Origin of the sequence: Qaidamihabitans albus, assembly GCF_016464705.1 — a bacterium.
Taxonomy (GTDB): Bacteria; Actinomycetota; Actinomycetes; order Mycobacteriales; family Pseudonocardiaceae; genus Qaidamihabitans; species Qaidamihabitans albus.
Genome location: NZ_JAEHOB010000027.1, coordinates 1 through 50,171, shown reverse-complemented (window position 1 = coordinate 50,171; position 50,171 = coordinate 1). Strand labels below are relative to the sequence as shown.

General features: G+C 70.4%; 45 protein-coding genes. 8 read left to right on the top strand and 37 right to left on the bottom strand.

What is annotated here, in order from left to right; genetic code table 11:
* Nucleotides 1–425 precede the first annotated feature (425 nt).
* Nucleotides 426–716 carry a hypothetical protein gene (locus tag JAP66_RS30455; protein ID WP_199435324.1) on the top strand — a complete coding sequence of 97 codons (291 nt, stop codon included), beginning with the start codon at nucleotides 426–428 and terminating at the stop codon, nucleotides 714–716.
* A 10-nt stretch (nucleotides 717–726) separates the two neighbouring features.
* Here JAP66_RS30455 and fadD8 read toward each other — a convergent pair whose 3' ends face one another.
* The 11 genes from fadD8 to JAP66_RS30400 form a co-directional block, all read right to left on the bottom strand.
* Nucleotides 727–2,310, bottom strand: coding sequence for a fatty-acid--CoA ligase FadD8 (gene fadD8 / locus JAP66_RS30450; protein ID WP_235999758.1), 1,584 nt, complete (start codon nucleotides 2,308–2,310; stop codon nucleotides 727–729).
* A complete protein-coding gene (locus tag JAP66_RS30445; protein WP_199435323.1) occupies nucleotides 2,307–3,506 on the bottom strand; it encodes a thiolase C-terminal domain-containing protein in 1,200 nt (399 codons plus the stop codon). Before JAP66_RS30445 ends, fadD8 begins: the two co-directional genes overlap by 4 nt.
* On the bottom strand, nucleotides 3,503–4,669 hold the full coding sequence (locus tag JAP66_RS30440; protein ID WP_199435322.1) for a thiolase family protein: 1,167 nt from the start codon (nucleotides 4,667–4,669) through the stop codon (nucleotides 3,503–3,505). The genes JAP66_RS30445 and JAP66_RS30440 overlap by 4 nt, the downstream gene beginning before the upstream one ends.
* Nucleotides 4,666–5,742 carry a thiolase family protein gene (locus tag JAP66_RS30435; protein WP_199435321.1) on the bottom strand — a complete coding sequence of 359 codons (1,077 nt, stop codon included), beginning with the start codon at nucleotides 5,740–5,742 and terminating at the stop codon, nucleotides 4,666–4,668. Before JAP66_RS30435 ends, JAP66_RS30440 begins: the two co-directional genes overlap by 4 nt.
* Nucleotides 5,735–6,175 (bottom strand): Zn-ribbon domain-containing OB-fold protein, encoded by a 441-nt coding sequence (locus JAP66_RS30430; protein ID WP_199435320.1) that lies wholly within the window; start codon nucleotides 6,173–6,175, stop codon nucleotides 5,735–5,737. Before JAP66_RS30430 ends, JAP66_RS30435 begins: the two co-directional genes overlap by 8 nt.
* A gap of 113 nt (nucleotides 6,176–6,288) precedes the next feature.
* The gene (locus JAP66_RS30425; protein ID WP_199435319.1) at nucleotides 6,289–6,729 is read right to left on the bottom strand and encodes a Zn-ribbon domain-containing OB-fold protein; all 441 of its coding nucleotides are present in this window, start codon (nucleotides 6,727–6,729) and stop codon (nucleotides 6,289–6,291) included.
* The gene (locus JAP66_RS30420) at nucleotides 6,726–7,574 is read right to left on the bottom strand and encodes an SDR family NAD(P)-dependent oxidoreductase (protein WP_199435318.1); all 849 of its coding nucleotides are present in this window, start codon (nucleotides 7,572–7,574) and stop codon (nucleotides 6,726–6,728) included. Before JAP66_RS30420 ends, JAP66_RS30425 begins: the two co-directional genes overlap by 4 nt.
* On the bottom strand, nucleotides 7,571–9,016 hold the full coding sequence (locus JAP66_RS30415) for an aldehyde dehydrogenase (RefSeq protein WP_199435317.1): 1,446 nt from the start codon (nucleotides 9,014–9,016) through the stop codon (nucleotides 7,571–7,573). The genes JAP66_RS30420 and JAP66_RS30415 overlap by 4 nt, the downstream gene beginning before the upstream one ends.
* Nucleotides 9,017–9,246: 230 nt before the next feature.
* Entirely contained in the window at nucleotides 9,247–10,080 is an 834-nt protein-coding gene (locus JAP66_RS30410; protein ID WP_199435316.1) for a prolyl oligopeptidase family serine peptidase, read from the bottom strand.
* A gap of 162 nt (nucleotides 10,081–10,242) precedes the next feature.
* On the bottom strand, nucleotides 10,243–10,782 hold the full coding sequence (locus JAP66_RS30405; protein WP_199435315.1) for a putative immunity protein: 540 nt from the start codon (nucleotides 10,780–10,782) through the stop codon (nucleotides 10,243–10,245).
* 4 nt (nucleotides 10,783–10,786) lie between these two features.
* Nucleotides 10,787–11,362 carry a CGNR zinc finger domain-containing protein gene (locus JAP66_RS30400; RefSeq protein WP_307849784.1) on the bottom strand — a complete coding sequence of 192 codons (576 nt, stop codon included), beginning with the start codon at nucleotides 11,360–11,362 and terminating at the stop codon, nucleotides 10,787–10,789.
* Between the two features lie 83 nt (nucleotides 11,363–11,445).
* Here JAP66_RS30400 and JAP66_RS30395 point away from each other — a divergent pair, with 83 nt between their 5' ends.
* Nucleotides 11,446–12,138: a haloacid dehalogenase type II gene (locus JAP66_RS30395; RefSeq protein WP_199435314.1), complete on the top strand. Its 693-nt coding sequence runs from the start codon at nucleotides 11,446–11,448 to the stop codon at nucleotides 12,136–12,138.
* A 60-nt stretch (nucleotides 12,139–12,198) separates the two neighbouring features.
* The gene (locus JAP66_RS30390) at nucleotides 12,199–12,657 is read left to right on the top strand and encodes a PPOX class F420-dependent oxidoreductase (RefSeq protein ID WP_199435313.1); all 459 of its coding nucleotides are present in this window, start codon (nucleotides 12,199–12,201) and stop codon (nucleotides 12,655–12,657) included.
* A 27-nt stretch (nucleotides 12,658–12,684) separates the two neighbouring features.
* Here the strand turns inward: JAP66_RS30390 and JAP66_RS30385 are convergent, their stop codons facing one another.
* The 9 genes from JAP66_RS30385 to JAP66_RS30345 form a co-directional block, all read right to left on the bottom strand.
* A complete protein-coding gene (locus JAP66_RS30385; RefSeq protein ID WP_199435312.1) occupies nucleotides 12,685–13,386 on the bottom strand; it encodes a maleylpyruvate isomerase family mycothiol-dependent enzyme in 702 nt (233 codons plus the stop codon).
* Nucleotides 13,383–15,071 (bottom strand): (2,3-dihydroxybenzoyl)adenylate synthase, encoded by a 1,689-nt coding sequence (locus tag JAP66_RS30380; protein WP_199435311.1) that lies wholly within the window; start codon nucleotides 15,069–15,071, stop codon nucleotides 13,383–13,385. Before JAP66_RS30380 ends, JAP66_RS30385 begins: the two co-directional genes overlap by 4 nt.
* A complete protein-coding gene (locus JAP66_RS30375; RefSeq protein ID WP_199435327.1) occupies nucleotides 15,052–17,145 on the bottom strand; it encodes an acetate--CoA ligase family protein in 2,094 nt (697 codons plus the stop codon). The genes JAP66_RS30380 and JAP66_RS30375 overlap by 20 nt, the downstream gene beginning before the upstream one ends.
* A gap of 5 nt (nucleotides 17,146–17,150) precedes the next feature.
* A complete protein-coding gene (locus JAP66_RS30370; RefSeq protein ID WP_199435310.1) occupies nucleotides 17,151–18,734 on the bottom strand; it encodes an FAD-dependent monooxygenase in 1,584 nt (527 codons plus the stop codon).
* Nucleotides 18,734–19,546, bottom strand: coding sequence for a fumarylacetoacetate hydrolase family protein (locus tag JAP66_RS30365; protein WP_199435309.1), 813 nt, complete (start codon nucleotides 19,544–19,546; stop codon nucleotides 18,734–18,736). The genes JAP66_RS30370 and JAP66_RS30365 overlap by 1 nt, the downstream gene beginning before the upstream one ends.
* On the bottom strand, nucleotides 19,543–20,631 hold the full coding sequence (locus tag JAP66_RS30360) for a cupin domain-containing protein (RefSeq protein ID WP_199435308.1): 1,089 nt from the start codon (nucleotides 20,629–20,631) through the stop codon (nucleotides 19,543–19,545). Before JAP66_RS30360 ends, JAP66_RS30365 begins: the two co-directional genes overlap by 4 nt.
* The gene (locus tag JAP66_RS30355) at nucleotides 20,628–21,980 is read right to left on the bottom strand and encodes an MFS transporter (RefSeq protein ID WP_210770800.1); all 1,353 of its coding nucleotides are present in this window, start codon (nucleotides 21,978–21,980) and stop codon (nucleotides 20,628–20,630) included. Before JAP66_RS30355 ends, JAP66_RS30360 begins: the two co-directional genes overlap by 4 nt.
* A 105-nt stretch (nucleotides 21,981–22,085) precedes the next feature.
* Entirely contained in the window at nucleotides 22,086–22,910 is an 825-nt protein-coding gene (locus JAP66_RS30350; RefSeq protein WP_199435307.1) for a PaaX family transcriptional regulator, read from the bottom strand.
* Between the two features lie 278 nt (nucleotides 22,911–23,188).
* Nucleotides 23,189–23,767 (bottom strand): TetR/AcrR family transcriptional regulator, encoded by a 579-nt coding sequence (locus JAP66_RS30345; RefSeq protein WP_199435306.1) that lies wholly within the window; start codon nucleotides 23,765–23,767, stop codon nucleotides 23,189–23,191.
* Nucleotides 23,768–23,870: 103 nt separating this feature from the next.
* On the opposite strand from JAP66_RS30345, the gene JAP66_RS30340 reads away from it, so the two are divergent.
* Nucleotides 23,871–24,767, top strand: a complete 897-nt coding sequence (locus tag JAP66_RS30340) for an SDR family oxidoreductase (protein ID WP_199435305.1) — start codon at nucleotides 23,871–23,873, stop codon at nucleotides 24,765–24,767.
* A gap of 263 nt (nucleotides 24,768–25,030) precedes the next feature.
* Here the strand turns inward: JAP66_RS30340 and JAP66_RS30335 are convergent, their stop codons facing one another.
* Genes JAP66_RS30335 through JAP66_RS33105 form a run of 9 tightly spaced genes read right to left on the bottom strand, consistent with a single transcriptional unit; the run spans nucleotide 25,031 to nucleotide 38,296 of the window.
* Nucleotides 25,031–26,422 carry a sulfatase family protein gene (locus tag JAP66_RS30335; RefSeq protein ID WP_199435304.1) on the bottom strand — a complete coding sequence of 464 codons (1,392 nt, stop codon included), beginning with the start codon at nucleotides 26,420–26,422 and terminating at the stop codon, nucleotides 25,031–25,033.
* Nucleotides 26,423–26,458: 36 nt separating this feature from the next.
* Nucleotides 26,459–28,057 carry an arylsulfatase gene (locus JAP66_RS30330; protein ID WP_199435303.1) on the bottom strand — a complete coding sequence of 533 codons (1,599 nt, stop codon included), beginning with the start codon at nucleotides 28,055–28,057 and terminating at the stop codon, nucleotides 26,459–26,461.
* Nucleotides 28,054–29,613: a sulfatase family protein gene (locus JAP66_RS30325; protein WP_199435302.1), complete on the bottom strand. Its 1,560-nt coding sequence runs from the start codon at nucleotides 29,611–29,613 to the stop codon at nucleotides 28,054–28,056. Before JAP66_RS30325 ends, JAP66_RS30330 begins: the two co-directional genes overlap by 4 nt.
* A gap of 58 nt (nucleotides 29,614–29,671) precedes the next feature.
* Entirely contained in the window at nucleotides 29,672–31,750 is a 2,079-nt protein-coding gene (locus JAP66_RS30320; RefSeq protein WP_199435301.1) for an ABC transporter ATP-binding protein, read from the bottom strand.
* On the bottom strand, nucleotides 31,747–32,616 hold the full coding sequence (locus tag JAP66_RS30315; RefSeq protein WP_199435300.1) for an ABC transporter permease: 870 nt from the start codon (nucleotides 32,614–32,616) through the stop codon (nucleotides 31,747–31,749). Before JAP66_RS30315 ends, JAP66_RS30320 begins: the two co-directional genes overlap by 4 nt.
* A 4-nt stretch (nucleotides 32,617–32,620) precedes the next feature.
* A complete protein-coding gene (locus JAP66_RS30310; protein WP_199435299.1) occupies nucleotides 32,621–33,568 on the bottom strand; it encodes an ABC transporter permease in 948 nt (315 codons plus the stop codon).
* Nucleotides 33,569–33,575: 7 nt separating this feature from the next.
* Nucleotides 33,576–35,147 carry an ABC transporter substrate-binding protein gene (locus tag JAP66_RS30305; protein WP_199435298.1) on the bottom strand — a complete coding sequence of 524 codons (1,572 nt, stop codon included), beginning with the start codon at nucleotides 35,145–35,147 and terminating at the stop codon, nucleotides 33,576–33,578.
* 21 nt (nucleotides 35,148–35,168) lie between these two features.
* Nucleotides 35,169–37,694, bottom strand: coding sequence for a beta-glucosidase family protein (locus JAP66_RS30300; protein ID WP_210770799.1), 2,526 nt, complete (start codon nucleotides 37,692–37,694; stop codon nucleotides 35,169–35,171).
* Nucleotides 37,691–38,296: a TetR/AcrR family transcriptional regulator gene (locus tag JAP66_RS33105; protein ID WP_199435296.1), complete on the bottom strand. Its 606-nt coding sequence runs from the start codon at nucleotides 38,294–38,296 to the stop codon at nucleotides 37,691–37,693. Before JAP66_RS33105 ends, JAP66_RS30300 begins: the two co-directional genes overlap by 4 nt.
* A gap of 161 nt (nucleotides 38,297–38,457) precedes the next feature.
* Between JAP66_RS33105 and JAP66_RS30290 the strand changes: the two genes are divergently transcribed.
* Complete coding sequence (locus JAP66_RS30290; protein ID WP_199435295.1) at nucleotides 38,458–39,948, top strand: sulfatase family protein; 1,491 nt, start codon at nucleotides 38,458–38,460, stop codon at nucleotides 39,946–39,948.
* A 32-nt stretch (nucleotides 39,949–39,980) separates the two neighbouring features.
* The gene (locus JAP66_RS30285; protein ID WP_199435294.1) at nucleotides 39,981–40,925 is read left to right on the top strand and encodes a formylglycine-generating enzyme family protein; all 945 of its coding nucleotides are present in this window, start codon (nucleotides 39,981–39,983) and stop codon (nucleotides 40,923–40,925) included.
* Nucleotides 40,926–41,001: 76 nt separating this feature from the next.
* Here the strand turns inward: JAP66_RS30285 and JAP66_RS30280 are convergent, their stop codons facing one another.
* The 6 genes from JAP66_RS30280 to JAP66_RS30250 form a co-directional block, all read right to left on the bottom strand.
* A complete protein-coding gene (locus JAP66_RS30280) occupies nucleotides 41,002–42,384 on the bottom strand; it encodes a phenylacetate--CoA ligase family protein (protein ID WP_199435293.1) in 1,383 nt (460 codons plus the stop codon).
* 32 nt (nucleotides 42,385–42,416) lie between these two features.
* Nucleotides 42,417–43,538, bottom strand: coding sequence for a GyrI-like domain-containing protein (locus JAP66_RS33100; RefSeq protein ID WP_307849783.1), 1,122 nt, complete (start codon nucleotides 43,536–43,538; stop codon nucleotides 42,417–42,419).
* Between the two features lie 213 nt (nucleotides 43,539–43,751).
* Nucleotides 43,752–44,006 carry a hypothetical protein gene (locus JAP66_RS30265; RefSeq protein ID WP_199435291.1) on the bottom strand — a complete coding sequence of 85 codons (255 nt, stop codon included), beginning with the start codon at nucleotides 44,004–44,006 and terminating at the stop codon, nucleotides 43,752–43,754.
* Nucleotides 44,007–44,201: 195 nt separating this feature from the next.
* Nucleotides 44,202–45,347: an RNA polymerase sigma factor gene (locus JAP66_RS30260; RefSeq protein ID WP_199435290.1), complete on the bottom strand. Its 1,146-nt coding sequence runs from the start codon at nucleotides 45,345–45,347 to the stop codon at nucleotides 44,202–44,204.
* A 105-nt stretch (nucleotides 45,348–45,452) separates the two neighbouring features.
* Nucleotides 45,453–45,860 (bottom strand): YciI family protein, encoded by a 408-nt coding sequence (locus JAP66_RS30255; protein WP_199435289.1) that lies wholly within the window; start codon nucleotides 45,858–45,860, stop codon nucleotides 45,453–45,455.
* Nucleotides 45,861–45,974: 114 nt separating this feature from the next.
* Nucleotides 45,975–46,334, bottom strand: a complete 360-nt coding sequence (locus tag JAP66_RS30250; protein ID WP_210770797.1) for a VOC family protein — start codon at nucleotides 46,332–46,334, stop codon at nucleotides 45,975–45,977.
* Nucleotides 46,335–46,724: 390 nt separating this feature from the next.
* Here JAP66_RS30250 and JAP66_RS30245 point away from each other — a divergent pair, with 390 nt between their 5' ends.
* Entirely contained in the window at nucleotides 46,725–47,183 is a 459-nt protein-coding gene (locus JAP66_RS30245) for a hypothetical protein (RefSeq protein WP_199435288.1), read from the top strand.
* Between the two features lie 4 nt (nucleotides 47,184–47,187).
* Nucleotides 47,188–47,400 (top strand): hypothetical protein, encoded by a 213-nt coding sequence (locus JAP66_RS30240; protein ID WP_199435287.1) that lies wholly within the window; start codon nucleotides 47,188–47,190, stop codon nucleotides 47,398–47,400.
* Nucleotides 47,401–47,657: 257 nt separating this feature from the next.
* On the opposite strand, the gene JAP66_RS30235 is transcribed toward JAP66_RS30240, so the two are convergent.
* Together JAP66_RS30235 and JAP66_RS30230 are read right to left on the bottom strand one after the other, a co-directional pair.
* On the bottom strand, nucleotides 47,658–48,182 hold the full coding sequence (locus JAP66_RS30235) for a DUF6228 family protein (RefSeq protein WP_199435286.1): 525 nt from the start codon (nucleotides 48,180–48,182) through the stop codon (nucleotides 47,658–47,660).
* 258 nt (nucleotides 48,183–48,440) lie between these two features.
* On the bottom strand, nucleotides 48,441–49,991 hold the full coding sequence (locus tag JAP66_RS30230; protein WP_199435285.1) for a hypothetical protein: 1,551 nt from the start codon (nucleotides 49,989–49,991) through the stop codon (nucleotides 48,441–48,443).
* Nucleotides 49,992–50,171 lie beyond the last annotated feature (180 nt).

Below are 50,171 nucleotides of genomic sequence, written 5' to 3'. Positions count from 1 at the left end.
AGCACAACGGCCCCACCCTCGACACGCCCCGGCCTGACACCCTGGCCGTGAACCGACGCCCTAGCTGTGCTGTCCGGCCGGCACCGGATGTGCTCGCCGACATCCTGTTGACCCCCTGGCCCCGGAGGTCTACCGGTTCCGGCGCGAAAGGCCGACCTCACTACCGACCAGGTCGCGACCGCGCTCCGGGCTGCTGGTCCAACGCATCCTGTACTGAGGGGCCGACTGCGGCTATCTCCAGGACGAACATCCTTCTGCTACCCTCCCAGCCATGCAGCCGCCTGTGACGTCGAAGCGAGACGTAGTAGTGAGGCGCGTCGGCTGAACCCAGGTCGCCGGCGCGCAGCGTCGCCGACCGCGGACACGTGGAACTCGTCTCGGGACCTGGCCCGGATCCTTTTCGGTCCTCGAGCTGGAGATTCACCATGTCCCTCGATATCGGTTCCTCGTCGTATCGCATCCCCGCGGCCCGGTCGTCGTTTCCTGTGCGCCGCCGGATCGCCACCTACTTCACCGGTGGGGTCGAGGGGCTGCTCACGCTGTCCTCGACACTGCGCCAGGGTGACTGCAAGGTGCACGACCTGACCGTGGACATCCGGGACGGCGTCACGGAAAGCAGCATGGTGTGCACCATCATGGCCACCGACATGGACATCGATCCCCTGCTGGACCGCCTCCGCCGGCTTCCACCGGTCACCTCGTCGGAACTGCTGTAGCGGCGGCCGGTCACGAACTCCTCAGGGTCTCGCGCAGCGCCTTCTTGTCCGGCTTGCCCAGGGCGGTCAACGGCAACGAGTCCGCGACGACGACGTGCTTGGGGGCCTGTACCGACCCCTTGCGTTCCTTCACCGACGCGGTGATCTCCTCGGTGAGCTTCGCGATCGACTCCTCATCAGCCGGGTGGCCTTCGCGGAGCACGACCACCGCCGTCACGGCCTCCCCCCACTTGTCGTCCGGGGTGCCGATGACGCCGACCTGCGCGACGGCAGGGTGCGTGGCGACGACATCCTCCACCTCACGGGGGAAGACGTTGAACCCGCCTGTGACGATCATGTCCTTGACGCGGTCGACGATGAACAGGAAGCCGTCCTCGTCCTGCCGGGCGACGTCACCGGTGTGCAGCCAGCCGTCCCGGAACGCCTCCGCCGTCGCCTCCGGCTTGTTCCAGTACCCGCCCGCGAGCAGCGGGCCGGCCACGCAGATCTCGCCCGGCTCGCCGGGCCGCACCTCCTTGCCGTCCTCGTCGAGCAGCGCCGTCCGCACGAAAGCCGAAGGGCGGCCGCACGAGGACAGGCGCGCCTCGTCGTGCTCGTTCTTGGCCAGGTAGCTGATCGCCATCGGAGCCTCGGACTGCCCGAAGTACTGCGCGAAGATCGGCCCGAACCGCTCGATCGCCTCCCTCAGCCGGACCGGATTGATGGCCGCGGCACCGTAGTACACCGTTTCCAGGGACGACAGGTCACGCGTGCGCGAGTCCGGGTGGTCCATGAGCGCGTACAGCATCGTGGGCACCAGCATGGTCGCCGTGATGCGCTCCTCCTCGATCGTGCGCAGCACCTCGGCCGGGTCGAACCGCGGCAGCACGACCAGTGAGCCGCCCTTGATCAGGGTGGGCGCGAAGAACGCCGCGCCCGCGTGTGACAGCGGCGTGCACACCAGGAACTTCGGCGCCTGCGGCCATTCCCACTCGGCCAGCTGGATCTGGGTCATGGTGGTCATCGTCTGGGCGGTTCCGATGACACCCTTCGGCTTACCGGTGGTGCCGCCCGTGTAGGTGATCGAGACGATGTGGTCGGGTGCGAGATCGGCCGCCCGCAGCGGTCCGGGCTCGAAGGTCTCCGCCACCGCGGCCAGGTCCTGCGCGCCGGTACCCGCCAGGGCCTCGGGGACCGGGCCGATGGTGAGGATCTGCTTGAGCCCTGGCACCTTCTCCAGCAGTGCGCGCGCCCGCTCCACGAACGACGGCACCGGATCGATGATCAGGGTGGAGATCCCGGCGTCGTCCAGAACGTAGGCGTGGTCGTCCAGCGATCCGAGCGGGTGTAGCGCGGTGCGTCGCGAGCCGAGCACCTGGCCCGCGCCGATGATCAGCAGCACCTCGGGCCGGTTGAGGGACAGCAGCGCCGTCGAGGCGCCGGTGCCCGCGCCGAGCGCCTCGAAGGCCTTCGCGTACTGGCTGACCCGCTCGGCGGTCTGCTGTCCGGTCAGGGTGGTCTCCCCCAGCACCAGCACCGGCTTGTCCCGATGGCGATGCAGGGCCGAGATGATCAGGTGGCCCAGGTGGTTCGGCTGCCTCATGTCCATGGTCATGCGAGTTCCCTCCCGTCCTGCGGGGCGCGGTAAAGCGTGACGACGCAGGCGCCGCCCAGCCCCAGGTTGTGCGCGAGTCCGAGTCGGGCGCCGGGCACCTGACGTTCGCCGGCGCCGCCGCGGAGCTGCCAGGTGAGTTCGGCGCACTGGGCGATCCCGGTGGCGCCCAGCGGGTGTCCCTTCGAGATGAGCCCGCCCGACGGGTTGACCACCCAGCGGCCGCCGTAGGTCGTGGCGCCGGAGCGGGCCAGCTCGCCGCCCTCCCCCTCGGCGCACAGGCCCATCGACTCGTACGTGACGATCTCGTTGACGGAGAAGCAGTCGTGCAACTCCAGCACGTCGAGGTCGTCGACCACCGCCTCGGCCGCGTCGAGGACCTCCCTGGTGGCCCTGCGGGTCATGGGCGCGCCGATCACGTCGATCATCGAGCCGGACCGGAATGCCTCCGGGGTGTCGGTGACGAGACTCTGCGCGACGATCTCGACAGCGTGGCCCGCCAGGTCGTGCTCTTCGACGAACCGCTCGCTGACCACGACCGCGGCGGCGGCCCCGTCGGACATCGGGGAGCACTGCGAACGCGTCAGCGGTCCGTGGACGGGCCTGTCGCCGAGTACCTCGTCCACGGTGTAGGGCCGCTGGAACTGCGCGAGGGGGTTGCGCGTGGAGTGCTCGTGGTTCTTCACCGCCACGCTCGCCAGGTCCTCCGCCGTGGTGCCGTAGCGGTCCATGTGCTCGCGCGCCGCATTCCCGAAGAACTGGGCGGTCACCGGGGCGTCCTGCGCCCAGCCGTGGGCCGGCACCATGACGCCGAGGTGCCGGTCGACCGTGGTGACCTTCGCCGAACCGCCCGTCATCGCGTCCTTGGTCATCTGCTCGAATCCGACGGCGAGCGCGACATCACAGAGTCCACTCCGGACCCACTCGCGGGCGAGCACGAGCGCGGTCGATCCGGTGGCGCAGTTGTTGTTCACGTTCACCATCGGGATGCCGGTGAGCCCGACGTCGTACAGCGCACGCTGGCCGGCCGCGGACGGCTGGAACACGTACCCGACCGCGGCGCGCTGGACCCGCGGGTACCCGATGCCGGCGTCGGTGAGGGCGGCGTGCACGGCGTCCTCCACGAGGGCCGGGTAGGTGACCTCGGAGCCGATCTTCGTGAACGGTGTCATCCCGACTCCGGCGACGAACGCCTTCATGCCGCCACCGCCGGTTTCTCGCTGCCGACCACCCACAGCGCGTGGAACTGCGAGGCCCCGCCCATGGCGTGACCGACCGCGCGCCGCGCCTCCTGAACCTGGTGCTCGCCCGCCATCCCGCGTACCTGCAGGGCCGCCTCGGCGAACCGCAACAGCCCCGTGGCGCCGGTCGGGTTGCCGGAGAGCACACCTCCTGAGGGATTGACCGGCAGGTGACCCCCGAAGGCGGTGCGGTCGTCCTCGACGAGCCGCCAGCCCCGGTGTTCCTCGGCGAGCCCGATGTTCTCCAGCCACATCGGCTCGTACCAGCTGTAGGGGATGTAGAGCTCCACGACGTCGAGTTCACCGGCCGGGTCGGCGATACCGGCCTGGCGGTAGACGTCGCGGGCACAGTCCCGCCCGGCCTGCGGGTTCACCTCGTCCCGCCCCGCGAAGTGCCCGGTCTCGGTGCGCCAGGACATGCCGTGGATCCACGCGGGCCGGCGGTCGGTGCGCGGCACGTGTTCCTCACTCGTGATGACGACGGCGCAGGACCCGTCGGAGGACGGGCAGGACTCCAGGAAGCGGATCGGGTCCCACAGCATCGGGGAGTTCCGCACCTCGTCGACGGTGATGTCCGGACGCTGGATGTGCGCGTAGGGGTTGCGCGTGGCGTTGAGCCGGTGGTTCACCGCCACCTTCCAGCCGATGTGCTCGGGCGCACCCGACCGCCGGATGTACTCCCGGATCACCGGAGCGAAGTGCCCGCCCGCACCCGCGCCCAGCTGCGCGCTGAACGGCAGCGGGCGGGACAGCGCCCACGTGAAGTTGCCCTCGGACTCCTTCGAGTACGCGACCACGAGCACGCGGCGCGCCAGCCCGGCGGCGACCAGGTGGGCACCGTAGATCGCGGCATGGCCGCCGACACTGCCGCCGGTGAACACGCGCGTCACCGGCAGGCCGACCGAGCCCATCGCGTCGGCCAGGTACAGCTCCGGGTTCATGACCCCGTCGAAGAGGTCGGGGGTTTTGCTCAGCACGACGGTGTCGATGTCGGCGAAGGTCAGCTCGGCGTCCTCCAGCGCACCCCGCACCGCCTCGCGGACCATCGCGCCGATGGTCACCTCCCGGCGCTTGGCCTGCCTGCTCTGGCCGATTCCGACGACCGCGAGTGCCTTCGTCATGCGGCAGCCTCCCCGGACATCAGGCACACCAGGTTGTGTTGCAGCGCGGGGCCGTTGGTGGCGTGGGCGAGGGCCCGCCCCGCCCGGCCGTCGAGAATCCGCCGCGCCGCCTCACCGATGCGCACCAGGCCCGTGGCGGTGACCGGGCGGCCGGCCAGTGGCCCGCCGGAGGGGTTGACCACCGTCCGCTCGAGCCCGAGCGCCGAGGCCAGCAGCGGCTCGGCGTGGCTGTACTCGGTGTGCAACTCCGCTATGTCCACCTCGGAAGCGCCGAACCCGGCGAGCTCGGCGGCCCGCGCGGCGGCCACGCGGGTCGACTCCGAGCGGGTCAGGTTCCGCACGCCCGGATAGTGCGTGTCCATCCGGTGGTCGAGACCACGCACCCATGCCTGGCGGTCACCGAGCCGGCGAGCGGCGTCGCCGGCGGCGAGCACGACCACCGCCGCCGCGTCGCCCACGGGGGCGACGTCGTGCTCCCGCAACGGCGTACTGACGTAGGGCGCGTCGAGAACCTGGTCGACACCGAGGTGACCCGACTTCTGGGCGTACGGGTTCCCCGTCGCCGCGGACAGGGAGCGCACCACGATCTCGGCGAGGTCGCGTTCGCTGGTGAGCCCGGCGTCGATCATCGCGGCCGCCTGCAGGCCCGCGAGGGCGTCGCGATGCGGGCGCAGCGGCGCGAGGAAGTACGGGTCCAGCTGCGCGGGCAGCACCTGGTCCAGGTCGGCGGCCAGCGAACCGCGGCCGATGCCGTACACCAGCGCGATGTCGCCCTCGCCGAGCTGAAGCCACGACCACGCCTCGGCGAAGGCCCACGCGGCGTCCATCTCGACGTGCGACTCGGAGACCGGCGGCCACGCGCCGACCGCATCCAGCGACTCGATGTAGGCGAAGGTGCGCCCCTCGAAGAAGTCATGGCTGCCCGAGGCGAAGAAGTCGACGTCGTCCCGGTCCACCCCCACCGCGCCCAGCGCCTCGCGGATCACCGGCAGCAGGATGCCGGCCATGTCGTCGCGCCGGTTGGCCGCCTCGCACGGCGACTGCGCGAACGACACCACGGCGACGTCACGCATACTCGTCCCCGGCCGGCCGGTAGTGGCGGATGCTCGTCAAGGAGTTCTCCCGTTCGTCCTCGCCGGCCCACACCGGTTCGACCTCCATGCCGATCCGCACGTCGGCGGGATCGACCTCGCGGACCAGGTGCATCAGCCGTGTCCCGCTGCCCTCGACCTGGATGTGCGCCACCACGTACGGCGGCTCGTGGACCTGGCCCGGGAAAGGGAAGCTCACGACGCAGAAGGTGGAGATCACGCCCCGCCCGTCGAGTTCGAACGGCTCGTCCAGCCGGCTCAGACAGCGGGAACAGAACTCGGGCGGCGGCAGGTAGACCTGTGCGCAGGCCGGGCAGCGGCGCGCGAGCATGCGGCCCTCGGCCAGCCCCCGGAGGAACACCGAACGTCCCGTGCCCGCCACGTAGGTGTAGTCCATCCGGAAAGGACTGGCCATGGTGGTGAGCGGCTCGGGCAGGGTCGGTGCCGATGGTTCGCTCGCAGGCTCCCTCAGCACCGATGGTTCGCTCGCAGGCTCTCTCAGCACCGATGGTTCGCTCGCAGGCTCCCTCACGGCGCCACCTCGAAACACTCGATGTCACGCAGGTCGCCGACCCGGTCGCCACGCCACCGCACGCGCACGCGCATTCCCACCTGCATCCGCGACGGGTCACCGCCCACGTCGACCGCATGGAAGAACGAACCGGCGGTGCCGTCGATCGCGACGAGCGCCCAGGCGAAGTCGCGCGCCACCGGGTCACCGGCCCGTGACCGCGCCCAGGTCCAGGTAGCGACCGTCCCCGCAGGCGCCAGCTCCACCAGCTCACCCGTCTCCGCCCCGGTGTCCGGGTCGAACTCCAGGGGCGGGCACACGACACCGCGCTCCGCCCGGGCCCCGAAGAGCCGCCTCTCCTTGAGACCGGCGAAGAACGTGCCGATCTTGGGCCCCACGGTCCGCTCGAACGGGAACTCGAGAGTGTACGGAGCGCTCAGACTCGCGCCTTCGGTCACGACGCTCCCTTCCGGGACGACGCGGCACGCTCCTCGTAGGCCGCGCGCTCGGCCGAGCCGATCGCGTCGAGCATGGGGGTGTCCGCCCTCAGTGCGTGCTGCATCCACTCCCCGAAGCGCCGTCCGGCCAGTGCGCCGAGGCGCAGTGCCGGGCCGATCGACTTCGGCACGTACACCTCGAACCTCGGGCGGTGGAGGACCCCGACGATCGCGGCCGCGGCATCCTCCGGGGTGATCGGCGTGACCCCCTTGACCACGATGCCGTTCGCCAGCTCGGTCGCCACGATCCCCGGGAGGACGCACGAGACGTCGATGCCGGTGCCGCGCAGCTCGGCCCTGAGCGCGTCGGAGAAGTTCAGCACGCCCGCCTTCGCCGCCGCGTAGGTCGCGCCGCCCGGGAAAGCGATCTTCGCGGCCACCGATGCGACGTTGACGACATGTCCACTGCCGCGCGGTCTCATCCGCCGCACCGCCTCGCGGCTGCCGTGGATGACGCCGTGCAGGTTCACGACGAGCACCCGCGCCGTGGCCTCGTCCATCTCGGCCTCGGCCCGGGCGAGTGGCATGATCCCCGCGTTGTTGACCAGCACCTCCAGCGGGCCGAGCCGCTGCTCGACGTCGTCGAGACACGCGGTGAACCCGGGCCGGTCCGTGACGTCCAGCCGGAAGGCGGTGGCCGCCGGGCCCGCGCGGTCCGCGACGTTCCTTGCGGCGGCGAGGTCGAGGTCGGCGACCGCGACCCGGGCACCGGCCCGCACGAGCGCGGCGGCGGTCGCGGCACCGATGCCACGGCCGCCTCCCGTGACGACGGCGACCTTGCCCGCCATGGACCGGGTGCGGTTCATCCGATCGGCAGGGCGACGGACTTGAGCTCGACGTAGCCGTCGATACCCTCGGGACCGAACTCGCGCCCGATGCCACTGGCCTTGAAGCCGCCGAACGGGGCATTGAATTCGAGCAGGTACTGATTGATGCCGAGCGTGCCGGTACGGACCCGCCTGGCCACGTCGAGGCCGTGGTCCACATCGGAGGTCCACACCGAACCGGCGAGACCGTAGTCGGAGTCGTTCGCGATCCGAACGGCGTCCTCCTCGTCCTCGTAGGGGATCACCGCCAGCACCGGCCCGAAGATCTCCTCCTGAGCGATCCGCGCGGAGTTGTCGACGCCGGCGAAGACCGTCGGCCTGACATACCAGCCGGTGTCCAGCCCTTCGGGCCTGCCGGGACCGCCGACCGCGACCTTTCCGCCCTCTTCCTGGCCGATGCGGATGTATCCCTCGACCCGCTCCTGCTGGCGGCGCGCAACCAGCGGGCCGATGAAGTTGCCGTAGTCCAGCGGGTCACCGATGGTCAGCGCGCCGACCATTCCCGCCAGCGCGTCGACCACCTCGTCGTGGCGCTTCCGCGAGGCGAGGATGCGGGTCTGTGCGATGCAGGCCTGCCCGCTGTTCATCAGCGACGCCAGCTGGAGGCGTTCGACGGTCTGGGCGAGGTCGGCATCATCGAGGACTATCGCCGCCGACTTGCCGCCCAGTTCGAGCGTGACGCGGCGCAGGTCCTGACCGCACAGCGACGCGATGTGCCTGCCTGCCGCCGTGGACCCGGTGAAGGAGATCTTGTCGACTCCCGGGTGCGTGACGAGGTGCGCGCCGACCTCACGACCCGCGGGCAGCACGCTGACCACGCCGTCCGGCAGGCCGGCCTCGTCGAGGATCTCGGCGAGGACCAGGCCGGAGAGCGGGGACTCCGGCGGCGGCTTGAGCACGACGGTGCACCCGGCGAGCAGCGCGGGCGCGAGCTTGGCCATCGTGACGAAGTGCGGAACGTTCCAGGGCGTGATGATGCCGACGACGCCCGCCGGTTCACGGCGAACGACGACCTCTCCGCCGAAGGTGCCGGTACGCCGCTCCTCCCACGCGGTGTTGCGTGCGGCGTTGAGGAAGGAGTCGAGCGCCATCACGGTGGCGCCGACCTGACCGACCTGGGAGAACCAGATCGGCGCGCCCATCTCGGTGCTGATCAGCTGGGTGAGCTCGTCCTGCCGGGCCCGGTAGGCGTCGGCGAAGCGCTGGACGGCGGCGATCCGCTCGGCCGGGTCCAGCCGCGGCCACTTCCCGCCGTCGAAGGCACCGCGGGCCGCCGCCACGGCGGCGTCGACGTCTTCGGCGGTGGCTTCCGGCGTGCGTCCCACGAGCTGCTCGGAGTGGGGCGAGACGACGTCGATCGTGCTCTCCGTGGCCGGCGCGGTCCACCGGCCACCGACGTAGAGCTCCTTGTACACCCGCATGCGCACTCCTCGCTGACGACGCCGGCAAGCCTGCCCTCAAAACTAGAACAAGTTATCGTTTGCGCGCAACGGGCACGGCGGAGCAAGCGTAGAAGGCGCAAGTCGGCCTGGTAGAACAAGTACCACTGGACCGCCTGGCCGGCCCGTCAACGTCGAGGTGGGAGGCCCCTGGTCACCTCTCGTGAGTGCGCACACGAGTTAGAACGCGGTTGCTCACTCACGACGGGCGATCAACGCGACGTCGCGGTGAGCTGCCGGAGGAACCACCGGGTCAGGATCTCGTCGACCACCTTGGCTGTGGGCCGTTGCGGGGCCGGTTCCAGGCCGGGTTCGTCGGCGAGCGAGTGCGCCAGGTCCGGCACAGTCGTCAGCTCGACCTCGTCCGGTTGCGCGTACCGCTCGCGTAGCGTGTCGACCAGGGCAGCCGCGTCCGTCCGCAGCGCCGGGTGGTCCAGTTCGCCGCTGACGAGCAGCAGCGGCGGTTGTGCCGCGATGTCGGTGGCGCGGGCGACGAAGTCCAGTTCGTCGGCGGTCCTGCGGGACTCGGCGGTCCACGGGTATGCCTGCCCGGACCGGGCCTCGACGAGCCCGATGGCGGACCGTATCCGCACAGCCGGGTTGACCAGTGCGAGCGCCTTGACCGGGGCCCGCCCCGTGGTCAGCACCTCCAGTGCCACGGCTCCGCCGAGCGAACCGCCGAGGACACCGACCGGCTCGTCGTCGACCGGCAGCCGATCGCGCAGCGCGGCCAGCGCGGCCGGGAACTCGTCGGCGGCCTGGCGGACGAACGGGGCCAGGAACGCCATCAGGGCGTCCCTGCGGGCGAGTTCCATGATGGCGTCGACGCGGCCGTCGACCATCCGTGCGCCGCACATCGGCATGCCCAGGTGTACCCGCCAGGCAGGCATCCCGGTCATGGGCAGCGCGGCCGCGAACGCCGCGTCCGTGCGGGGCGCGTCCAGCATGTGCCAGGTCACGATCAACGGTGCGGGGCCGTCGGTGACACCGGCCGGGGGTAGCGCCGTGAACGGTACGCCCGCTGCGGTGCCGGTGATGGTCTCCATGCGTCTCCTATGGTTCCCGGGCTGTCAGGCCAGGGTAGACAGCTCGACGGGCCACGGATCGGCTTTCCGCCAACGGCGTAACTCCTCCGACGATCCTCTCCGGACTCATCGGGCAGCACCACCGGCCACCGAACCGCGGGCGCCCAAGGGTTTCCGCCGGGATCACCGGAGCGACGCGTGCAACTGGCGGATCAGTTCTCCGACCCGCCCACCGCCACGCGGGGCGACCGGGTAGCGCCTCAGGACGTCCACCACGACGGGATTCGCGAGGATCCGCGACTGCGCGATGTGGTCGGCTCCGACGGCGGGATCGTCTCCTGCGGACAGTTCGGCCGCTCGTGCGGCATGAGCGGCCGCTCCGAGGATGTGCTTGACCTGAGTAGCCTTCGCCAAGGGATGGAGAAACGCCGCACCCGCCGCGGCGAGGGCCGCACGCGCGGCGTCGTTCGCCGCGGCCAGTCCCGCATCACGGCTCTCCTGAGCCGCCCGCTGTGCCGCCCACGCGCTGTCACGGAGCGCCTTGGTCCGCTCGCCTCCGTCCGCGAACGCCTGCGCACCGTCGATCGCGGCTCGTGGACGGGGATCGTCATTGCGTTCACGTTCGAAGATCGCCAATGCGGGCCGCGCGCACGCCACGGCGTAACCGGCGACCTCCCGGAGTTCGGACCGGCTGAGTTCGATCGTCGTGGAGTCATCCGCCATGGCGTCATCCTTGCGCACACCCGGGTCCGCGACGCCCGGCTGTGGTCGAAGCTCGTCTGCGAGCTCGGTAAGCCGCGGCCTTGACGCGGTTGCCGCACTCGTCCATCCCGCACCAGGCGCGCCGGGCGCCGCGCGAGCGGTCGAGATAGATGCGAGTGCAGCCACGGCGACCGCACTCCTTGAGACAGGCGTGGGGATCGGCGAGCACGGCGATACCGCTCCTGGCTATCTGGGAGAGTACGGCACGGAGGTCTCCCGACACATGCAGACCTGCGTCACTGAGCTCGATCGTGGGCACCGGCCGGGCGGCCGTGTCGTTGACGATCTCGAGGCTGCCCGGATCGAAGGGCCTGTCGAGCACCCGGTCGAGAGCGAGTCGGTAGATCGCCTCTCGCAGTGACAGCGCGGACTCGAAGGTTGCGAAGTCGGCGGTGGCACGCTCGGGGAGTTCGTCGCATTCGGCCACCCACCGCTCGAGATCCGCGGGCGCGGCCAGGAGGTCGATGGGCTCGTCTCGACGAGACACGACGGTGCCGGCCAGGTCGAGGGCCGGGTTGCCGCTCACGAACGCGAAATGCACGTCACCATCTTGACCGGTGACGCGACCTGGGGCAAGATCCGTCACCTACCGAGATGGTGACGCGAGCGCGAACAGGAGAGCGCATGGCCCAGATCCGCGACATCGAGGCCGTCGTCTTCGACGTCCTGGGAACCATGGTCGACGAACCCGGTGGGCTTCGGGCGGAGATTCGCGACGCGATACCCGCGTCCGACGATGCGTCTGTCGACGAGCTGCTCACCGTGTGGCAGGAGCATGTCGAGCTCCAGCAGCGACGCGTCGGGCAAGGACGCCGCGCGTACGTCAACAGCGAGATCATCGACGGAGAGGCAGCGGTACGGGTGGCCGACCATGCCGGGCTCGCCGATCCGGCGACCATCGCCCGGCTGGCCACAGCGGGGCAGCGCCTGCCTCCCTGGGGCGACTCGGTCGCCGCTCTCGAGCGGCTCGCGCAGCGCTTCCCCGTGCTCGGGCTCTCCAACGCAGGCCGCACCGCACTGCTGCGACTCAACGCATATGCCGGGCTGCGCTGGCACCAGGCCTTGTCCGCCGAAGCCGTCCTGGCCTACAAGCCGGCGCCGGCCGTCTACCAGCTCGCCATCGACACCGCCGGATGTCCACCGGAGCGCGTGCTCATGGTGGCCGCCCACGCGTGGGACCTCCGCGGAGCCCAGGAAAGCGGCATGCGGACCGCCTACGTCCGGCGACCGGTCGGGGATCCACCGGCGAGCTCCGATGCCTTCGACTGGCGCTTCGGCGGACTGGACGAACTGCTCACCGCGCTGACGCCGAGGTAGCCGGCTCGCCGCCAAGCCGAGTCCGGCCCCGGCACTCTTCACGGAAAGGACCATGAACTCATGCCCCGCATCGCCGCAGCCGACCGCGTGGACCAGCAGGCGCTGCTGGAGTTCCTGCGATCGCGTCACCGGTGCCTGCTCGTCACCACCCGGGCCGACGGCCGCCCGCAGATGTCCCCGGTCACCTGCGGTGTGGACACCGAAGGCCGGATCGTGGTCTCGACGTACCCGGAACGGGCCAAGACCCGCAACGTCCGTCGGGACCCGCGAGTATCGCTGTGCGTACTCTCCGACGAATGGGACGGCCCGTACGTCCAGGTCGACGGGCGGGCCGAGGTACTGGACATGCCCGAAGCCCTCGACGGTCTCGTCGAGTACTTCCGCTGCGTCTCCGGCGAACACCCCGATTGGGACGAGTACGGTGAAGCGATGGCGCGGCAGAACAAGTCGCTTGTCCGCGTCCACATCGAACGGTGGGGACCGATCTCCACCGGCGGCTTCCCACCCCGGCTCGCGTAGTACCCGGCGCCGGGCGCCGCCGGGCGCTCAGAGCCACGCGGGCAGCGCGGGCCACTGCTGCGAGCGCAACCGTCCGGTCAGCCAGCCCACGAGGTCCGCGGCCGGGGCCTTGATCGTGCGCTCCGACGGTGCCGCGCCGAGTCGCCACGTACCGGCGCGGTCGGTCGGCGCGAGCGTGACGGCCGGGCAGCCGTCCTTTCGCGACAGTGCCGCCGTCACGTCGTCCAGCAGCAGGCCGGCCACACCGTCCGGCAGCTCGGCGACGGATGCGCCGCCGTCGAGGTCGATCGCGTGCAGCCACACCTCGCGGATGCGCATCCACGGGATCTCCGCGGCCGGGACGGCCCGTCCGAGCGCGCTGCGCACCTGCGCCTGCCACTGCTCCGCGGTCAGCACCTCCAGCGCCGCATCGAGCGTCTCGGCGCTGGAGACCAGTTCCCCGCGCAGGCTCGCCGGTGGCGTGGCCGCGGACTCCTCGATCTCCGCGTTCCGCTGGGCACGGTCGGTGTACATGGGTGTCTCGACGCCGGTGCGGGCCCAGGTGGCCAGCCGGGTGAGTGCTTCGGCGTTGCGGGCCACGTGCCCGAGCACGTGTGCCCGCGTCCACCCCGGCAGGCGGCTTGGCCCGGCGAACGCGTCGTCGCCCAGCCTGTCCGCCCACCGCAGCAGATACGCGGTACCTTCGCGCATCCATGCCAGGGTCACCGTGATGTCGTGCCGCCCGGTCATGCCGTCACGCCCGGGGAGAGCCGCTGCGCGATGTCCTCGCGCAGCGCTTTCTTGTCGATCTTTCCCACCTTGGTAGCCTTCAGCTCGTCGACGAGCACGAGATGCTCGGGCAGTTTGAACTTCGCCACGCCGATCCGCTCCATGGAGCCGCGGATGTCCTCCAGCGTGACCGTGGCGCCCGGCTTCGGTACGACGTAGAGGCAGACGCGCTCGCCGAGCTCGCGATCAGGCATCGCGACGGCGGCGACCTGGCGCACGGCAGGCAGCTGGTAGACGAGGTTCTCGACCTCTTCCGCGGAGATCTTCTCCCCGCCGCGGTTGATCATGTCCTTGTCCCGGCCCTCGACGATCAGGTTGCCCTCGGGCGTCATCCGGCAGATGTCCCCCGAGCGGTACCAGCCGTCCTCGGTGAACGCCCGTGCGTTCTGTTTGGCGGCCCTGTAGTAGCCGCGCGGGGTGTACGGGCCGCGGGTGAGCAGCGAGCCCGGCTCTCCGGGCGGCACGTCGGCGTCCAGCTCGTCGACCAGGCGCACCTCGTCGTCCGGCGACATCGGGCGCCCCTGGGTGGTGCAGATGACCTCCTCGCTGTCGTCGAGGCGGGTGAAGTTCAGCAGACCCTCGGCCATCCCGAACACCTGCTGCAAGGTCGCCCCGAGAACAGGCCTGACCTTCCGCGCCAGGTTGTCCGCGAAGCGGGCACCGCCGACCTGGAGGACCCGCAGGCCGGCGAGCTCCCGTGCGCCGCGTTCCCCGGCGTGTTCCAGCCAGCGGGCCGCCACCGCGGGCACGGCCGCCGTGTGGGTGACGCCCTCCGCCGCGATCGTGGCGAAGGTCCGTGCGGGCTCCGGCGAGGACAGCATGACGACGCGCCCGCCCGCGAGCAGCGTACCGAGGATGCCCGGGCAGGCGAGCGGAAAGTTGTGTCCGGCAGGCAGGCCGACCAGGTAGACGGTGTCCGGTCCCATGCCGGCGATCCGGGCCGACGCGCGGGCGTTGTAGGCGTAGTCGTCGTGGGTCCGCGCGATCAGTTTCGGCAGGCCGGTGGTACCACCGGAGAGCAGGAACACGGCGACGTCGCGGCTACCCGGTGAGATGCCGGCCAGCCGGGCACGGTCCGCCGCCGGGTCGGCGCCGTGCCCGCACAGAGCCCGGAGATCCACACTTCCCGGTGCGACGTCGTCCCCGGACACGAGCACATGCCACGGCTCACCGGTCACCTCTCCCACGGCGGGCGCGAGGTCGTGCGCGAGTGTCTGGTGGTCGAAGTCGCGCAGCACGTCGGGCACGGCGACCGCGGTGGCCTCGGCGTGCCGGGCAAGATAGGTCAGCTCGGTGCGGCGGTGCGCGGTCAGCGCCATCACCGGCACGACGCCGATCCGCAGGCACGCGAGCGTGAGAACGACGAACTCCCACCGGTTGGGCAGTTGCACGATGATCCGGTGGCCTGGCGCGAGTCCGAGATCGAGCAGCCGGACGGCCGCGGCGTCGGCCCGTGCGGTCAGCTCGGCATGCGTCAGCCGGGTGCCATCTCCGGCGTCGATGAGGGCAGGCGCGTCCGGAGTGCGCTGCGCGGCCTCGCGCAGCAGGTCACCGAGCGGGACGCCCGCCCAGTAGCCTGCCGACACGAACCGCTCGACGTCGGCGTCCGGCCAGGCAACGGTGTGGTCACTGATCGGACTGGGCATCGTCGGCCTCCCTGGGGATGATCACGGCGTCCAGCGCGACGAAGCCGTCGCGGGTCAGCCGCAGCGGATTGACTTCGATCTCGTCGATGCCGGGGTTGGCGACGAGCAGGTGCCCGAGCGTGCTCACCACCCCGCCCAGCTCCTCGGGATCGGCGACCGGACCGTCACGCCACCCGCCCAGCAGAACGCTGCCCGCGAGCTCACCGGGCATCTCGGCAGCGCGCGCCGGGCCGAGCGGCGCCAGCCGGATGGCGACGTCGGCGAGTGCCTCGGCTGTGGTACCGCCCAGGCCGAGCAGGACGATCGGACCGAAGACCGGGTCGCGCCTCGCACCGACCACCAGGTCCACACCGGACGGTGCCATCGCCTCCACGAGGTAGCGCCGTGCCCCGGTGGCGTCGAGCGCGTCCAGGGCCGCGTCGAGGTCTCCGGCAGTCCGCACGCCGAGCTGTACCCCGCCGACCTCCGTCTTGTGGAGCACGGCGGCGTCGAGCAACTTCACCGCGACCGGCCCACCCAGCTCGCGCAGCGCCGCATGCGCGCTCGCCCGGTCCCCGCAGACCATTCTCGCGGCGGTGGCGATGCCGAGCCGGTCGAGCACGTCCTTCACCTGGTTCTCGTCGTGTGCGCCGCGGATGCCGGTGGGGACAGGAACCGGCGCGGGCTCTGCACGGTCGCGGGCACGAGCCCGGGCGTCGGCGACCAGCGCACCCGCCGCGGCCGCGACCCCACGGGCGTCGGCCGCGACGGCGACCCCGGCGGCCAGGAGCGCGCGCCGCTCCTGGGCCACCCTCGTCCCGCTGCCACCGACCCCCAGCACCACCGGCACCTGCGGTACCCGGCCGCGACGCACGGCGGCCGCGAGATCGACGGCGTCCGGCTCGTGCAGTGCGTACCCGGCGATCACGTCGACCTTCGGGTCAACGGCCACTGTGGTGAGGACGTCACCGAACTCGGGCCCGGGCCGACCGGTGTCGACAGGGTTGCGCTGGAACGTCATGGGCGGCAACAGCTCCGCGAGCCTGCGCCGGGTGCCGTCGGCGAGCTCGGGCACATGTTCCCGACGACCGCGCAGGTCGTCGAGCAGCAGCAGACCCGGGCCCGCCTGTGCGGTCACCACACCGACCCCCGGGGTGGCAGCCGGGCGTGCCCGGGTGACCGCGAGCGCGCCGGCCGCGTCGACCAGTTCCCGCTCGTCCGCGACGAGCACGGCGCCCGCCTGCGCCAGCGCCGCTCGTGTGGTGCGCCAGGAGGTCGCCAGCGCGCCGGTGTGGGACGCGGCGAAAGCACCGACATCGTGGCGGCCGACGACGAGCGCGACCAGCGGGCGCTCGCGCGTGAGCCGCCGCACCGCGTCGACGAGCCGGGGCCCGTCGGCGACCGACTCCACGTGCAGCGCGACCGCTCCCGTGTGGGGATCCTCGGCGAGGTGGTCCAGGACATCCGGTGCGGTGATGTCCACACCGTTGCCGACGCCGACGGCGAGGCTGATTCCGTGCCCGGCCTCGGTCAGCAGGAACGACACCGCGTGGTTGACCCCGCCGCTGGCCGCCACGACCGCGACCCGGCCTCGCCGGACCCCGGCGACGCCCGGCACGAAGCTGGCCGTGACACCGGCGTGCGGCGCCAGGAAACCGCTGGTGTTCGGTCCCAGCACCCGGATCCCGGTTTCGGCGGCCACCTTGGCGACCTGGCGCTGATGGTCGACACCCGCACCACCGGCTTCGGCGAACCCGCCGCCGCAGACGACGGCGGCCCGCACTCCGGCGTCCGCGGCCTCGGACAGTACGTCCGGGCACGCCGCCGCCGGCACGCAGATCACCGCCAGGTCCACCGGCCCGGCCTCGGCCGCTGCCCGGATCGAGGGGTGCATCGTCTCGTCGCGTCCGTTGACGAGCGCGAGATGTCCACCGCCGGTGGCGAACGAGGACAGTGACCGGGCCATCGTCGCGCCGAGCTTTCCGGGGGTGCGCGAGGCGCCGATCACGGCGATACCGCGGGGCGCGAACATCGGGGTCAGCCCCCCGTCGCCCGATGGACGCGACGGGTCCGGCTGCTCCTCGCCGACCGGCATGGTGGTCACCCGGCACCCCCGACCAGGTCGGCACGGCCGGACAGGACCGTGGTGAGTGCCCGGTCCGCGTCCGCCTCCCGGTCGACCAGCAGTGCCGGGAGCCGCTCGACCAGGCGAGCGCGCTCGCACACCAGCGTGCGGGTCAGCGGCGTCCCGCCATGCACGGCGGCGAGCACCGGGCTGCCGGACGCCGCCACATCGGCGAGCTCCTCGTACGCGGCGGGCAGCCCCGTCTCGGACCCTGGCGCCTCGATCGTCACACCCCACGGCCCGGGCCGCGCTGCCCGGGCCAGCGGCAGCTTCGATGACCCGACGACGTGCTCGGGTGTCCCGTCGCCGGCGAAGCCGACCTTCACGAGGCGGCCCGGCGCCGACCAGCCGCCTGCCTCGAACGGGGTGTCCAGCGGTCCGGCACCGTGTTCCCGGGCCCACGCACGATGGCTCCCCGCGACGAAGCCAGGGTCACGTCGCGCCAGCCGCGCGTCGGTGATGCTGCGGGACAGGAAGTGGTAGGCGAACTGCCAGGGCTCGAACGCGTCGTGGTACCGGCCGAAGTGCTCCCACCACGCCAGGCTCGGCCGCGCGGAGTCCTGAATCCTGCGCACCGACGGCTGCGCCATGTCCTCGTAGGCCGCCAGCGCGGCAGCGAGGTCGTCCGGGTGCTCGGTCAGCGCGCGAGAGAGCGCGACCGCGTCCTCCATCGCCATCTTCGTGCCGGAACCGACCGAGAAGTGCGCGGTGTGCACGGCGTCCCCGAGAAGCGCCACCGGCCGCGGGCGCAACGTGTGCCACCGTTTCGTGCGCCGGGTCCGGAAGTTGCCCCAGCGCGAGTTGTTGCTCAGCAGTCGTCTGCCGTCGATCTGCTCGGCGAACAGCTTCTCCAGGTAGTCCTGGGACACCAGGTCGCTCTGGCCGGGCGGCTGGGTCACGTCGAACTCGTCCAGCCCCGCCCGGCGCCACGTCGCCTCGTCGGTCTCCACGATGAACGTCGAGGCCCTGTCCGAGATCGGGTAGCCGTGCACGGCGAACACCCCGTCCGGTCCACGTTCGTGAATGAACGTCAGACCGTCGAAGAGGTAATCGGTGCCGAACCAGATGAACTTCGCCGTCGCGGTCTCCAGCTGCGTGCCGAGGTCGACGGAGCCGCCGCTCTCGAGCTGTCGGCGGATCTTCGACCCCGTGCCGTCCGCGGCCACCACCAGGTCGTATCCGCCCAGTTCATCGAGCGTGACCTCGGTGGAGAAGCGCAGGTCGGCGCCCACGTCCCGCGCCCTGGCCTGCATCAGGGCCAGCAGGGTCCTCCGGACGATGGCGGCCATCCCGTTGCCGCCGCAGCGGATCCGCTCGCCCTTGAGCCTGACCTCGATCTCGTCCCAATGGCTGCCGTGTCCGGTCAGCGCATCACGCAGCACCGGGTCGGCCTCGTGGATGCCGGCGAGCGTGCGATCGGAGAACACGACGCCGAAGCCGAACGTGTCGTCGGCCCGGTTGCGTTCGAACACCGTCACCTCGACCGACGGGTCGGCGCGCCGGATCAGGGTGGCGAGGAACAGCCCGCCGGGACCGCCACCCGCGACAGCGATGCGCATCAGCGCTCCCTGGTCATGGTGTTGCGCAGCTCGCCGACGCCTTCGACACGGGTGGTCAGCCGCGAACCCTCGGTGAGGTAGCGCGGTGGCTTGCGGGCGTGCCCCACCCCGCCAGGCGTGCCGGTGGCGATCAGGTCACCGGGCACGAGCGTGACGATCCGGGAGATGTAGGCCACCAATGCCGCCGGACCGAACACGAGGTCGGCGGTGTCCGCCTTCTGCACGACGTCATCGTCGACGACGCAGGTGATCGCCCCCGGCTCCGCATCGGTCACCAGCCACGGACCGACCGGGGTGCTGCGCTCGAAGGTCTTGCCCTGCAACCACTGCACCGACCGGTACTGGAAGTCGCGGGCCGTGACGTCGTTGACGACGGTGTAGCCTGCGATCGCCGCGGCCGCCTGCTCCGGGGTCGCGTGCCGGACCTCGGCGCCGATGACCACCCCGAGCTCGGCCTCCCAGTCCACCTGCTCCGAACCCGAGGGCAGCGCCACCGGATCGTGCGCACCGACCAGGGCACGCGCGAACTTCGCGAACAGCGCCGGGTGCTCCGGCAGTTCCCGCCCCATTTCGAGGATGTGCGTGCGGTAGTTGAGCCCGACGCAGAAGATCTTCTCCGGCCTTGGCACGACCGGGGCGTACTCCAGCGCCGCCAGGCCGTGACGCGGGCCGTCGGCGCGCTCGGCCTTGATCCTCCAGTCGGCGTCGGCAAGGAACACGCCGAGATCGGGTGCCCCGACCTCCACGGCGGCGTCGGCATCGACCCGCACGGCGGCGCTGCCGGAGGCGGTACGAATGGTGGCGAGCTTCACGCGGTGACATCCTCTCGGGTGGTGCGGGCAAGGCGCAGCGCCTCGAACACGGGCTCGTCGGAGAAGCGGAACGCGTCCAGACCGGCCTCGCTGTGCAGGGAGAGCGGCGCCCAGGACGGCACGGCGAACACGTCGCCCTTGGCGACCTCGTAGCGCTCATCGCCGATTGTCACCACCCCGGAGCCCTCGAAGACCTGCCACACGGCCGACCCGGCAAGGCGCACCGGGGCCGTCCGGGCTCCCGCCCGGAGCCGGTGCATCTCGCAGCGGATGGTGGACAGGCAGTCGCCTGCCGTGGCGGGGTTGGTGAACCGGACGGCCGCGTGCCCCGGCTCGACCACGCCCGGATACCCCTCGTCCTCCAGTTCCAGCTGAGCCCGCAGCGCGGCATCGGTGTGCTCCCAGCGGTAGGCCATGAGCGGTGAAGCCTTCGGCCCCGGGGCACCGACCGGCGCGAGGCCGGGATGGGCCCACAGCCGCTCGTTCCGCGAGGTCGGCGGTGTGTCCTTCGTGGACAGCTCGTCCGGGCCGAACTCGAAGAAGCCGGCGTCGAGGTAGCGGACCAGCGGGATGTCGAGTCCGTCGATCCAGGCCATCGGGCGGTCGGCCGTGTTGTGGTGTTCGTGAAAGTGCATTCCGGGGGTCAGGAGCAGGTCGCCCCGTCGCATGGCGACCGGATCGCCCTCCACGTTCGTCCATACGCCTTCGCCGTCGACGACGAACCGGAACGCCGTCTGGGTGTGCCGGTGCGCGGGGGCTTCCTCGCGCGGGCCGAGGTACTGGATCGCGGCCCACAGCGTCGGGGTGGCGTACGGAGTGCCCGCAAGCCCGGGGTTGCTGAGCGCGATCGCACGCCGCTCTCCCCCGCGGCCTACGGGAACCAGCTCACCTGCGCGCTCCGCCAGGGGCAGCAGGGTGGACCAGCGCCACAGCGCGGGCACCGCGTCCGGGCGGGGGGATGTCGGCATCAAGCCGCCGATCTCTGTCCACAGCGGAACCATGCTCGCCGCGTCGAAGGCCGCGTGCAGCTCGTCGAGCTGCGCCTGTTCCTCGGCGGTGATCTCCGGAACGGATGCCGTGCTCATGTCGTCATTCCCTCCTTGGTCGCCTCGTGCGCCCGCGAGTCGCCGACCGCGGATGCGTGGTCCGTCCGGCCCGCCCGTGGCACGAGGCCGACGAGCAGCGCACCGGCCAGTGCGGGGACGGCGAAGCCGTAGAAGTTCCACTCGAACCCGATGCCGGAGGCCAGCACCCAGCCGCCGAACAGCGGTCCGACGATCGCCCCGGCCCTGCCGACACCCAGTGCCCAGCCCAGGGCCGTGGCGCGGATCGGGGCGGGATAGTGCACCGCCACGTAGCCGTTGACGAGGATCTGGGTGCCGACACTGCCCAGCCCCGCCACACCGACCGCCGCGAACAGCAACCCCGTGCCGACCCGCTGGCTGAGGACCACGAGGCACAACGCGGCGAGCAGAAACGCCGTGACGGTGACCGGCTTGGGGCCGAACCGGTCGGCCAGCACGGACGCGACGAGTGTCCCGACGATCGCGCCGAGGTTGAGCACGAGCAGGAAGGTCAGCGCCGACCCGAGCGGGTAGCCCGCCTCGCGCATGAGCTGCGGCAGCCACGTGTTGAGCCCGTAGACGAGCAGCAGCCCGCAGAAACTCGCGAGGCCGAACAGCAGGGTCGCGGCCAGCCTGCCGTCGCGGAACAACGCCGTCGGCCCGCCGGGATCGGTTCGCGCCGTTGCCGTCGCGGAGGTCTCCTGGCGCACCGGGTCGATCGCGATCCCGTAACGCCGGGCAAGCCGGCGCGCCTCGTCGTACCGGCCCTTGCCCATCAGGTATCCGACGGACTCCGGCAGGAAGCGCCAGGCCAGCGGCAGCACGATGACCAGCGGCGCGGCACCGATCGCCATCAGGGGCCGCCATCCGTGGTCGGCGGCCAGCGCGAGGGCACACACCGCCGCCAGCACGCCGCCGACCGAGTAGCCGACGAACATGAGCGCGTTGTACAGCTGGCGCCGCCCGCGCGGTGCGTACTCGACGGTCAGCGCGATGGCACTGGGAATGACACCGCCGAGGCCGAGCCCGGCCAGGAAGCGGAACAGGCCGAGCAGCCACGGGCTCGGCGCGAGCGCGCAGGCCACCATCAGCGCCGAGAACCAGGTGATGCCGGCCAGCATGATTCGTCGCCGCCCCACCACGTCGGTGAGCGCGCCTGCGCTCAACGCGCCGATGAGCATTCCCACCAGCGCGTAACTGCCGATGGCACCGGCTTGGGCAGGCCCCAGTCCCCACCCTGGCTCGGCGAGCAGGCCCGGCACCGCCGAGCCGTAGACGATGAGGTCGTAACCGTCGAAGACGATCGTCAGGAAGCACAGCCCCACGACGACGAGACCGGATCGATGAGGCGTGTCAGTCGGCACTGACATGAGCACCACGCTCCTCGTTGAACCCACGCAACACCACATGGCGAAGCGTCCTGGCTCAAGTTACAACATCGATCCGACGACCGTCTAGAAAGTGGAACTATTTCGTCAGCCCGCCTTCTCGGCCACCGGTCCGTCCGCACCGATCAGCTCGTCCACGCTCCCCTCCGCGGCACCCCGGAGAAGACCGTGTGCCTCCAGGAAGACCTCGTGCGCCTGGCGCCCGTGCCAGCCCTCCGGCAGCAGCTCCGGCGGCAGATCCGGGTCCCGGAACGGGAACCTGCGGTAGTCCTGCACGAGCCGCATGCGTTCCGCCAGTGCGTCGGATCCGCCGAGTCCTCCGGCCCGATAGCGGCTGAGCCGGGGCCGGTACTCGTGCAGCAACTCGGCGTAGTCACGGTCGAGCTGGCCGAGGTCCCAGGCACGTGCCGCGATGTCCCGGTCGGCCTCCAGGCCGACCGAGCGGGACCGGAAGATGTCCAGCCGCACGGCCGGCTCCTCGGCGAAGGCCTCGCGCACCAGGTCGGTGCGGTCGTGCGGACTGAGCCACACCGACGCCGACAGCGGACCGAACCCGAACCAGGCCAGCTTCTTCCGCAGTTGCTCGCGGACGCCACGCTCGGACTCGGGAACCGAGTACAGCACCATGTGCCACTGGCCGTCCCACGGGCCGCGCGCCCGGTTGAAGATCCGGTCACGGCCCTCGTCCAGCAGCTTCCAGGCCGCATCGGTCAGGGCATAGACGGTTTCCCGGCCCTCCCGCCTGCTGCTCAGCCAGCCCTCTTTGCGCAGCCGCGTGACCACCACGCGGACGGTGGCCTCCGGGACGTCGAACCATCCCATGAGAGCGACCAGGTGCCGCAGGCGCACCTCGCCGCCCCGGTAGCGCAGATAGTCGCCGAACAGGTCGAACACGAGCGAGCGGGCCTTCACGAACCACCTCCGGAATCTTTCGACCAGTGTGCCAGCCACCGGGCTGACACGACTCAGTCTCCGTGCGGCCGACGTTCGATTGACATAGATTCCCCCCGACTGCCAGGGTCTCAATGTGCCACATCTTCGCGACGGCCGTCAGAATCTTGTACAAGTCTGACGACTGGCACGCACCAACGAGGTGGACCGCGGCGTGCCGTGGGAAGCGCAGCCGGCTGCGCCCTCGACACCGGAGTCCCCCGGCATCGCCGACCCGGTGTGGACTCGGGGCACCGCCGTCACACGGTCTCGACGCGTGTCAGTTCGCTGATCGCAGCAAGACCCTCGCGTTGCAGCTCGACCAGGTCACGGGTCTGATCGGGAGCGATCCACCGGGCGAAGGCGGTGCTGAACACGGACACGACGAGATCGCCGGCCAGGCGCGCGGGCACGTCCGCCACTCCGCGGTCGAGGAGCGCGGCGGTCACGGCGTGGGAGAGTTTCGCCAGCTTGAGCAGTTCCCGCTCCTGCAGCTGCTCGTTCGCGGTGATGATCTCGTTCCGTACGCGGGCGAAGTCGCGACCACGCACGTCCTGCAGGGCCCCTCCCACGGCGGCAAGCGCCGCGACGACCAGGTCGGCAAGGGACGCGTCTGCCGGTGCGCCGGCGATCGCGTCCACGAGGACCGCCTCGAGCTGCCCCTCGCCGGCGAACAGCACCTCACGCTTGTCCGCGAAGTGCCGGAAGAACGTCCGCTCGGTCACCCCGGCCCGTTCGGCAATCCCGGCCACCGTCGTCGCCTCGAAGCCGCCCTCGGCGAACAGTTCCATCGCCGCCCGCTGCAGACGATCTGACGCCCCAGGTGCCCAACGTGCCATGCCCGCATCTTAACCGGACCGAGCCAAGTGATGACAGAGGCTGACATCAAGGCTATGCTCGCTGATGTCAGCCTCTGACATCAGCGAGGGAGAATGAGCACCCATGCACGTCTTCGTCACCGGAGCATCCGGATTCATCGGCCGCGCCGTCGTCGCCGAACTCATCGCCGCCGGGCACGCGGTGACCGGGCTGGCCCGCTCCGAGGCATCGGCATCCGTCATCAAGGACCTCGGGGCGGGCGTCCACCGCGGCGACCTCGACGACCTCGACCAGATCCGCCAGGCCGCGGCGGAGGCCGACGGCGTGGTCCACCTCGCGAACAAGCACGACTGGGCCCATCCCGAGATCTCCAACCGCGCCGAACGGGCCACGGTCCGGACCATCAGCGACGCCCTCGCCGGGTCCGACCGGCCCTTCATGCTCGCCGCCGGCCTCGCGATGCCCGGCCTGGGGCGCCCGGCGACAGAGCTGGACTCCGATCCAGCCGTCGGCCCGGACTCACCGCGCGGCGGCGCCGAGAACCTCGCCCTGACCTACACCGGGAAGGGCGTACGCGTCATCCCCGCCCGCTTCGCCCCGACCGTCCACGGCGAAGGCGACCACGGCTTCATCTCCATCGTCGCCCAAGCCGCCCGACGGCGCGGAGCCTCCGTCTACCCCGGCGAGGGCGGCAACCGCTGGCCCGCCGTCCACCGCTCCGACGCCGCACACCTGGTCCGGCTCGGACTCGAGAGCGCCCCCGCCGGCACGATCCTGCATGCCGCCGCCGAAGACGGCGTGCCCGTACGACACATCGCCGAAGCGCTCGCCGGTCGCCTCGGCGTGCCGGCGAAGTCCGTCCCGGCAGAGCAGATCGCCGACGAGATCCCGTTCATCGGCCGGTTCCTCGCCGCCGATATCCCCGCCACCAGCAAGATCACCCGCGACCTACTCGCATGGAACCCCACCGGCCCCACGCTCCTGGAGGACATCACCTCCGGCCACTACGACCAACCCTGAACCGCCACCCGCTTCGAAACCCATCTCTCACGCATCGGAGGACATCAGACATGGGAAAATGCGACGGCACGGGCGCCGTGGTCTCAGGAGGCAGGAGCGGCTTCGGCCTTGCCACCGCGCGACTCCTGGCCGAGGGAACGTACGGGTTCTGATCACCGGCCGCGACAAGGCAAGCCGGCTACCGCCCACGAGCGGCGGACACCGAACGAGACCATCTCTATCGGCCGGCCCGGCTCGCCCTCCGCCAACGGGGCTCTGACGACTCACGACTCGGGGCTGTCTCCGGTCCGCTCGATCCACTGCCGGAGCCGGTCCTGCAGGCCGGTGCGGACAACGTGGTACGCGGGGTCGTGGGCGAGGTTGACGAGCTCGTAAGGATCGTCGTCGAGGTCGAAAAGCATCCAGGGTTGCCCCTCCAGGGAAACGTACTTCCAGTTGTCCCTGGTCACGATGCCGCGCCACGCCCGGTCGACGCTCTGCGGGTGGCCCGTCGGCACCGGCATGGTGAGGTAGGCGTCGTCCGGCGGGCCCTCCCACGTGGGCGGGCGGATGCCGGGGGTGGTGGCCAGGCGACTGTAGTCAGTGCCCTCCATCTCTGCTGGCACGGGTATTCCGCACAGTCCGAGTGTCGTCGGCGCGATGTCGACATGGTTGACCGGCACGTCCGGCCGGTTGGAGTTCTGGTGCTCGCGGCTGGGCCCGCCGACAAGGAACGGGATGCGGATCGACTCCTCCCACGGCCCCGTCTTGCGCCACTGTCCGTGCGAGCCGTGCATGTCGCCGTGGTCACTGAGGAACACGAGATAGGTGCTGTCGGTCAGCCCGAGCTCGTCCAGCGCCGCCCTGATCCGGCCGACGTTGTGGTCGACCCGTTCGACTGCGGCGTAGTACCCGGCCAGGTCCCGCTGCGCCCGCTCGGTGATCCGCGGGATGGCGGGCACATTGGGCCGCAGCCGCACGTCACCCGGCGTGTGCCGGGCCATGTCCTCGGCCGGCGCGGTGTACGGGTTGTGCGGCGGCTGTACCGAAAGCACCGCGAAGAACGGCTGCTCGGGCCGGTCGCGGGTCTGCTCGCCGAGCCAGTCGAGCAGCATGGTCGTCAGCCCGTCGGTCTCGTAGCCCGGCACCTGGAAGCGCTCCATACCGTCGGCCCGGTCGAGGACCGGCATGGACTCCGGAACGCGGCCGGAGTCCGTGTGCAGCTGGCAGTCGAAGGGACGGTTGCGGTTCTCGTAGGCCCACCAGTCGGTGAACCCTCCGCGGCGCTCGGGCGGGATCATCCGCGCCTGGTCGTTGTCCCACGCGGCGCCCGTTCCGGCCCGGTCGCCGTCGAGATGCCATTTGCCGATGTAGCACGTCCGGTACCCGGCGTCGTTGAACGCGTGCGCCAGCGTCGGGGTGCCCTCCGGCAACGGATCCCGGAATCCGGGCACGCCGTTGTTGTGCGGGTACCGTCCCGTGACCAGCGCGCCGCGGAACGGGCAGCACAGTGGCGAGCCGGACACGGCGCGTGTGAAGTTCGCGCCCTCGGCCGCCAGCCGGTCCAGGTTCGGCGTGCAGACGTTCGGGTCACCCGCGTACCCGGTCGCCTGTGCGCGCATCTGGTCGGTGACGATCCAGACCACGTTCCTCGGGCCGTCGTCCACGTTCGGCATGTTCCTCCTCGTTTCGCCCAGCACTAACACTGAGCGCTAGTCCGGTTGCGCGATACCCCAGCGGCTGAGCTCGACGATGCGCTCGCGGGGCACCACGCCGCAGCGGGCCGCCCATTCCGCCCAGGCGTAGGCGAGTTCGCGCACGAGCCCGGGCCGCTCTCCTGCCAGGTCGTGCAGCTCCGTGGGGTCGGCGGTCACGTCGTAGAGCTCCCAGTCGCCCGGGTAGTCGCGCACGAGCTTCCAGTCGCCGCGCCGCACGGCGGCGTTTCCGAGGTGCTCGTAGAACTGGCAGCGCTCGTCGTCACCTGGCGCGCCGCGCAGCGAGCCGAGCATGCTCACGCCCTCCGGTGGCAGCACATCGCGGTCGAGCCCCGGATACTCGGCGCCGGTTGCCTCCAGCAGCGTGGGCAGCACGTCCGGCAGGTAGTGCGGGGCGTCGCACAGGGTCCCGGCACGCTCGCCGAGCCCGCGCGGCCAGTGCACGATGAACGGCGAGGCGATGCCGCCCTCGTGCACCCAGCGCTTGTGCAGCCGGAACGGCGCGTTGGACACGTGCGCCCACTGCGGGCCGCAGAAGGCGAACGTGTCCTCGCCGCCGGGCGGGTGGTCCGGCTGTCTCCCTACGTACACCGGCCTGCCGTCGGTGGTGGCGGCGGGGATGATCTTCGGGCCGCGGTCGCCGCCGAGCCGGGGAGACACCTCCTCGGCGCACCCGCCGTTGTCGGACAGGAACACGAACACCGTGTCGTCGAGCTGGCCGCTGAGCCGCAGCTGCTCGACGATCCGGCCGATGCCGCGGTCCATGGCCTCGACCATGGCCGCGTAGACCTCCATGCGCCGCTGCTCGTAGTCCTTGTCCGGGGTGTCCTCCCACGCGGATACCTGCGGATCGCGCGGGGCGGCCTCGGTTTTCTCGCCGAGGATCCCAAGTTCGCGCATCCGGTCGATCCGGCGTTGCCGCACAACGTCCCAGCCCTCGCGGTAGTTCCCCGCGTGCCGTGCGATGTCCTCGTCTCTCGCGTGCAGGGGGAAGTGCGGGGCCGTATAGGCGACGTAGCAGAAGAACGGCCGGTCCCCGTAGCGGGCGCGGTGGTCGCGGACGTAGCCGACGGCCGCGTCGGTGATGGCGTCGGTGTAGTAGAAGTCCGGGTCCTCCGCCGCCTCGTGCGACACGTCCCGCTCACCGCGGCACAGCCCCTTGGGCGCGTAGTAGTTGCCGCCGCCGTCCAGCGTTCCGTAGAAGTGCTGGAAGCCGCGCCGGGTCGGCCACGCCACCGAGGGGCGGTGCTTCTCGTGGGACACGTGCCATTTCCCGCTCAGGTACGTCGTGTAGCCGCCGGCGCCGAGCACTTCGGCCGCGGTCACGCAGCGGTCGTTGAGACTGCCCGGGTACCCGCCGGGTCCGTCGTCGCCCGTCAGCTCGCCGATCCCGGCCTGGTGCGGGTGCAGTCCGGTCAGCAACGATGCGCGGGAGGGGCTGCACCGCGCCGTCGTGGTGAACCGGGTGAGCCGGACGCCGTCGCGCGCGAGCGCGTCCAGGTTGGGGGTGGGGATCTCGCTGCCGTAGCAGCCGAGGTCCGAGTAGCCGAGGTCGTCGGCGAGCACGAGCACGACGTTGGGACGCGCCGCGGTCACGACTGGCCTCGTCCCATCCTGCGGGCAAGCCGTTCGAACCGGCCCGGCGGCCACGCGACGTCCGGCGCGTGCCAGGACACGGGGGTGACCGGCGTGGTCGCGGCGAGCCGCTGTTCGAGATCGTCGGCCAGGTCCCTGCGCCCGGTCTGCCGCAGGTGGTCCGCGTAGCGCACCGGATCGTTGTAGTAGGTCGGTCCGGTCTGGAGCGTGGTCAGCATGGGGTCGGGCAGCGCGCCCGGCCGTCCCGCGTAGTAGTCCCACCATTCGGCCAGGTGACCTCGCATGCGCGCGGCCAGGTCCGGCTCGTCGGGCAGCAGGTCACGTGTCAGGTACGGGTCGGCGCTGACGTCGAACAGTTGCTCCCATTCGGCCCGGAACGCGCCGGGGTGATAGGTGCGGACGTAGAGGTGGTCCCGGGTGCGCACGGCCCGCTGGTAGGTGTGCGCGCCGTGCCCGAACACCAGGTACTCCCGGGAACCGATGCGCTCACCGCGGACCGCCGGAGCGAACGACGTGCCCTGCCAGCCATCGGGCACCGGGATACCGAGCAGCTCGCACAGGGTCGGCGCGAGGTCGATGTTGTACAGCAGGGAGTCGCACCGGCGGGCGTCCTCCGAGAGGGTGTCGGTGACGCCCGGCCAGTAGACGACGAGCGGGAGGCGGTGTGTTGGCTCGTTGGCCAGCCCGTGCTCGGCGTAGGAGCCGTTCTCCCCGAACGACTCGCCGTGGTCGGCGCTGACGATGATCGCCGTGTCGCCGGCGATGTCCAGCTCCTCCAGCGTCGCAAGGAGCTGACCGAAGTAGTGGTCCCAGTACATGACGGCGCCGTCGAACCCGTTGATCAGGTGCTCGAAGTCCGCTCGGGTCCGGATGGCGTCGGGCATGGTGTCCGGCACCGACGACGTCCTCGGCACCGCGAAGTAGTGCAGGTCGAGCGCGCTGCGCGGCCCGTACACCTCGGCGTGCCCGTCGATGGCCGCCTGGTCGGGCCAGGACGGCGGCGGACCCGACGCGGCGGCGCGCTCCGTCCACTGCGGACCGGTGAGGTATCCGGTGTGCGGCTCCCAGTAGGTCAGGTGCAGGTACCAGTCGTCCTCGTGCGCGTGCCTGCGCAGCCAGTCGATGGCCGCCCGGTTCACGTCGTGGGCCTGCTCGTCGTTGATCTCACTGGTCGCGCGGATCATCTCGCGGAAGTTGCCGCAGAAGTGGTAGGCGCGGTGCCGTTCGGCGAACATCGACACGGCCGCCGTGTAGTAGCCGTGCCTTTCGAGCTGCTGCCCGAGCAGCGGCCGGTGCGGATCGGGCCCGTGCCCGGCATCGAGCCGGAACCGGGCCGCCTCACCGAAATGCCCGATTACGCCGTTGGTGATGCCGAACTGGCCGCTCATCAGGGCGGTCCGCGACGGCAGGCACGGTGAGTCGGAGCAGTAGTAGCGGTCGAACACCACGGACTTCCCGGCGAGCGCCCGCAGATTCGGGGTGGTGGGCCGCTGGTAGCCGTAGGGCTCGGTATGGTCGGCTCGCAGCGTGTCGACGTCGACGTAGATGATGCGCATCAGATCCAACCTCCACAGGGTCGTGAGTGTTCAGCCGCGTCAGAACCCGGTTTCTCACTCACGACAGCACCGCCATCTCACTCGCGAAGTGGCACGCGGCCAGCTGGCCGTGGGGTGTCTCGGCGAGCGGGGGCTCCTCCTCCGCGCAGATCCGCCGTTCGGGGTGGGTCAGCGGCCCGATGGGGCAGCGCGTGCGGAACCGGCAGCCCGACGGCGGGTTCTTCGGGCTGGGCAGGTCTCCGGTGAGCACGATCCGCTCTCGGTCGCGCGCCGTGGTATCGGGCGCGGGTGACGACGACATCAGCGCGACCGTGTACGGATGCTGCGGTGAGGAGTACACCGCATCGACCGGTCCGGTCTCGACGATCTTGCCCAGGTACATCACCGCGACCCGGTCCGAGAGGTGCCGTACCACGGACAGGTCGTGGGCGATGAACAGGTAGCCGAGGCCGAGGTCGTCGCGCAGCGACTCCAGCAGGTTGATGATCTGCGCCTGGATCGACACGTCCAGCGCCGACACCGGTTCGTCGCAGATCAGGACCTTCGGCTGGACGGCGAGCGCCCTGGCGATCCCGATCCGCTGCCGCTGGCCGCCCGAGAACGCGTGCGGATACCGGTCGAGGTACCCTTCGTTCAAGCCCACGCGCCGCATCAGCTCGCTCGCCTCGGCGGCGCGCGCGCCGCGCGGCACCCCGCGCATCTCCAGCGCCTCGCCGAGCGACTGCCGCACGGTGCGACGGGGGTTGAGCGAGGCGTACGGGTCCTGGAACACGTACTGCACCGTCGACCGCAGCGGCCGGGTGCCCGCGCCGGTGAACGCGTCCACGCCGTCCGGGCCGACCCGCACGGTGCCCTCCGCGGGCCGATTGATCCCGACGATCGTGCGGGCGAGCGTCGACTTGCCGCACCCCGACTCGCCGACCAGGCCCACGGTCTCGCCACCCGCGACGGAGAGGCTCACCCCGTCCACCGCGTACACCGGGTCGGGCCTGCCGAACAGGCTCCTGCGCTCCGAGGCGACGTTCACGCGCACGTTCTCCACCGACAGCAGCGACGTGCCGCCGGGGCCCGGCCGGTCGCCGCCGTCGGCGGGCGCGCGGTCGAGCGGCGGGATCGCCGCACCGCGCCCGGTGACCCAGCACGCGGCCGCCTGCCCCGTACCGCCCCGGGGCGCCAACTCGGGCACGGTGGTGCGGCACTCGTCCTCGGCCAGGCGGCAGCGCGGGTGGAACGCACACCCAGACGGCAGCGCCGCCGGATCGGGCGGTGCGCCGGGAATGGCGGGCAGTCTCCGCATGCCGTCCTCGTCCATCCGCGGCATCGCCTTGAGCAGGTCCGCCGTATAGGGGTGTTCCTGCCGGGAGAAGATCATCTCAGCGGGTCCCTGCTCGACGACCCGGCCGCCGTACATCACCACGACGTCGTCACACGTCTCCGCGACCACGCCCATGTCATGCGTGATCATCAGCACGGCGATGTCCAGCTCGTCGCGCAGCCTGCCGAGCAGTCGCAGAATCTGCGCCTGGATCGTGACGTCGAGTGCCGTGGTCGGCTCGTCGGCGATCAGCAAAGACGGCGAGCCGGCGAGCGCGATGGCTATCACGACGCGCTGCCGCATACCGCCGGAGAACTGGTACGGGTAGTCGTCGATCCGCCGCTCGGCGTCCGGGATGCCCACCTGCTGCAACAGCTCCAGCGCCCGGCGACGGGCCGTCCGCCGGTCCACCCCGTGCACGATGAGCGCCTCGGCGACCTGGTAGCCGACCGTGAGCACCGGGTTCAGCGCGGACTGCGGGTCCTGGAAGACCATCGCGATCTCGCTACCCCGCAGGGCACGCATGTTCGGTTCGGACAGTCCGAGCAGGTCCCGCCCTTCGAACAGGACCTCGCCACCGACGACCCGGCCAGGTTCGGGGACCATCCGCAGGATCGAGCGCGCGGTCACCGACTTTCCGGAGCCGGACTCCCCGACCACGCCGAGAACCTTTCCCCGCCGCACGGCCAGGCTGACGTCGTTGACCGCGCATACCGTGCCGCCCGCGGCCCGGAACTCGGTGCGCAGCCCGCGCACCTCCAACAGTGCGTTCTCCTCGTCGTGTCGCGTCTCGGGAACGATGGTCTGCGGAACGGCGTTCATCGGCGAAGCACCGCCTTGTTCAGTGCGTTGGACAGGAGAGTGAAGGCCAGCGTGAGCAACAGCAACACCAGGCCGGGGCCCATCACATAAGCGGGGTGGACCTCGAGGTAGCGGGCGCCGGTGTTGAGCATCGCGCCCAGCGAAGGGATCGGCGGTTGAATACCGAGCCCGACGATGCTCAGGCCGGCCTCGATGAAGACCGCCACCACCATGTATACGGCGGCGTTGACCACGATCGGGTCGACGATGTTCGGCAGCACGTGCCGGGTCAGCACGGTCCGGCGGCGCACGCCGAGCACCCGCGCGGCCAGCACGTACTCGCGTTCCTGCTCGACCTGCAACCCCGCCCTGGCCTGACGGCCGAACAGCGGCAACCCGATGACGAGGATGGAAACGAACAGCGCCGACCAGCCAGTCCCGAGGACCAGCACGACGCTCATGCCGAGCACGATCCCGGGGAACCCGAGGATGACGTCGAGCAGCCGCTGCATACCGGCACCGAGCCACCGCGAGATCACCCCGGCGAGCCCCATCAACGTCCCGATGACCGCGCTCGCCGGCACGGCGGTCAACAGCAGGGTCAGGTCCGTGCGCAGGCCGAAGATCGTGCGCGCGACGATGTCCCGGCCGAGCTCGTCGGTGCCCATCCAGTGCGCTCCGGACGCGCCGGCCAGTGCGTTGTCGCCCTGGTCGTCGTACCCGCCGGGGAACAGCACCGGCGCCAGCACGGCCAGCAGCACGAGCAGACCCAGCAGCCCGGCCCCGATCGCGCCCCGCGGCGTGCGCAACGCCGCGAGGTAACGCCTCACCGCGCCGCCGCTCTCACGGCGCGCCGCGCCGCTCGTCGTCTCGGTATCGGTTGTCATGGCGTCACACTCCCAACCGGACTCGCGGGTCCAGCGTGGCCATCGCGATCTCGGTGAGCAGCTGCACGACCACCGCGATCACCACGGCGCCGACGATGATCACCTGAACCACGTTGTAGTCGGCGCTCTGCACGCTCGACACCGCCAGCTGCCCGAGCCCGTTCCTCGCGAAGATCATCTCGATGACGACGGCACCGGCCAGCATCTCGCCGAAGCGGATGCCGATCGCCACGACCGCGGGGCCGAGGCTGTTCCGGACCACGTGCCGCGCGGTGATGCGCCGCCGCCCCACCCCCTTCGCGACCGCGAGGTCCACATAGTCCTGCCGCCACGCGTTGTCCATCGAGGACTGCACGAGCATGGCGATGCCGCCGGACATCGGCACCGCGAGCGCCACGGCGGGCAGGACCAGGTACTGCAGCCCGATCACCGGATCGTCCAGTACCGCCACCTCGCCGCTGATCGGGAGCACGCGGAAGGTCACGCCCAGGAGGATCACCAGCAGCAGCCCGGCGAGGAACGGTGGCATCGCCAGCATTCCCGTGCTTGTCGCGTCGGCGGTGAACCGGGACAGCCGCGAGCGTGCTGACCCGCCGAAGACGCCGACGCCGACGCCGGCCACGATCATGATGAGCGTGGCGGCGACCGTCAGCTCGACTGTACTCCCCAGCCGCGCGCCGATCAGCTCGGAAACGGGGCGGTGGAACTGATACGACTCGCCGAGGTTGCCGGTGAGCAGTCCGCCGAGCCAGTCGAAGTACTGCTCGACGAGCGGCCGGTTCAGCCCCATCTCGGCCCGGATCGCGGCGATCTGCTGCTGGGTGGCCTCGGGCCCCGCCGCGACGGCGGCGGGGTCGCCGGGCGCCAGGCGCGGCAGCAGGAACGCGATGACCGTCGTCGTCAGCAACACGAATACAACGGACGGCAAGCGTCGCAACAGGAAGCGGATCATCGAAAACTCACTTCGCGAGGTAGGCCGTCCGGAAGGTACGCCCGTAGCGGCCGATGACGACGTCCCGCACAGAGCTGGCACGGGCGTTGGTGATGGGCGTGATGGAGTAGGGGACGAAGAACGCGTCGTCGAGCACCTTCTGCGACAGCGCCCGCAACCTCGTCGCGGTCGTGCTCTCGTCCGAACTGTCGATCAGCGCCTGAGCGAGGCGCGCGTACTTCTCGTCGCTGTAGTTCTGCGAGTTGCCGGACGGGCGAAGCTCGGTCAGGGCGTCGACCATGAGCGCGGGCGGCAGCCCAGCGGTCGCGGACCAGATGAGGTACGCGGGACCGAGCTTGCCCGTGGACCGCAGCGGTTCGAAGTCGGCGATCGAGAGCTCCCGCGGTGACGGCCGCAAGCCCACATCGGACAGGTTACGCGCGATGATCTCGTAGATCCGGCGCGGGACGGGCTGGTTGTGGAGCGCGATCGTGAACTGCGCGCCCGTCGCGCCGGCCTTCTGGACCAGCTGCCGCGCCTTGTCCGGATCGTAGGTGTAGGTGTTGGCCAGCTCCGCAGGGTAGCCGGTCGCGTCCTCGCCCCATGGCAGGCTGGGCGAGCTCGCGAGACCACCCATGACCTGGTTGTTGATGCGGTCACGATCGATCGCGTAGGCGACCGCGTGGCGCAGGTCCACCTTGTCGAAGGGCGGCTGGCTGACGTCGAAGCCCATCCCGTAGAGGAGCCCGTGGTGGGCGACCAGGTCGAACGAGTCGCCGCTGGTGATCGTCTGCGTGTCCACGGTGCTCAGCCCGCCGGCGATCTGGACCCTTCCCGAACGCAACGCCGCCAGCTCCGCGGTGGAGTCCTTGATCACCGTGATCTCGACACCGTCCAGGTAGGGCAGGCCGTCCGCCCAGTAGGAGTCGTTGCGCGTCATCTTGAGCTCGGTGCCCGCCTGGTAGCTCGACCACACGAACGGGCCGGTGCCGATGACCTTCGAGCCGTCGTCGAGCCCCTGGTAGGTCTCCTTGTCGATGATCGGCGTGACGTCGAGAATGGGCCACACGATCTCCTGCAACGGCCTGGGCGAGGTGATGGTCACCTCGTGCTCACCCGTCGCCTTCACCTGCCAGCCCTCCATCGCGCCGTTGAAGGAGGCCAGCCCGTCGCCCGCCATCTCCCGCTCGAAGCTGAACACGACGTCGTCAGCCGTGAACGGCCGCCCGGAGTGGAACGTCACACCCTCACGCAGTTTCGCGGTGAACGTCTGGTTTCCCTCGGACAGCGACCATTCGGTGGCCAGCAACGGAATCCTCTTGTCGTTCTCATCGAGGATCAACAGGGTCTCGAGGACGTTGCGGCACCAGAAGATGTTGCCGGGACGGCCGGTGAAGTACGCCCCGGGCACCGGCTCCGCCGCCACCGTCGTGACCAGCGTGCCGCCGCGGACGGGCTTCGTCGCCCCGCCGCCCTGGCCGCTTTCCTCGACGGCCGAGCGGCAGCCGACCACGTTGGCCAGCCCGAGGGCCGAGAGGCCGCCGAGCAGCGTGCGGCGCGACAGAGCCGAACCGAGGGGAAATCGTCCTGTGGGGTACATCGGTGGACCACCTCACTGTGTTTACCGTTCGCGGGTCGACCCGCGTTCTGGGACAGGGTTGTTGCTCCCCCCGGATTCGGCCCGCGTGCCCGGGGACACGTCGACCGACGTCGTCTTGTGGAGCCCGGCCGACGAGAACCCGACCAGGACGTCGAAGGAACCCGGTTCCACGGCCCAACCTCCCGCCTGGGAATCCCAGTGCCAGAAGGCACGCCAAGGCAGCGAGACGTCCACATCGACCGTCTCACCGGGATAGGCGTGCACGGCCGTGAACCCGGCGAGCCAGCGGACGGGCCGCTCGATGCCCGAATCCGGGCGCGCCAGGTAGACCTGGATGACCTGCTTGCCCGTGCGGCTGCCGGTGTTGCGCACCCTGGCGGTGACGACCGTCGCGGGCTCGCGGGGGCCGTCGGCCTGCCGGACGGCCGCGGGCGGGTGCAGGTCCACCAGCTCCCACGTCGTGTAGCCGAGGCCGTGCCCGAACGGGTACGCGGGCTCGACGCCGCCGCGAAGCCACGCGCGGTAGCCGACATGAAGACCCTCCCGGTAGGACAGGCGACCGTCGACGGGCCGCGTGTCGAGCACGGGAACGTCCTCGGTGCGCCCCGGCCAGGTCATCGGCAGCCGCCCGCCCGGCTCGGCCGCGCCGGTGAGCACGTCGGCGAGCGCGGCACCGACCTCCTGGCCGGCGAACCACGTGACCAGCACCGCGGCGACGTCGTCGCGCCACGGGAGCAATACGGGTGCCCCGGCGTTGACCACGGCCAGGGTGTTCGGGTTCTCTTCCGCGACGGCCCGCACCAGGTCGTCCTGCCCGGGAGGCAGGGAGAGGTTCGCCCGGTCGAAGCCCTCGCTCTCGATCTGCGAGCTCGTGCCCACGACGACGATCGCGACATCGGCCGAGCGAGCGTCCTGCCGCGCCCTCTCCAGTTCCTCGGCGGGCGACCGGCGGGGACGCCTGGCCCGGAAGGACAGGGCGACGCCACTGGCCGGGATGCGCTGCGACAGGCGCAGCTCCAGCGGGCTTTCCGCGGTGAGCCCGATATCGAAGATCCGCACGGGTGGGGTCAGAATGTCCGCGCCCGGCCCGTCGTACGAGGGTGCGACGTCCCCGTCGTGCAGGGTGTGCCCGCCGGCCTCGAACGTGATCCGGCCCGCGCCCCGCAGGCCCAGTTGCCACACGCCGGTGACGTCCGGGTGCAGCACGGTGGCCAGCTCGACGACGGCCGCGCCCCGCGGCACGTCACTGCCGAACCGCACCAGCTCGCCGGTGTCCCGGCTCTCGGTCCGCAGTTCCTCGCCGGCATCGGTGAGCCACCGGACCCGCACGGCCCCGTCGCCCGTCCGCCCGCGCAGGCAGGCCGGGGGCACCGGGCCGGGGTCGCCGTCGAGGTAGCTGCCCGCGGCGTAGGTGACCTCGACCTCCGGCGGCAGCACGGCCCGGATGCCTTCGAGCGGGGACACCACGTGGGCGGGACGCACCTCGGCGCTGCCGCCGCCCTGGATGCGGGGATGCTCGGCCAGCTCGCCGATCACCGCGACCCGCCGCACGCGCTCCAGTGGCAGTGGCAGGACGGCACCTGCGTTGTGCAGGAGCACGGTCCCGTCGGCCGCGGCGGCACGCAGCTGTGCGCGCACGTCGCCGCCCGTGGTCACGATCGCAGGACGCCCGGCGGGCACCGACTCCAGCGCACCCACGCGGGCCGCGAGCCGCAGCAGGTTCTTGACCTTCGTGTCCAGTCTGGACTCGGCAATCGCGCCGCACTCGACGGCCTCGCGCAGCGTGTCACCCCACGGCCCGTCCGGCCCCGGCATCGCCAGGTCGAGTCCGGCCGAGGCGGCGGCGAGGGAGCGTGTCGCGCGCCAGTCCGAGACAACGACGCCGTCGAAGCCCCACCGGGCGCGCAGCGGGTCGTCGAGCAGCCGGTGCTCGGTCATGGTGGTGCCGTTGACCGCGTTGTACGCCGCCATGACCAGCAGCGGCCGCACGGCCAGGACGATTTCCTCGAACGGCGCGAGATACACCTCTCGCAGCACGCGCTCGCCGAGCCGCACATCGACGGAGAAGCGCTCGGTCTCCGAGTCGTTGGCGACGTAGTGCTTGACCGTCGCCCCCACACCGTGTTCCTGCAGGGCGCCGACGAGTGCGGCGCCGATCCCGCCGGACAGCAGCGGATCCTCGGAAAGGCACTCGAAATGCCTGCCCCCGACCGGGCTGCGGTGCAGGTTGACCGTCGGCGCGAGCACCACGTCGACGTTCTTGCGCACGGCCTCGGCCGCGAGCAGCCTGCCGGCGGCGGACGCCCCGGCGATGTCCCAGCTCGCCGCGATCGCGGTCGGACAGGGCAGGCAGGCCGACGGCTCCCCGTCGTCCCACGAGGGTCCGCGGACCCCGGCCGGGCCGTCGGAGAACGTCATCGCGCGCAGACCCACCGCGGGCTCCGCGTGGGTGTGCGAGTGCCCGGCGCCGGTCAGCAGCCGAACCTTGCGCGGAAGGTCGAGCTTGCCGACCAACACGTCGAGGTGCTCCTCCAGCTGGTCGCTCAACACGACTCCCCCTCCGAACGCCGGAACCGATCGAGATAGACGGCCAGCACCCCGGCCATGTCGAAGGACGGGTCCAGCAGCCACTGGACCTGCAACCCGTCCATGACCGCGTGCAACTCGGCGGCGAACTGCACGGGATCGAGCTCCGCAGGCAGCTTTCCGGCTGCCTGGTCGTGGCGGACACGCTCGGCCATGACCTGGCGGACGCGGACGTAGCGGCGCCGGAAGAAGTCGTGGGCCGGGTGGCCGGGTTCGATGCTTTCGGCGGACTCCACCGCGAACAGCCGCATGGACTCCGGGTTCGCCATGTTGTGACGGCACAGCGACAGCACCGCGTCCACCACCGAGGAGGTGCGGAACATCTCCTGCATGTGCTGGGTGCTGTCGGCGTCACGGTGCTCCAGAGCGGCGATCAGCAACTCTTCCTTGCTCTTGAAGTGGTGGAGCAGCCCGGGCTGCGAGATGCCCACGGCCGTTGCGATGTCGGCGAGAGCCACACCCCGGAAGCCGCCGTTGCCGAACATCTCCGTGGCGACGGTGAGGATCTGCTCCCGCCGCTCTCCGGGTGGTCGGCGGTTACGCACCGACGGCGCTTCTGTCACGCGCTCCTCCTTGCCGCTCCGTGTGATCGCGGTTACCTTACCAAGTACTCGGTAAGGTACAAGAGTGAGATGAGGACCTCATGGGCCGGAACCAGGTGCGCGCGACCGGAGCCGAAGGTGAATCGGCTGGTCAGTCCACCGAGAAGGGCGAGGAGATAACGATGAGGCATCGGCCGAACTTTCTGATCGTCGTGGCCGACCAGCTCCGGGCGGACGCGCTCGGCGCGTTCGGCAACGCGCTCGCCCGCACCCCGCACCTCGATCGGCTCGCGGCGGAGGGCACGGCGTTCACCAACGCCTTCGCCCAGCACCCCGTGTGCGCGCCAAGCCGGGCGTCGTTCCTGTCCGGCTGGTATCCGCACACGGCGGGACACCGCTCCTTCGGCACTCCCCTGCGCGCGGAGGAACCCAACTTCCTGCGCGCGTTCCGCGAGAACGGCTACCACGTGACGTGGACCGGCGAACGCGGTGACACGTTCGGCCCCGGCGCCACCGAGCTGGCCGTGGACGAGCACGGCTTCTCCGTGCGGCCCACGAGTGGCCGCTGGGCGGAGGGCCACCCAACGACCGAGCGACCGGAACTGCCCGGCGCAAGTGACGACGCATGGGGTCGGCTGTTCTACCGGGGACGGGTCCTCGACCGGGACTACATCGACTTCGACGAGGCCGCCGTCCGCACGGCCGAGCAGTGGCTCGCCGAGCCGCCCGAGCAGCCCTGGGTCCTGTTCGCCCCCCTCGTCGCGCCGCACTGCCCGTTCCAGGCCCCCGAGCCGTGGTTCTCCCTGCACGACCGGGACGCGCAGCCCGAGCCCGTGTCCGGCAGCGGGCCCGAACCCGCCTACCTGCAAGGAATCCGGGACTACTACGGCACCGACCGGGTGACCCCGGAAATGTGGCAGGAGGTCGCAGCCACCTACCACGGCATGGTGTCGCGGCTGGACCACCACGTCGGGCGGCTGCTCGCCGCGGTACGCCAGGCGGGTGCCGCCGACGACACCGTGACCGTGGTCCTCTCCGACCACGGCGAGTACCTCGGCGACTTCGGCGTGATCGAGAAGTGGCCGTCCGGGCTGCACAGCTGCCTCACGCGCGACCCGGTGATCCTCAGCGGAGGAGGCCTGCCCGCGGCCGGGACGATCGACGCCATGGTGGAGCTGATCGACGTGTTCCCCACCCTGCTCGACGTCGCCGGGATCGAGCCCGGCCACCAGCACTTCGGCCGGAGCCTGCTGCCCGTACTGCGAGACCCGGGCGCCGGGCATCGCGAGTACGTGTTCAGCGAGGGTGGCTTCCTCGCGGAGGAGGAGCCGAAGCTCGAGCGCTCGCCGTTCCCCTACGACCTCAAGTCCGCACTGCAGCACGACCGGCCGGCCGCCGTCGGCAAGGCGTTCGCGGTGCGGGACCACCGCTGGACCTACGTCTGGCGGCTGTACGAGCCCGCCGAGGTCTACGACCGGGCCGCCGACCCCGACGAGGCGCACAATCTCGCCGGCAACCCGGAGGCGTCCGACGTCGAGGCCAGGATGTCCCAGGTGCTGCTCCGCTGGCTCGCCGAGACCGCCGACATCCTGCCCGAGCGGGCAGACTCACGGTTGCCGAAGGTCGCTCGTCCCGCACCGGGAGAGTCGGTGCGGCCCCGGCGGGTCGGCTGATCATCCGTATCCGGCAACCGAAGGGAATTCACATGAAGGCGGCCCGCTGCTGCGCCCCTCCCCGCGGCGAGGTCACGGCGAACCAGCCACGCCCGGCAGTCGCTCCGGCCGCGCGGGAGCGCCAGGATCCGGCGCTGGCGCCGATTCCCGGTACCGAGTTCCTCATGGGCACCGACAACCCCGACGCGTTCGCCACCGACGGTGAAGGCCCGGTCCGCACGGTGCGGGTGGATCCCTTCCGGCTGTCACCCCACACGGTGACCAACGCCGAGTTCGCCGCGTTCGTCACCGCGACCGGCTACCGCACCGACGCCGAGCGGTTCGGATGGTCGTACGTCTTCGCCGGCTTCCTGCCCGCCGAACTGCGGCGCGTCTCCCCGCGGCCGGAGGGCACACCGTGGTGGTGTGGCGTCCGAGGTGCGTTCTGGGCCGCACCGGAGGGGCCGGGAAGTACCTGTCAGGACCGCGAGAACCACCCGGTGGTCCACGTGTCCTGGCACGACGCGAACGCCTTCTGTCAGTGGGCGGACACCCGGCTACCGACCGAGGCGGAGTGGGAGTTCGCCGCCAGGGGCGGCCTGGAACAACGGATCTACCCGTGGGGTGACGAGCTCAGCCCGGCCGGCGAGCACCGCTGCAACATCTGGCAGGGCCGGTTCCCGGTGCGGAACACCGCCGAGGACGGCTACCGCGGCACGGCGCCGGTGGATGCCTACCCGCCCAACGGGTACGGGTTGCACAACATGGCAGGCAACGTCTGGGAGTGGTGCGCCGACCGGTGGAGCACCGAACACTCGGCGGTGTATCCCCGTGGGCCGGAGCCGGGCACCGAACCGGACGACCTCCGCGTCGTGCGTGGCGGCTCCTACCTGTGCCACCACAGTTACTGCAACCGGTACCGGGTGGCCGCGCGAACCGGCAACACTGCGGACAGCACCAGCGGCAACACCGGATTCCGCGTCGCCAAGGACGGCTGACGCGTTCGCGGCTCACCTGGCCTGGGAGCCGGCCTCCCGGTACACCCGCCGACGTCGTCGCGGTGACGGCAGTCGGCTATCCGGCGAGTTCGGAGTACACCGGGCGGAACTTCCCGCCGGCCGACCGGCTCGGTGGTTCGCCGTCCCTGGTCACCTCGACGTCACGGACGCCGTGCTCGGCGAGCAGGTCGGTGATGGCGCCGCGCACCGCCGACCAGACCTGTCCGTCGTCGCGGTCGCCGGACGGTTCCAGCCGGACCCGCAGCCGGGTGGGCTGGTCCTGCACGATCTGGAACCGGGACACGCCCGGCGTGCGGTCCACCAGAGTACCCAGCGCCAGCGGGGGCAGCCGCACCTCGCGGCCGTTCTCGGCGGTGAAGACCAGCACGTCGGAGGTCCGGCCCTGCACCTGGATCGCGGGTAGCGGGCTGCCACAGGGGCAGGGGTCCGGCCGTACCGTGATGCTGTCGCCGAGGTCGTAGCGAATGATCGGCTGCACCCGGTTGGCCAGGTTGGTCAACAGCACGGTGTGTGACCGCTCCCCCGGCGGCACCGGACGGAACTTCGCGTCGACCGGCTCCAGGATCACCCAGTCCGCGTTCACGTGCAGCCAGTTCTCCCCGCAGCCGTTCGCCAGGCCCATGAACTCCGCGCACGCGTACTGGTTGCGAACCTTCGCCCCGAACGCCTCGGCGATCCTCGGATACTCCTCGGGTGGCAGGCCCTCCGCCGCGGTGATCACCAGTACCGGTGCGATGTTCAGCCGACCGGCCTCGCGTTCCCGCGCGGCCAGTGCGATCGCGCTCGCGTAACCGTTGAGGATGCCGGGCCGGAACTCGTTGAGCTCGGCCACGATCCGCTCCAGCGGGTGGTGTATCGAGATGATCCGGATCTTGCGCCGCCGGGACGGGCGCTGCAGCATCAGTCGCCGCGCGGTCGCGTAACCGGCGAAGTGGCCGCCGGTGGCCCACAACGCCGCCGTGCGCCCACCGTTGCTGACCATGCCCCAGTAGTCGTGCCTGCCGCGCAGGAACTGGCCGGTGGCACGGCCAACCGTGATCGCGGAAAGCACGTTGAACATCCGGTCGTCCTGGATGAAGACGCCGCGTTCGCCGCTGGTGCCCGAGGTGGTGACGACCAGGTAGGACCCGAGGAACGGCGTGCCGGCGTTTTCGTCGTCCTCGATGAACTCCCGCACCGCGTCCAGGGTGATCGCGCGGTCGGTCACCCAGTCGCCGAACCGGTCCATCAGCTCGGCCTTGGTGGTGATCGGCAGCGTGGTCGTGTCGGTGACACGCTCCGGTAACGCATGATAGAGCTCGCGGTAGTACGGCGAGTTGGCCCTGGCATGGGCGACCAGCTCGGCCAGCCGGCTCCGCTGACGGGCGGCGATCTCCTCGATGCCACCACGCCGAACGCGTTTCAGGTCACGCAGAACCGTCCACAGGCTCTCTGCCATCGCTGCTCCCCACAGTCGGGTACGTCGGCTCGCTACCTGGTCTTGACCGGCTGCCTCAGGATCGTCTTGAGCTTGGCGGGTGGGGTACGACGTGCGTCGCTGAGGTAGATCTCGTGGTGGTCACCGTTGAAGGTGAGGCCGTTCTCGGGCAGGTAGCGGTTGTGGAGGCGATCCAGGATAGGAGTTTCGTCGTCGTAGGAGCCGATGTGCAAGATCTGGACGCAGGTCCCTTCGACGAGGGTGAGCAGCCTGATGTCTCCGAGCGCGGGGATGGCCTTCTTCTTCGAGACGTTGTCGACTGCGCCCTGAACCATGTCTTCGGTGATCCAGGCCGGCTGGCTGATCATCATGGTCCACTCCCACATCTCCTTGCGTCGCGTGACGAACACGGTGGGATCGTCCGCCCGCCACAATCCCTCCAGCGGGCCGACCACGAAGTCTCGGCCGAGGGTTCTCTTGCTGGCGAACTTCAGCGCGTACGCCACCCCGTACAGGGCTTCGATCGCGTTCGCATACGCAGGCGAGGTGTTCGGATCACCTCGGCCATCGACTGCGATGTACCGGAACTCGGGCACGTCGACGACGGTGAACGCCCGCGACGGCGGAGAGTAGAGCTCCTTGTGAGTCTTCTTGACGTCGTACTTCTCCACTGCGGTCTCCTTGGTCAGTGTGCCCAGTGTGGTTTCGGTCCAGCCGAAATCAGCCTTGAGCATGGCCTCGCTGTAGTCGAAGATCGCCGAGGCGGCTGGAGGCAACGGTTCCTGCCTGGAACGTGCTGTCCGGACCTCCGCGAGCTGTTTCCGCAGCGCGTCCAGGCGCCGGGTCAGTCCGGTCACCACGTCCGCATCCGGCAAGCCTGGACTGTTGGCCATCGCGATCAGTACCCGCGCCCGCATCGGTGTCAGCGTTGTCAGCGCCTCCCGCGTGGCGGCAGCACACAGTTCGCGACCCGACGCCGTGACACGGAAGGTGGCGCGCGACTTTCCGGACGACGGAGCGCCGGTCGCTTCGATCAAGCCACGCCTGGCCAGCTTGTCGAGCAGGTAGTAGATGGAGGAGAAGCCGAGCGCCGTCCATGCGCGTACTCCCCGCTCCTCGATGACCTTTTCCAGGTCGTACCCGTGGCGAGGCTGTTCGACGAGCAGCCCGAGCACCGTCAGCTCGCCGTCGGTCAGAGCTGAAGACATGCCATACTCTAGCGCTAGAATAGNTCGATGACCTTTTCCAGGTCGTACCCGTGGCGAGGCTGTTCGACGAGCAGCCCGAGCACCGTCAGCTCGCCGTCGGTCAGAGCTGAAGACATGCCATACTCTAGCGCTAGAATAGCTGGTCACCTCTCGTGAGTGCGCACACGAGTTAGAACACTGTTACGCACTCACGACCCGACATGGACGGATCGAGGCGATCGCCGCTGCTCCGAGTGGCAGCGCGGGAGACACGAAGTACGGGGTGAGGAACATGGCAAGGAACAGGCCCCAAGCCGCCATCACCAGCGCCGTCACAGCCGTGAGAATGCCGACTGCCCTACCGGTCACATCCGCGATGACCGCCGCGAGACCTGCCAGGACAGGCCCGATCAGGCGGTAGGGAACGATCTCGCTGTCCGCCCGTGCGGCGGGCATCGTCGCGATTGCGCTCCCGATAGTGCCGGCAAAAGCCAGCCACCGCAGGACCCTGCCGACAAGCGGTGCGGGAGTCGGCCGGCCACGCAGATGGACGAACGCTCCCCCGGCGGGACGGTCGGGTGGAGCCGTCCGGACCTGGCAACGGGGTGAGCAGGCCCTCCCTAGCGGGTCGGTGAATGCCTGCGTCGCCGCTCAACCGCGCAGCTGCGCGTTGAGCCGTGCGGCCTGACGGGTGAGGTGCTCGCATTCGGCAAGGTTGGGCGCTGATCGGGCAGCTTCGGCGTAGAGCCGCGCTGCGGTCACCAGGTCACCGTCACGCTCGTGCAGGTACGCCGCAACGGCGGTGTGGCGGGGCAGTGCGGGGTCGAGCCCAGCCAGGGCGGCCAGGCCTGCCCGCGGGCCGTCGGCCTCGCCGACCGCGACGGCCCGGTTGAGGCGGGCCACCGGACTGTCGGTGAGGCGCACCAGCTCGTCGTACCACTCGACGATCTGCACCCAGTCGGTTTCCTCGGCTGTCGCAGCGTCGGCGTGGAGCGCGGCGATGGCGGCCTGGGCCTGGAACTCGCCAAGGCGGTCGCGGGCAAGGGCCGTCTGGAGCACGTCGACGCCCTCGGCGATCAGGCGGGTGTTCCACAGGCCGCGGTCCTGCTCGGCGAGAGGCACGAGCCTGCCGCCGGGACCAATCCGTGCCGGGCGCCGGGCATGGTGGAGCAGCATGAGCGCGAGCAGGCCCGCGACCTCCTCATGGTGGGTCTTGACCGCCAGCTGGCGAGTGAGCCGAATCGCCTCGGCGGCGAGGTCGACGTCGCCGGAGTAGCCCTCGTTGAAGACCAGGTAGAGCACGCGCAGCACCGTGGCGACGTCCCCGGCCTGGTTGAACCGGACACCTGAGATGGTCCGCTTGGCCCTGCTGATCCGCTGGGCCATGGTCGCCTCCGGCACCAGGTAGGCCTGCGCGATCTGCCGCGTGGTCAGGCCACCGACCGCGCGCAGCGTGAGCGCGACGGCCGAAGCCGGTGTCAGGGACGGGTGCGCGCACAGGAAGTACAGCTGGAGCGTGTCGTCCACCCCCACGCCCTGGCCGGGCAGGGGCTCGTCCTCGACGCGTACCTCGCGCTGCCGCCGGGAGGTATCGGCGCGGGCGGCGTCGAGGAACTTTCGCCAGGCCACGGTGACCAGCCAGCCCTTGGGGTCGCGCGGTGCGCCGTGCGGCCACACGCGCACCGCCTCGACCAGGGCGTCCTGCACGGCATCCTCGGCCGCCGCGAAGTCAGCCCCGCGACGGACGAGGATGCCGATCACGGTGGGGATGAGGGTCCGCAGGAGAACCTCGTCCACCGAAGACCTGCTTGCAGGGTCGAGCATGGACGCCGAAGACCTGCTTGCAGGGTCGAGCATGAACCCCGAAGACCTGCTTGCAGGGTCGAGCATGGGCATCGTGCGTCACTCCGTGATGGTCGGAGATTCGCCGTAGAACGGGCGTAGCTCCAGCCACTCGTGGATCGGCTTGCCACCCGCACCCGGAGCCGCGGACAACTCGCCGGCCAGCTCGAGCGCCCGCTCATAGGTCTCGACGTCGATCACCATCCAGCCGGCGATCAGGTCCTTGGTCTCCGCGAACGGGCCGTCGGTGACGGGCGGCCGACCCTCGCCGTCGTAGCGGACGAACGTGCCCTCCGCGGAGAGCGCCTGACTGTCCACGAACTCGCCGGTGCCCTCGAGCCGAGCGGCGAAGTCCCGCATGTACTGCACGTGGGCCGAGACCTCCTCCGGCGTCCACTGGTCCATCGGCACGTCGTTCACCGATGCCGGCGCGCCCCGGTAGTGCTTGAGCAGCAGGTACTTGGCCATCATGTTCTCCTTGGTGAGGTACGGCCCATTATGGCGGTGTTCGCTGCGGGGACGGAGCCGCGCGCGGGTTCTCGACATCCCGCCGCGAAATTCCCTGGCGAGGCCCGAGCGAGGTCACGATCTCGAAGCGTCGGGCGGTTCGGCGAACGCGATCGCGTTCCCGTCCGGATCAGGGACGTTCACGTGGCGGACACCGTTCGAGTAGGTCTCGATCGGTTCGTGGTCGATGCGCTGGGCAACGAGGCGGTCGAGGAGTGCGTCGAGTCCAGCGACAGCGAAGGTAATCCGGCCTGTACCCGCTCGCGTCGCGCTCGGCTCGATGAAGAGCGTGGCATGCTCATCGATGTCCCAGAGAATCTCATCCCCGGCGCGCATGTCGGGGGCCCGTCCGAAGAACCGCGTGTACCAGTCGATGCCGGCGTCGAGATCGGATACCGGTACGCCGGCGATGAGGTGGGTGATCGCGCCGTGCATGTAATTCATCTCCTTCTTGAGCTGGCTGTCGTGGACGATATAGACGGGCGCGTGGGACGGAACTCATCGCGTGCCTGAGCGCAGGCGCGACTGTCGTCGCGGTACAGCGCCGGCCGGCCGAAGAGGTCTCGTCCGGCGCCGGTGGTGGGTGGGTCCTGACACCGCCGCCTGCCGGCGCGTTCGTTGACCGTTGGGCAAGTGGAGTCTCAGAGCGGCGATGGCAGCGTGTGCCTGCTCCGGTTCGGCGCCTTCGGCGATCGCGGACACGTCGACCAACGCTTCTCCGGTCACCGCTCGTACGAACACGGGCTGGCGACCTTGCTGTTCCCGGCGTGCTGGCCACGAATCCCGCGCCAATCCGACGGGTTCCGAAAAGTTCGAAGGAGAGTCATGACGAATCATCGGATCACGGCCCGCCGACCCGAGCGGGCCGAACCGCCGGCGGTCGCCGAGCCCTACACCGCGGCCAACCTGCACGACCCCGTCCTGAGCTGGGTGATCGATGACGAGGACGCGCGGCAGCGGCTCACCATCGGCACCTGGCCGGAGACGATGGTGGCCCACCTGGAAAGCATTCTCCACTCCGGGGAGCTGCTGATCGCCGAGGACGAGCCGGGAGCGGTCGCCGGGATCTCGATCGGGAGTGGATCGACCACCGCAAGGAACCGGCACGCCGGGCCTGCAAGCCCGGAGGGCGCCCAGTTCATCGAGCACGCCTACGGCGAGTATGCCGACCGGATGGAACTGCTGATCGAGCTCACCGGACAGCGACACCCGAAGGCCGGCGCGTACTGGTACCTGCTGAACATCGTGGTCGGCTCGGACCGGCGCCGGGCAGGGCATCGGTGACGCCATGCTTCGCGAGCAGCTGAGGCGGCTGCCGGCCTACCTGGAGGCCAGCTCGCCACGGGACCGGAGGCTGTACGAGCGCGTCGGGTTCACTGACCTCGGCGACCCGATCGAGCCGCCTGACGGACCACGGCTGCAACCGATGTGGCGTCCCGCGACCGCTGGGATGGACCGGCCCGAACCGTCGGGCTGGAACACTCCGGGCGGTGGGCGGTGACTGGCAGCGGCTCCAACCGGAGCCGACGACGTGGAGCCAGCTCCAGCTCCGCGTGCAAGGGCCATCTCGCTGAACCGGCCGAGATGGTCCGAACAACTGCTCATGCCTGGTTCGGCTTTACCTCCAGCCTCGCCGGAGAAAACGACCGGCGGCGGTGACAAACCAGTGGGGCGAGAACAGCAGCAGGTCGGCCGTCTCGGCAGCATCGCTGCTACCGAGATCCAGTCGACATGGCGCACTTCGGCCCGGGCCGTTGGTCAGCTGAACTCGTTGTCGCTCTCGTGGTAGTCGACAGGGAATCCTTCTGCAGTCATGAAGTCGCCGAGCTGGGTGACCAGATCATCCTTCGCCGCACCGGCCTCCAGCCATGTGGCGACCGCGACCTCCCAACCACCATAGGCAGAACGCCATGGCCGCAGCGTCCACGTCAGCGCAACATGCCCGCTGGACTCGTACCTCGCGCTGACCTTCAGGTCGCGATCAGCGTTGACCCAGCGTTGTTCACCCCGCCAACCGCGAGAGTCGAGGCCGTCAATGAAACGAACGAGACCTCGCCCCACCACGAAGTTGGTGACGCCCTCCAGCCGGACGTCCAGCCCGGGTGCCTGCGCGCCGACAGCAAAGAACATCCTGCGGTCGTTGGGCTCCACTGCCGCATGCCGTTCCGCGAAACGCACCGACACCGAGGGGGTGTCCTCGCACCGGAGCACGACCTCCATGTCGTCCAGACAGGCCATCTCGACCTCGGGGAGTAACCAGCCGTGCGGACACCTCGTGATCACATCGCACACGGTACTCGCAGTCACCACGTGGCCGACCCCACAGCAGCGTGCACGATGAGCAGATGTGCCTGGCAGATCAACGTCAATCGCAGCTGAACCATCAGCTACCGGAACGGGCGACGAACGACCCAGCGGCCCCGAATCCGCTCGTGAAGCGAGGTCAGGCGGTCGCGGTAGTTCTCGACGGTGAAGTCCGGGACGAAAAGGTGACCTTACGCAGGAAACGGACTACCGCGCCGACGTCGACGAACTCCATCTTCAACTCGACGGGCCCTCAGGTCGGCGACCTCCGGCCCGGCGCCAGGACACGATGATCTCGCCGGTGGGCGGCCATCCGGTGACGGCTGGTGACCAGGTCGAAGGTGCCATCAACGAACGGCAACGGCGGCCGGTCCTTGTCGGCGACCACGACGACGCCCTTGCCACGCAGGTTCTCCTGCTCCCGCTTGATGCTCGGCGGACGCCCATCAGTTCTGGTAAGCCCGAATGCCCGCAAACCGATGCGCAACGAAGCCGCACTCTTCTGCCGATGAGCGGGGATACCGCGGATGGCTCGAGGCTGCGGCCCGGAGCCAAGGCGCGTGTTCGTACTACTCGAACCACTGCTCGCACAGTTTGCACCGTGCTGGGGCCGAAGACGCAGGCATCAACGGTGCCCTCGTCGTCGATGAACCAGCCGAGGCGGACTGGTCCGAGCCGGGTCTCCAGCAGGACGCTGCCCTCATCGTCGACGGGAGCGGTGGTGACGACCGCGATCGCGGCCTTTCCGAGGGCAGTCGATAAGTCACCACGCAGCTTTCGCGTGAAGTGCTTCGCGAAGTCTTGCCAGTCGGGCAGGTCGAACGAGGTCGACCACTCGACGGCATCGGCAGCCAAGGCCGGTTCGCTCCGCCCTTCCAGCGCCTTGGCGAGCCGCTTCCGCGCCCTGGCGTGCTTCTTTGCTCGATCCTCCATGGCCCGCTTCGCCAGCGAGGTGACCCACGGCATCTCCATCGTCCCCGCGGACGCGGCGACGTGCTGGTCGATCGTGGGAAGGACCGGGTTCGGGGACAGCGTCCGGAACGCGTGCTCGCCCAGGATCGTTCGAAGCTCGGTTTGCCATGCGGGGATCCCGTGCTCGAACGGCTGCCACGGTTCCTCGGTCGTTCGGACCAATATCCCGCCGGTCGGCAGAGTCCGTGCACCACTGGCGACGTCGAGCTCCGATCCGGCGGTCAGGAACGCCGGCCCGAAGTAGTTCAACCAGAACACCCCGGGCAGTCCGACGTCGATGCTTCCGGTAAGCCCCCGGGGCCTCCAGGAGTCGGCCACGACATAGCCGTAGGCCGCGTCCATGGCGATCGCCAGCTCCTCGAACAGCGCGGCGACCTCCTCCACGGCTGCCGGCTCGCTCATCGTCACGGGCAGCCAGTGCTGAGCAACCCCGTGACCGGTGAGGGAGTACCTGTACTCGCCCGCTTCCGGCATGCCGATCCAGCCGCCACGCCCACCGAGAAGGTCGATCTCTCCGCTCTCGAAGTCGGCATACTGCCCATCGCGCCGCACCGTCAGCCACTCGATGGGCAGCCCCTGCCGGGCGAACAGGGCCTCCATCGTCGGCTCGACCTTGATCCGAGCAGGGTCGCCACCCACCTTCACGGGACGCAACCACGGATGGGCATCGAACGCCCGCGCGACCGCCAGAGCGCGGTCCTCGCTCATATCCGCAAACGACCGCAGCACCAGGTAGAGATCATCCACCGTCGAAGGCTCCCAGACCCCTTTCGCGTTCAGCACTCCCACAGCTCGTACCACGAAGTACGCTGCCATGACGACAGCCGAAAGTGCCGATTCCGATCCATGAAGACAGCGGCTCAGGAGCGTCGACGCCGGTCGAATCGTGACCCGTCCGTTCCGCCCGGAGCCAGAGGGTCGGTATTCAGCCGGAAACGACACCGTGCATCCGGTACGAGCCGCTTCTCATCGGCACGTCCAAACGGCGGACGGCGG

What these genes read in the sequence shown, in the direction of transcription:
- JAP66_RS30455 (WP_199435324.1), top strand. Translation starts at nt 426, where the DNA reads ATGTCCCTCGATATCGGTTCCTCGTCGTATCGCATCCCCGCGGCCCGG.
- fadD8 (WP_235999758.1), bottom strand. Translation starts at nt 2,310, where the DNA reads ATGACCATGGACATGAGGCAGCCGAACCACCTGGGCCACCTGATCATC.
- JAP66_RS30445 (WP_199435323.1), bottom strand. Translation starts at nt 3,506, where the DNA reads ATGAAGGCGTTCGTCGCCGGAGTCGGGATGACACCGTTCACGAAGATC.
- JAP66_RS30440 (WP_199435322.1), bottom strand. Translation starts at nt 4,669, where the DNA reads ATGACGAAGGCACTCGCGGTCGTCGGAATCGGCCAGAGCAGGCAGGCC.
- JAP66_RS30435 (WP_199435321.1), bottom strand. Translation starts at nt 5,742, where the DNA reads ATGCGTGACGTCGCCGTGGTGTCGTTCGCGCAGTCGCCGTGCGAGGCG.
- JAP66_RS30430 (WP_199435320.1), bottom strand. Translation starts at nt 6,175, where the DNA reads ATGGCCAGTCCTTTCCGGATGGACTACACCTACGTGGCGGGCACGGGA.
- JAP66_RS30420 (WP_199435318.1), bottom strand. Translation starts at nt 7,574, where the DNA reads ATGAACCGCACCCGGTCCATGGCGGGCAAGGTCGCCGTCGTCACGGGA.
- JAP66_RS30415 (WP_199435317.1), bottom strand. Translation starts at nt 9,016, where the DNA reads ATGCGGGTGTACAAGGAGCTCTACGTCGGTGGCCGGTGGACCGCGCCG.
- JAP66_RS30410 (WP_199435316.1), bottom strand. Translation starts at nt 10,080, where the DNA reads ATGGAGACCATCACCGGCACCGCAGCGGGCGTACCGTTCACGGCGCTA.
- JAP66_RS30405 (WP_199435315.1), bottom strand. Translation starts at nt 10,782, where the DNA reads ATGGCGGATGACTCCACGACGATCGAACTCAGCCGGTCCGAACTCCGG.
- JAP66_RS30395 (WP_199435314.1), top strand. Translation starts at nt 11,446, where the DNA reads ATGGCCCAGATCCGCGACATCGAGGCCGTCGTCTTCGACGTCCTGGGA.
- JAP66_RS30390 (WP_199435313.1), top strand. Translation starts at nt 12,199, where the DNA reads ATGCCCCGCATCGCCGCAGCCGACCGCGTGGACCAGCAGGCGCTGCTG.
- JAP66_RS30385 (WP_199435312.1), bottom strand. Translation starts at nt 13,386, where the DNA reads ATGACCGGGCGGCACGACATCACGGTGACCCTGGCATGGATGCGCGAA.
- JAP66_RS30380 (WP_199435311.1), bottom strand. Translation starts at nt 15,071, where the DNA reads ATGCCCAGTCCGATCAGTGACCACACCGTTGCCTGGCCGGACGCCGAC.
- JAP66_RS30375 (WP_199435327.1), bottom strand. Translation starts at nt 17,145, where the DNA reads ATGCCGGTCGGCGAGGAGCAGCCGGACCCGTCGCGTCCATCGGGCGAC.
- JAP66_RS30370 (WP_199435310.1), bottom strand. Translation starts at nt 18,734, where the DNA reads ATGCGCATCGCTGTCGCGGGTGGCGGTCCCGGCGGGCTGTTCCTCGCC.
- JAP66_RS30360 (WP_199435308.1), bottom strand. Translation starts at nt 20,631, where the DNA reads ATGAGCACGGCATCCGTTCCGGAGATCACCGCCGAGGAACAGGCGCAG.
- JAP66_RS30355 (WP_210770800.1), bottom strand. Translation starts at nt 21,980, where the DNA reads ATGTCAGTGCCGACTGACACGCCTCATCGATCCGGTCTCGTCGTCGTG.
- JAP66_RS30345 (WP_199435306.1), bottom strand. Translation starts at nt 23,767, where the DNA reads ATGGCACGTTGGGCACCTGGGGCGTCAGATCGTCTGCAGCGGGCGGCG.
- JAP66_RS30340 (WP_199435305.1), top strand. Translation starts at nt 23,871, where the DNA reads ATGCACGTCTTCGTCACCGGAGCATCCGGATTCATCGGCCGCGCCGTC.
- JAP66_RS30335 (WP_199435304.1), bottom strand. Translation starts at nt 26,422, where the DNA reads ATGCCGAACGTGGACGACGGCCCGAGGAACGTGGTCTGGATCGTCACC.
- JAP66_RS30325 (WP_199435302.1), bottom strand. Translation starts at nt 29,613, where the DNA reads ATGCGCATCATCTACGTCGACGTCGACACGCTGCGAGCCGACCATACC.
- JAP66_RS30320 (WP_199435301.1), bottom strand. Translation starts at nt 31,750, where the DNA reads ATGAACGCCGTTCCGCAGACCATCGTTCCCGAGACGCGACACGACGAG.
- JAP66_RS30315 (WP_199435300.1), bottom strand. Translation starts at nt 32,616, where the DNA reads ATGACAACCGATACCGAGACGACGAGCGGCGCGGCGCGCCGTGAGAGC.
- JAP66_RS30310 (WP_199435299.1), bottom strand. Translation starts at nt 33,568, where the DNA reads ATGATCCGCTTCCTGTTGCGACGCTTGCCGTCCGTTGTATTCGTGTTG.
- JAP66_RS30305 (WP_199435298.1), bottom strand. Translation starts at nt 35,147, where the DNA reads ATGTACCCCACAGGACGATTTCCCCTCGGTTCGGCTCTGTCGCGCCGC.
- JAP66_RS30290 (WP_199435295.1), top strand. Translation starts at nt 38,458, where the DNA reads ATGAGGCATCGGCCGAACTTTCTGATCGTCGTGGCCGACCAGCTCCGG.
- JAP66_RS30285 (WP_199435294.1), top strand. Translation starts at nt 39,981, where the DNA reads ATGAAGGCGGCCCGCTGCTGCGCCCCTCCCCGCGGCGAGGTCACGGCG.
- JAP66_RS30280 (WP_199435293.1), bottom strand. Translation starts at nt 42,384, where the DNA reads ATGGCAGAGAGCCTGTGGACGGTTCTGCGTGACCTGAAACGCGTTCGG.
- JAP66_RS30265 (WP_199435291.1), bottom strand. Translation starts at nt 44,006, where the DNA reads ATGCCCGCCGCACGGGCGGACAGCGAGATCGTTCCCTACCGCCTGATC.
- JAP66_RS30255 (WP_199435289.1), bottom strand. Translation starts at nt 45,860, where the DNA reads ATGGCCAAGTACCTGCTGCTCAAGCACTACCGGGGCGCGCCGGCATCG.
- JAP66_RS30250 (WP_210770797.1), bottom strand. Translation starts at nt 46,334, where the DNA reads ATGCACGGCGCGATCACCCACCTCATCGCCGGCGTACCGGTATCCGAT.
- JAP66_RS30245 (WP_199435288.1), top strand. Translation starts at nt 46,725, where the DNA reads ATGACGAATCATCGGATCACGGCCCGCCGACCCGAGCGGGCCGAACCG.
- JAP66_RS30240 (WP_199435287.1), top strand. Translation starts at nt 47,188, where the DNA reads ATGCTTCGCGAGCAGCTGAGGCGGCTGCCGGCCTACCTGGAGGCCAGC.
- JAP66_RS30230 (WP_199435285.1), bottom strand. Translation starts at nt 49,991, where the DNA reads ATGGCAGCGTACTTCGTGGTACGAGCTGTGGGAGTGCTGAACGCGAAA.